Below are 55,752 nucleotides of genomic sequence, written 5' to 3'. Positions count from 1 at the left end.
GCCCGCTCACCCCCAGCTCCGCCGCCAGGCGCCGGGTGGAGAGCGCCGGCAGTCCCTCGGAGTCGATGAGCGCCAGCGCCGTGGAGACGATGCGCTCGCGGCTCAGAAGGGGCTTGCGGGGTCGGGCCATGACGCACATAGTAGAGGCTTCCCAGCAAAAACTAGCAGTGCTAATTAACTGTTTCCCGTTCACGAGGGGCCCGAGATGGATCTGGAGCTCAGCGCGGAGCAGACCGCGGTGCGGCAGCTCGCCAGGGACTTCACCGACCGCGAGATCACCCCGTACGCCACCGCCTGGGACCGCGCGGAACAGGTCGACCGCGGCATCGTCAAGAAGCTCGGCGGCCTCGGCTTCCTCGGCCTCACCGTCCCCGAGGAGTACGGCGGTTCGGGCGGCGACCACCTCTCCTACGTCCTGGTCACCGAGGAACTGGGCCGCGCGGACTCCTCGGTGCGCGGCATCGTCTCGGTCTCCCTGGGGCTGGTGGCCAAGACCGTCGCCGCCTGGGGCGACGAGGAGCAGAAGCGGGCGTGGCTGCCGCGGCTGACCTCCGGTGACGCGGTCGGCTGCTTCGGCCTGACGGAGCCGGGGACCGGGTCGGACGCGGCGCAGCTCGCCACCCGCGCGGTCCGTGACGGGGACGATTACGTCATCGACGGCACCAAGATGTTCATCACCAACGGGACCTGGGCCGATGTGGTGCTGCTCTTCGCCCGCACCGGCGGCGCCCCCGGCCACCAGGGCATCAGCGCCTTCCTCGTCCCGGCCGGCAGTCCCGGACTGGAGCGGCGGGAGATCCACGGGAAGCTGGGGCTGCGCGGCCAGGCCACCGCGGAGCTGGTGCTGGACGGGGTGCGGGTCCCGGCCTCCGCGATGCTGGGCCCCGAGGGCAAGGGGTTCTCCGTCGCGATGTCCGCGCTGGCCAAGGGGCGGATGTCGGTCGCGGCGGGCTGTGTCGGCATCGCCCAGGCAGCCCTGGACGCCGCGCTCGGGTACGCGGGCGAGCGCGAGCAGTTCGGCAAGCCCCTCGCCCGGCACCAGCTGGTGCAGGAGCTGATCAGCGACATCGCCGTGGACGTGGACGCCGCCCGGCTGCTGACCTGGCGGGTCGCCGATCTGATCGACCGCGGCGAGCCGTTCGCCACCGCGGCGTCGAAGGCCAAGCTCTTCGCCTCCGAGGCCGCGGTGCGCGCCGCCAACAACGCCCTCCAGGTGTTCGGCGGCTACGGCTACATCGACGAGTACCCGGTCGGCAAGCTGCTGCGGGACGCCCGGGTGATGACCCTGTACGAGGGCACCAGCCAGATACAGAAACTGGTCATCGGGCGGGCGCTGACGGGGGTCTCAGCCTTCTGACCCGCACGTCCACGGGGCCGACGTCCGCACCCCGACGGGCCTAAGCGCTTGCTCAGCGGCGCGATATGGTGTTCGATCCGTCAGAGGAGGGTCCCTGGCGGGTCGAGGAACGGGGTGCGCGATGGGTGCGGCGGCGGAGCGGGCCAAAGAGGAGAACGAGGAGTGGGCCGGGGTGACCCCGGATGCCGCCCGGCGGCTGGTGAGCGCCGCTGTCGAGGCCTTCGCCGAACGCGGCTACCACGCCACCACCACCCGTGACATCGCCGGCCGCGCCGGTATGAGCCCGGCCGCCCTCTACATCCACTACAAGACCAAGGAAGAGCTGCTCTACCGCATCAGCGGCATCGGCCACGAGAAGGCGCTGCGCATCATGGGCGCCGCGGCGGAGGCCGACGGCAGCGCCGCCGACCGGCTCCGTGACGCCGTCCGCACCTTCGCCCGCTGGCACGCGGAGCACCACACCACCGCCCGGGTCATCCAGTACGAACTCCAGGCGCTGAGCCCCGAGCACTACAGCGAGATCGCCGGACTGCGCCGCCGGACCGACCGGTTGCTGCGGCAGATCATCCAGGACGGCGCGGACAGCGGGGAGTTCCGGGCCGACGACGTGCCGGGCACCACCCTCGCCGTGCTGTCGCTGTGCGTGGACGTCGCCCGCTGGTTCACCTCGGACGGCCCCCGCACCCCCGACGAGGTCGGCACCCTCTACGCCGACCTCGTCCTGCGCATGGTGGGTGCGCCGGCCGCCTAGCACGCCGCCCGCAGGCGGCCCGGCCCTACTTCACTTCTTGGGGCGCCTTGCCCATTTGCGGGTGGTGGCGACACCGGCCGCCAGGAGCGCCAGTCCGATGCAGAAGAGCCACAAGGACCCCAGGGTCGCCCCGACGCCGGTCTCCCGGAAGTGCCGCTCGCTGCCGATCCAGGACTCGGCCACGTCGAGCTTCTCGCCGGCCCGGTAGTCCTCCGCGTTCTCGAGCGTTCCGTGCCACCCGTCGTCGGCGTCTCCGCCGCGAGGGGTGAAATCGCCACCGCACTCGTAGTGGGAGTTCTTCCCGTTGGGGGTGGTGTCGGTGCAGTAGTCGACCGTGAAGACGCCGCGGGTGCCCACCAGGCCGGTGGCCTGGACGCCGTGGATGCCGGTGACGATGACAGCTGAGGCGCCGGCAAGGGTGACCGCGAGACCGAGCAACACCCCGGTGACCCGCCAACCCCGTGCCGGCCTCGGCTTCTTCTGCTGCTTGTTGCCCGCCTTACGCGTTATCGCACTGCTCATCCGAGCACTCTATGACGGTCGCCGGCTCTGCTCGCCGCCCCGCGTCCCGGCCCGGCCCGCCCGCTACAGATAGAAGCGGCTGACCGTCTCCGCGACGCAGACCGGCTTGTCGCCGCCCTCGCGTTCGATCGTGACGACCGTGGCGAGCTGGACGCCGCCGGACACCTCGGTCACCTCCGCGATCCTGGCCGTGGCCCGCAGGCGGGAGCCGACCGGCACGGTGGCGGGGAAGCGCACCTTGTTGGTGCCGTAGTTGATGCCCATCTTCACGTTGTCGACCCGCATCAGCTGCGGGACGAGGGCGGGCAGCAGCGACAGCGTCAGATAGCCGTGCGCGATGGTGGTGCCGAAGGGGCCGGCCGCGGCCTTCTCCTGGTCCACATGAATCCACTGGTGGTCGCCGGTGGCCTCCGCGAACAGGTCGATCCGCTTCTGGTCGACCTCCAGCCAGTCGCTGGTGCCCAGCTCCTCACCGACCGCGGCCCGCAGTTCGTCGAGCGATCCAAACACTCGGGGCTCCGCCATCTCTTGTCTGCCTCCTCGGGATCTGTCCGCCGCCGGCGCACACCGGGCCGACGCTTACTAAGCGCTTGCTCAGAATGCGGAGTGCGAGCACCCGCTGTCAATGGCCGGACAGGCTCTAGGGTTGCCCCGTGCCCCAGCTTCCCCACAAGGTTCATGAGCTCTCCGTCGGCCAGCTCTCCGCGCGGAGTGGCGCCGCGGTGTCCGCGCTGCACTTCTACGAGTCCAAGGGGCTGATCAGCAGCACCCGGACGGCGGGCAACCAGCGGCGTTACAGCCGTGACGCACTGCGCCGGGTCGCGTTCGTACGCGCGGCGCAGCGGGTCGGCATCCCGCTCGCAGTGATCCGTGACGCGCTGGCGGAGCTGCCCGACGAGCGCACCCCCACCCGCACCGACTGGGCCAGGCTCTCCGAGGTGTGGCGCTCCGAGCTGGACGAGCGGATCAGCCAACTCGTGGAGCTGCGCGACCGGCTGACCGACTGCATCGGCTGCGGCTGTCTCTCGCTGGAGAAGTGCGCGCTGTCCAATCCGTACGACAACCTCGGAGAGCAGGGGCCCGGCGCACGGCGGCTGCGGGTCGACCGGGGCGTCAAGGACCCGCAGGGGGCGCAGCGGCGCGCCGGTGGCGGGCAGCGGCCCGGCGGCCCGGAGGCGGACGAGGAGCCGGACGGGCCGGGGCGCCGCACGGACGGGCGCTGAGCGCGGACGCGCCCGCCCCGGGCCGGGACGGGCGCGCGCACTCAGGTGTCCGTCACCACACGGACGGGGTGCGCCCCGCCCACGGGCGGGCCTGCTCCAGCTGCGCCGACAGTGCGATCAGGGTGGCCTCGTCGCCGTAGCGGCCGGCCAGCATCACCCCGATCGGCAGGCCCGCGGCGTTCCACTGCACCGGGACGTTCACCGCGGGCTGGCCGGTGGCGTTGTAGAGCGCGGTGAACGGCGTGAACGCGCCCAGGGCGGCGAACTCGGCCTGGGGGTCGGCGTCATCGCGCAGCGCGCCGACCTCGGCGGGCGGCGCGGCCAGGGTCGGCGAGAGGATCACGTCGTAGCCGCCCGGCGGCATCAGCCCGTCGGCCAGCGACTGGGAGAGCATCCGGAACGCGTACATCGAGCGGGCGAAGTCCGTACCGGAGACCTCGGCGCCGCGGTCGCGCAGATAGCGGGTGAGCGGCATCAGCAGCTCCTCGCCCTCCGGCGGCACGGGGCGGCTGGCGGCCAGCACCGACCAGACGCGGGTGAAGGCGAGCAGGATGCCGTCGTCGGCGGGCAGCGACAACTCCTCGACCTCGTGGCCGAGTCCGCTCAGCAGGGCGGCGGTGTCGGTGGTGGCCGTGCGGCAGTCGGCGTGGACCTCGATGCCGGGGACGGGCGCCTCGGTGAGGCAGGCGATCCGCAGCCGCCCCGGCTCGCGCAGGGCGTGTCCGGCGAAGGTCTCGCCGGGCGGCAGCGCCGGCGCGGTGAACGGGTCGCCGGGCATCGGCCCGGCCAGGACGTCCAGCAGGGTGGCCGCGTCGGCGACCGTACGGGCCAGCGGGCCCGAGGTGGCCAGGCCCGAGATGTCGTGCAGCAGCGGGCCGCCGCTGATCCGGCCGCGGCTGGGCTTGATGCCGAAGAGCCCGCAGACCGAGGCCGGTATCCGGATCGAGCCGCCGCCGTCGCTGGCGTGTGCGACGGGCGCCAGACCGCCGGCCACGGCCGCTGCGGCCCCGCCACTGGACCCGCCCGCCGAGCGCGTCAGGTCCCACGGGGTACGGGCGGGCGGCGCCAGACCGTTCTCCGTGTAGCAGGGCAGCCCGAACTCCGGGGTGTTGGTCTTGCCGAGCAGGATCGTGCCGCCCTCGCGCAGCTTGCCGACCAGATGGTCGTCGACGGTCGGCACATGCGCGGCCAGGGCCCGGGAGCCCATCGTGCAGCGCACTCCGGCGACCTGGTTGAGATCCTTCACCGGCACCGGAACGCCGTGCAGCGGCGGGAGTTCACGGCCCTCGCGGCGGGCCGCGGCGGCCTCGCTCTCCGCGTCCGAGGCCTGTTTGCGGGCGATGTCGGGGGTGCGGGTGAGGAAGGCGCCGAGTGTGTCGTCGAGCCGCTCGATCCGCGCGAGATAGTGCTCGGTGAGTTCCACGGGGGAGAGCTCCCCGGACCGGATTCCCTGAGCCTGTTCGCGCGCGGTCAGATCGTGCAGTTCGGCCATGGACGTCCACCCTCTCCTACGGGCGCCCGTACGGCCCTGGTGCCACACGGGCGGAAGGGCCGCCGTGCACCGGACGGGACACCGGTGCGGCGGGTCGGCCCGCTGGACAGTTGTTTCAGGTGGCGGGGCGGTTCGTAAAGGCCGTGGAGGCAGCGGAAAGGGACATCTGCCCCTCCGGGGACGGCGGGAGGCGGGGCGCGGCGCGTGCGCACCACCGGCCCCGCCCGCGACCGCGTCCCGGGCCGGGCGCCGCCGTGTCCCGCGGCGCCCGGACGGTGCGGGGTCAGGCGGCCGCGAAGGCGTCGGCGGTGTGCAGGCGGCCGGCGGCGGTCAGGGTGTCCGGGGTCAGGACGGAGGCCGGGGCCAGGACGCCGCAGCGGAGGCAGGCCGGGCCGGTCGAGGGGGAGTCGGTGGACCCGGGGAGCCAGGCGAAGCCGGTGCCGCCGCACACGGGGCAGTCACGGCGCGGCCGTCCCGCCTCCATCGCGGCGATCATGCGGTGCAGCACCACCGCGAGCCGGGCCGCGGGGTGCCGCTGCGGTGACTCGCACGGCACGATGTCGCAGCCGCCCCAGGTCCGGCGGTGCCATTCGTCGAGGGCGCCGGGCTGCCGGATGCCGTCGTGTTTCTCCCGGCGGCGCCGGGCGGCGAACTCCGCCTCGTACGCGAGCCAGAGGGCACGGGCCTCTTCCAGCTCGGTGAGCGCGGCCACCAGCCGCGCCGGATCGGGATCGCGGTCCTGGGTCGCGATACCGGCCCGGGTGCACAGATGGTGCCAGGTCGCCCGGTGCCCGTAAGGGGCGAAGCGTTCAAGGCACTTGCGCAGGGCGGTGCGTCGCTGGGTGGCGACGAGTCGTGGATTGCGGACCTGTTCTGCGAGGGCTCTGAAACCGGCCATTCATCCCACCTCCGTGGGGAGGACCCGACTGGACGGGGATGGGACGCAGCCGACCCCCGTCTGGATCCATCGAACTTTCGTACGGATTGGTTGGCGATGTTCCAAGGTGTCACCGGGCCGCCGGGCCGAACTTCGCGCGGAAGAAGAAAAGTTGACTGTTGTTCATCTTCCGGCCGGGGATAACCGCCGGTAACGTCCCGCCCGCCCTCCCTCAAGGGGACCCCCATCGAGGAGCTGGAATGCGACGACGTACCGGAAGGCTCAGGACCGCCGCCGCGGCAGCCCTGTTCGCCTTGGGTGCCACGCTCTTGGCACCGCCCCCCACCGTGGCCGCCGCGCCGCGCGACGCCGACGACTACTGCCAGGGGCAGTGCGGCGACATCCTGCCGCCCGGTGCCACCGGCAACGCCACCCTGGTGGAGATCCTCGGCAATAAGCTGTTCGGCACCCACCCCGAGCACTCCACCGACCAGCTCGCCCCCTACGGCGCCCTGGCGAGCGGCTATCAGTCGCTCACCGACGACACCCTCGGCTCCTTCTTCAACGATGCCTCCTTCGGGGTTCCCGCGGACCAGGTGGGCAAGGTCAGCACCCCCCGCAACGACGTGACCATCACCCGCGACAAGAAGACCGGCGTCCCGCATATCAAGGGGACTACCCGCTATGGCACCGAATACGGCGCCGGTTACGCCGCGGGCCAGGACCGGCTCTGGCTGATGGACCTCTTCCGCCACATCGGCCGCGGTGAACTGACCTCCTTCGCCGGCGGCGCGCTCGCCAACCAGGGCCTGGAGCAGCAGTTCTGGCCGCAGGCGCCGTACACCGAGGACGACCTCCAGGCCCAGGTCGACCGCATCAGGGACTCCAACGGCGAGCGCGGAAAACTGGCCATGCAGGACGCCCAGGCCTACGTCGACGGCATCAACGCCTACCGCGAACAGTCCAAGAACGGCCGCTACTTCCCCGGTGAGTACGTGCTCACCGGCCACGTCGACGCGATCACCAACGCCGGTGAGATCAAGCCGTTCAAGCTCACCGACCTGATAGCGCTCGCCTCCGTCGTCGGCGGGCTCTTCGGCAACGGCGGCGGCGGCGAGGTCCCGTCCGCCCTGGCGCTGCTCTCCGCCCAGCAGAAGTACGGCGTCGAGAAGGGCACCGAGGTCTGGGAGTCTTTCCGGGAGCGCAACGACCCCGAGGCCGCCAAGACCCTGCACGACGGCAGCAGCTTCCCGTACGCGGTGAAGCCGGACAAGGCCAAGGGCACGGCGCTGCCGGACCGCGGGTCGGTCACCCCCGAACCGCTCGTCTTCGACCGCACCGGCGCGGCCACCGTCAAGAGCGGGACGCCGCCCCGGGACCCGGTCAAGGCCCCGAAGAAGTACAAGAAGCTGGAGGGCCTCTTCAAGGACGGGGTGCTGCCCGAGGGCAGCTTCGACCCCACCCAGCACCGCGGGATGTCCAACGCCCTGCTGGTGTCCGGCAAGCACACCGCGAGCGGCCACCCGGTCGCCGTCTTCGGCCCGCAGACCGGCTATTTCGCGCCCCAGCTGCTGATGCTCCAGGAGATCCAGGGGCCCGGCATCAGCGCCCGCGGCGCGTCCTTCGCGGGCGTCGGGATGTACGTCCAGCTGGGCCGCGGCCAGGACTACTCCTGGAGCGCCACCTCCGCCGGACAGGACATCACCGACACCTTCGCGGCCGAGCTGTGCAACGCGGACGGCTCCGCGCCCACCAAGGACTCCACCTCCTACCGCTACCGCGGCGCCTGTGTGCCCATGGAGAAGCTGGAGCGCACCAACTCCTGGAAGCCCACCATCGCCGATCCCACGGCGGCCGGTTCCTACCGGATGCAGGTCTTCCGGACCAAGTACGGCGTCGTCACCCACCGCGCGACCCTCGACGGCAAGCCCGTCGCCTACACCGCGCAGCGCTCCACCTACCGCCACGAGGCCGACTCGATCATCGGCTTCCAGATGTTCAACGACCCGTCCTACGTGCGGGACGCCACGTCGTTCCAGAAGGCCGCCGAGCACATCGGCTACGCCTTCAACTGGTTCTACGCCGACTCCCGCGACGTCGCGTACTACAACAGCGGCCTCAACCCGGTCCGCAACCCCGACGTCGACCCGTCCTTGCCCATCAAGGCGGACGACGCCTACGAGTGGAAGGGCTACGACCCGGAGTCCAACTCCACCGAGTACACCCCGCCCGCCCAGCACCCCCAGTCCGTCAACCAGGACTACTACATCTCCTGGAACAACAAGCAGGCCAAGGACTACGACTCGGCGGGCTACGGCAACGGCTCGGTGCACCGCGGCAATCTGCTGGACGACCGGGTGCGCGCGCTGACCAAGGACGGCGGAGTGACCCGGGCGTCGCTCACCCGCGCGATGTCCGAGGCCGCCGTCACCGATCTGCGCGGTGAGGACGTGCTGCCCGAACTCCTGCGGGTGGTCAACAGCAAGCCGGTCACCGACCCGAAGCTGAAGACCGCAGTGCAGCAGCTGGAGGCCTGGCGCAAGGACGGCGCCCAGCGCCGGGAGACCGCCGCGGGCTCCCACACCTACACCCACCCCGACGCGGTGCGCCTCATGGACGCCTGGTGGCCGCTGATGACGGAGGCCGTCTTCAAGCCGGGGCTCGGCGGCGACCTCTACGACGCGCTGCGCGCCAACCTGGGCATCGACGAATCGCCGTCGGCGGGCCACGGCCCGACCGGGTCGCACGCCGGGTCGGCGTTCCAGTACGGCTGGTGGAGCTACGCGGACAAGGACCTGCGCACGGTGCTCGGCGACAAGGTGGCCGGGCCGCTCGGCCGGACGTTCTGCGGTGACGGTGACCTGTCCGCCTGCCGCGACACCCTGCTCACCACCCTCCAGCAGGCGAGCGGGAAGACCGCCGAGCAGGTCTACCCCGGCGACGACAGCTGCAAGGCCGGCGACCAGTGGTGCGCGGACGCGATCATCCACCGCACGGTGGGCGGTCTGACCCACGCCACCATCAGCTGGCAGAACCGGCCGACCTACCAGCAGGTCGTGGAGTTCCCGGCCCACCGGTAGGCGCGGCGCGGCACACGGCGAAGGCCCCGGGGCACCCGCCCCGGGGCCTTCGCGCGCCTTCCCGGTGCCCCGCCCCCCAACTCCCGTACCGGGAAGCCCGACTGCCCTCGGGGCCGGATGACCCCGCGGGATATGCTGCAGGGTTCTGTACTCCAGGGGATGGGAAGACGAGGCATGGCCTTGTTAGGTCCACAGCAGTACCCGACGGAGCTGCTGGATACCACCATGGACCAGCTGCGCACACTGATCGTCGTCCACGAGGCGGGCACCGCGCTGGGTGCCGCGCGCCGGCTGGGCCGCGAACAGTCCAGCGTGCAGAAGCAGCTGGACACCATGAACCGCACCTTCGCCGCGCTGTGCGGCGAGGAGCTGGTCCTCAAGCAGGGGCGCGGCAGGGACGCCCTGTTCACCGCGACCGGGGAGGCGATGGTCGACCTGGCCCGCCGCACGCTGGGCGAGTGGACGGACGGGGTGCACGACGCCCGCCGCCGGCTCGGCCGGACGCTCTCCGTCGGCACCACCCGCTACACCCTCGGGTTCCTGCTGGACGCGGTGGAGCGGGTCACCCAGGACTACGAGCGCGACGACGTCGACCTGAAGGTCACCCATGTCCGCACCGGCGACCTCTTCACCAAGCTGCGCTCCAAGGAACTCGACCTGGTCTGCGGCAGCGTCGTGGTCACCGAGGCCGACGAGGCGGAACTGCTGGCGCCGTACGAGGTCATGGAATGGCGGCGCAGCGGGCTCTCCCTGCTGACGAACCTGCCGCCGGAGCGGCTCCCCGGCACCTCGTTCGACGCCCGCGAGCTGGCCCGGCTGCCGCTGGTCATCTCCCCGCGCGGCCTGATCGGCCGTTTCCTGACCTCCTGGTACGGCGCCGACTACCGGCAGCGGCTCTCCGTCGCGGCCGAGATCGAGGCCGCGCACTACGGCTTCGAGCTGCTGCGGTCCGGGGTGGTGAGCGGGGCGATGCTGGTCACCCGGGGCATCGGGGAGGCGGCCGCGGACGGCCGGCTCCCGGAGGCCGGCGGGCTGCGCACCCTGGAACTCGTCGGCGAGGTGGGCCCGCGGACCGAGGTGCTGGTCGGCGTCTTCACCCGCCGCGGCGAACGGGACTCCTACGCCCCCGGCCACCCCCTCAACCTCCTGTGGGACGCGCTGTCCCGGGAGAGCGGGCGGTGGTGGCTGAGTTCGTGACGGCGGGGCGCCCCGGGCCGGGCGCCCGGGGCGCCTCAGGCCAGGTCCCGTTCCCGGGTCTCGGGCAGGGCCAGCACGCACAGCAGCGAGACGACCGCCATCGCGCTGACGTACCAGCCCACCGAGGCCGAGCCGTACGCCGACTGGAGCCGGGTGGCGACCAGCGGGGCGACCGCGCCGCCCAGGACGCCGCCCAGGTTGTAGGCGAGGGAGGCGCCCGAGTAGCGCACCCGGGCGCCGAACAGCTCCGGCAGATAGGCGCCCATCGGGCCGTACACCACGCCCATGCAGAACAGCGCGCCGCCGACGCCGAGGGCGATCAGCACCGGCTGCCCGGTGTCCAGCAGCGGGAAGAGCAGCAGCCCCCACACCGCGGCGAGCGCGCTCCCGGCCAGGATCAGCCTGCGGCGTCCGGCGCCGTCGGAGCGGGTGGCGGCGAGCCAGGTGCCGGCTGCGAGGAAGAGGCAGGCGGTCAGGGAGAGTCCCAGCATGGTGCTGCGGGAGACACCGAGGGTGCCGGTGGCGTAGGCGAGGCAGTAGGTGGTCGCGGTGTAGAAGAGGCCGTACGCGACGACCATCCCGCCCGCGCCCAGCAGCAGTTCGCGTGGATGGCGGCGCAGCACCTCGACGGCGGGCACCTTGCTCGCCTCCTGGGCGTCCAGCACCTTCGCGAAGACCGGCGTCTCACTGATCTTCAGCCGGACGAACAGCCCGACGCCGACCAGCAGGAACGACAGCAGGAACGGCACCCGCCAGCCCCATGAGCGGAACGCCGCGTCGTCGAGCCCGGACGACAGCAGCCAGAACACCCCGGTCGCCGCGAAGAAGCCGACGGACGGCCCGAGTTGGGGGAACGCCGCATAGAGCCCGCGGCGCCCGCGCGGTGCGTGCTCGACGGCGAGCAGCGCGGCCCCGCCCCACTCCCCGCCCAGCCCGATGCCCTGCAGGAAGCGCAGCGCGATCAGCAGCAGCGGCGCCCAGACACCCCAGGTGCCGTACCCGGGGAGCAGCCCGACGCACGCCGTCGACAACCCCATCAGCAGCAGCGAAGCGACCAGGACGGACTTGCGGCCCACCCGGTCGCCGAAGTGCCCGAAGACCACCGAGCCGAGCGGCCGCGCGGCGAACGCCACCGCGTAGGTGGAGAAGGACGCGAGGGTGGCGTTGACGGGGTCGAGCGTCGGGAAGAACGCCTGGTTGAGGACGAGCGCGGCGGCCGTCCCGTAGATGTAGAAGTCGTAGAACTCGATGGCCGTCCCGATGAACGAGGCCACCGCCACCCGGCGCAGGCTCTCGCCGCCGCTGGTCCCGTCGGTCTTCGCCGGCGCCCCGGCCGTCGTCTGCGCTGCTGTCGCGTCACTGCTCACCAGCGCACTTTCCGGCCAGGTGCAGGGACCAGTCAAGAGGCGAGATGGCCTGTCCCGTTCCCTGAGACCGGGACAGACCCGGGTGTCTCTCCGCCCAACGCCCTTTACAGGTACCGCAGATACCGCCGCCGCACCGTACGGAAGTGCCGCAGACCCTCCTGCCAGGCGGCCACGATCTCGTCCGGTCCGGCGCCCGCGTCGATCATCGTCCGTACCGTCGACGAGCCGGTCAGGCGGTCGATGTTGTGGTCCGGGCGCCAGGCGAAGCCGGGCCAGACCCGCTTGGCGGTCACCAGGAGGCCGATGCCGGTGCGCACCGGGTCGAAGGCCGCACGGTCGTGGACGTGCAGCTGGACGCCGCCGATGGTCTTTCCCTGGAACTTGGAGAAGGTGGGCGCGAAGTAGGCCTCCCTGAAGTGCACTCCGGGCAGGCCCAGTTCGGTGGCCGCGGCGGCCCAGTGCCGGTCGATGCCGTCGGCGCCCAGCAGTTCGAAGGGGCGGGTGGTGCCGCGTCCCTCGGAGAGGTTGGTGCCCTCGAAGAGGCAGGTGCCCGCGTAGACGAGGGCGGTGTCGGGGGTGGGCATGTTGGGGCTCGGCGGGACCCACGGGAGCCGGGTGGCGTCGTGGAAGTCGGTGCGCCGCCAGCCGGTCATCCGGACCGTCTCCAGCTCCACCGGGCGCCCGGCGGCCTGCGGGACGAACTCGCCGTTGAACAGCAGCGCCAGCTCCGCGACCGTCATCCCGTGCGCCTGCGCGATCGGCTCCCGGCCGACGAACGAGGCGTACGCCTTGTCGAGCACCGGGCCGGTGGCCGCGCGGCCGGTGACCGGGTTCGGCCGGTCCAGGACCAGGAACCGCTTGCCGGCCAGGACCGCCGCCACCATGCAGTCGTACAGCGTCCAGATGTAGGTGTAGAAGCGGGCGCCGACGTCCTGGATGTCGAAGACGACGGTGTCCACACCGGAGGCGGTGAAGATGTCGGCGAGGGCCTGGCCGCTCTTGTTGTAGGTGTCGTAGACCGGCAGGCCGGTCGCCGGATCGTCGTAGCGGCCCTCGGAGCCGCCGGCCTGCGCGGTGCCCCGGAAGCCGTGCTCGGGGCCGAAGACGGCGGTCAGCCGCACCCGGTCGTCGGCGTGCATCACGTCCACGATGTGCCGCAACTCCGCGGTGATACCGGTGGGGTTGGTGACGATGCCGACCCGCCGGCCGGTCAGGAGGCGGTAGCCGTCGGCGGCGAGCCGGTCGAAGCCGGTGCGTACCCGGGGCCTGCCGCCGTGGTCCGGTTGCGCGGCCCGCGCGGGTCCGGCCCCCGAGGCCAGGGCCGCGCCGGCCGCGCCGGTCGCCGCCAGCCGTCCGAGCAGTACGCGTCTCGACAGAGTCATCCGCCCACCTCCGTGATCGCCGACCAACCGGTCCGTGCCGTGCGCACGCTAGCCCCACGGGGGCCATCCAGGAACAGGGCGGGCCGAGGCGGAAAGGACTCTTCCGCCGGGACATACCGACTGGTTAGTCTGCCGTAGGCCGAACCGACCCGACCGAGGGAGATCCAGCGTGGCAGCCGTACGGGACAAGAGCGTGGTCGTGACCGGGGCGGGCGGGGGCATCGGCGCCGCGCTGGCCCGCCGGTTCGCCGCCGAGGGCGCCCGGGTCGTGGTCAACGATCTGGACGAGGCGAAGGCGAAGCGGACCGCTGACGAGATCGGCGCGGTCGCGGTCGCCGGGGACGCCTCCACGGTCGTCCCCGCCGCCCGCGAGGCGCTCGGCGGCGCCATCGACGTCTTCTGCGCCAACGCCGGGGTCGGCACCGGCGGCGGGCCCGAGGCGTCCGAGGCGGACTGGGAGCTGGCCTGGGACGTCAATGTCATGGCGCATGTCCGGGCCGCCCGTGAGCTGGTGCCGGAGTGGCTGGAGCGCGGCAGCGGCCGCTTCGTCTCCACGGTGTCCGCGGCCGGCCTGCTCACCATGGTCGCCGCCGCCCCGTACAGCGTCACCAAGCACGGTGCCTACGCCTTCGCCGAGTGGCTCTCGCTGACCTACCGGCACCGCGGTATCGACGTCCACGCCATCTGCCCGCAGGGCGTCCGCACCGACATGCTGGCCGCCACCGGCACCGCCGGGGACCTCGTGCTCACCCCGACCGCCGTGGAGCCCGAGGACGTTGCCGAGGCGCTCTTCGCGGCCATGGCGGAGGGCCGCTTCCTGGTCCTGCCGCACCCGGAGGTCGCCGGCTATTACGCCACGCGCGCCGCCGAACCCGACCGCTGGCTGACCGGGATGAACCACCTCCAGCAGAAGCTGGAGCAGGCCGAGGGCCGCTCCTAGCAGCCGGGCCGGCGGCCCCTGCCGCCCACCCCACCGCACCTCAGCCGTTGCCCCGCAGGGATGATCGGGCGATCAGGAAGAAAGGGCCGCACCTCGATGACCTCCTACCAGGACAAGCCGTGGCTGGCACAGCTCAGCGACGCCCAGCGCGCCCCCGTGCAGCCGCCCCCCTCGGCGCTGCACGCCTTCCGGACCGCGGTGGCCCGGGTCCCCGACCGTACGGCGCTCGCCTACTTCGACGGCCGGCTGTCCTACGCGGAGACCGACGCGCTCTCCGACGGCATCGCCGCCCACCTCGCCGAGCGCGGCTTCCGGCGCGGCGACCGGGCCGCGGTCATGCTGCAGAACACCCCGCACTTCGTGCTCGCCCTGCTCGGAGTGTGGAAGGCGGGCGGGGTGGTGGTGCCCGTCAACCCCATGTACAAGTCCGCCGAGATGCGGCACATCCTGGACGACGCCGAGGTCACCGCGGTCATCTGCGCCGACCGCGCCTGGGACGGCTTCCTGCGCGCCACCGCGGCCGGGGCACCGTCCGTACGGATCGTGCTCACCGCCCATGAGGGGGATCTGCAGACCCGCGACGACCGGCGGGTGCTGCACGGCGAGCGGCTCGGGCCGCAGCAGGACGCCGACGACCTGCTGGCCGTGGCCCGTCAGGCGCGGACACGGGAGGCGCCCGCCGACCCGGAGTTCACCGCCGGCGACCTCGCGCTGATCAGCTACACCTCGGGCACCAGCGGCACCCCCAAGGGCGCCACCAACACCCACGGCAACATCACCTACAACGCCGAACGCCAGCGCACCGGTCTGGGCCTCCCCGACGGCGCCACCTACTTCGCGCTCGCCCCGCTCTTCCACATCACCGGCATGGTCTGCGAACTGGCGGCCTGTATCGCCAACCGGGGCACCCTCGTGCTCGCCTACCGCTTCGAGGCGGGCGTCGTCCTGGACGCCTTCCTGGAGCACCGCCCCGCCTACACGGTCGGCCCGTCGACCGCCTACATGGCGCTGATGGCGCACCCCGAGGTCACCCCCGACCACTTCGCGTCGTTCCGGACCATGTCGTCGGGCGGTGCGCCGCTGCCGCCCGCCCTCGTCGAGAAATTCCGTACCGGTTTCGGGCCCTATGTCCACAACGGCTACGGCCTGACCGAGTGCACCGCCCCCTGCGCCAGCGTCCCGCCGGGCCGGGAGGCGCCGGTCGACACGGTCTCCGGCACGCTCGCCGTCGGCGTCCCCGGCCCCGACACCGTCGTCCGGATCATCGGCGAGGACGGCCGGGACCTGCCGTTCGGCGAGCAGGGCGAGATCGCGGTCCGCGGCCCCCAGGTGGTCCCGGGCTACTGGCGCCGCCCGGACGCCACCGCCGAGGCGCTCCCCGGCGGCGAGCTGCGGACCGGCGACATCGGCTTCATGGACACCGACGGCTGGCTCTATGTCGTCGACCGCAAGAAGGACATGATCAACGCGTCCGGCTTCAAGGTCTGGCCCCGCGAGGTCGAGGACGTGCTCTACGGCCACCCCGCGGTGCGTGAGGCGGCGGTGGTCGGGGTGCCCGACGCCTACCGCGGCGAGTCGGTGAAGGCGTACGTCAGCCTGCGGCCCGGCACCTCGGCGGACCCCGCCGAACTGGCCGCCTACTGCAAGGAACGGCTGGCGGCGTACAAATATCCCCGTGCGGTGGAGATCCTGGCCGAGCTTCCCAAGACCACGAGTGGCAAGATCCTCCGACGGGAGCTGCGCCACCGCGCATGACGAGCACGAAGGACAGGTGAGGGCGATGGCCGGCACGAAGGACGGCAACGGCAACGGCGGGGCGAAGCCGGTGGCCCAGCGGCTGCTGGCCACCGCCACCAGGCTCTTCGCCGAGCAGGGCTATGACCGGACCTCCGTCCAGGAGATCGTCGACGCGGCGGGTGTGACCAAGGGCGCCCTCTACCACTACTTCGGCTCCAAGGACGATCTGCTGCACGAGGTCTACGGCCGGGTCCTGCGGCTCCAGCAGGAGCGGCTGGACCACTTCGCGGACGCCGACGAGCCGGTGGCGCAGCGACTGCGGGACGCCGCGGCGGATGTGGTCGTCACCACCATCGAGAACCTCGACGACACCAAGATCTTCTTCCGCTCGATGCACCACCTCGGACCGGAGAAGGACAAGCAGGTGCGTGCCGAGCGGCGGCGGTACCACGAGCGGTTCCGGGCCCTGGTCGAGGAGGGGCAGCGCACCGGCGTGTTCGCCGCCGACATCCCCGCCGATCTGGTCGTGGACTACCACTTCGGCTCCGTGCACCACCTGGGCACCTGGTACCGCGAGGACGGGCCGCTCAGTCCGCAGCAGGTCGCCGACCACCTCGCCGATCTGCTGCTGCGGGCGCTGCGGCCCTGAGCCGGGGCCGCGCCGTTCCACGGCTCCGCAAATTTGTTGGATTGCGAGCAGGACGAGTGGGCATGCGCCCCCGGACGATGACACTCGAGGGGCGGTCACGATCAGGGGCTGTTCTCATCCCGGGCCCGTGGCTAAGGTATGGATAGTACTGCTATCTACTGATGTGGGTGCCCCTTGCCTGAAGTGACACTGTTTCTCCGGGAGTACGCACGGACGCGCCGGGAGGTCGGGGCGATCGCTCCCAGCAGCCCCCGGCTCGGCAGGGCCCTCACCCGCTACGTGATCCCCAGCCCCGGCAGCTCACGCGCAGTCCTGGAGGTGGGGCCGGGCACCGGGGCCGTCACCCGCCACATCGCGGGCTCCCTCGGCCGGCTGGACACCCTCGACCTGGTCGAGGCCAACCCGCGCTTCGTCGACCGGCTGCACGGTGCCTACGGCGCCGACCCGCGGCTCCAGTTCCGCACCGGCCTGGTGCAGGACCACGACCTCGGCACCTACGACACGATCGTCTGCGGACTGCCGTTCGCCAACTTCGACGCCCCGACCACCGCGGACATCTTCGACCGGCTGCTCGGCGCCCTGCGGCCGGGCGGCACGCTGTCCTTCTTCGGCTACGTGGGCGGGGCGACCGCGCGCCGCACGTTCACCGGACGCGCGGCGCGCGCCCACGTCCTCGACGGGCAGAACACCCTGCGCCGCATACTGGACCGGCACACCTTCCGCTCGGAACTGGTGCTGGGCAATCTGCCGCCGGCCCGGGTGTACCACCTGGCACCGGTCAGCGCCCCCGCCCACCCGGCGTGAGGCCGCGCCGGCGAAGGGGACGGAGACCTGTCGGCAGCGGCCGGCCGGAACCCGGGGAATCCGGGTCCGGCCGGCCGCTGTCGTGTGTGCCGCCGTGTGCGCCTAGAGGTAGCGCTTCAACTCCCGGCGCGCCAGCGACCGTTGGTGCACCTCGTCCGGGCCGTCCGCCAGCTGGAGCGTGCGGGCCCCGGCCCACAGCTCGGCCAGCGGGAAGTCCTGGCTGACGCCGCCCGCGCCGTGCAGCTGGACCGCCTTGTCGAGGATGTCCACGACGGTGCGCGGGGTGGCGATCTTGATGGCCTGGATCTCGGTGTGCGCGCCCTTGTTGCCGACGGTGTCCATCAGCCAGGCGGTCTTCAGCACCAGCAGCCGCAGCTGCTCCACCGCCACCCGGGCGTTCGCGATCCACTCCTGGACCACGCCCTGCTGGGCCAGCGGCTTGCCGAAGGCCGTACGGGCCACCGCGCGGCGGCACATCAGCTCGATGGCGCGCTCGGCCATCCCGATCAGCCGCATGCAGTGGTGGATACGGCCTGGGCCGAGCCGGGCCTGGGCGATGCCGAAGCCGCCGCCCTCCTCGCCGATCAGGTTGCTCGCCGGCACCCGGACGTCGCGGAAGACCACCTCGGCGTGGCCGCCGTGGTAATGGTCCTCGTAGCCGTAGACCTGCATCGCGCGCCTGACCTCGACACCGGGGGTGTCGCGCGGCACCAGGATCATCGACTGCTGGCGGCGCAGGTCCGGGCCGTCCGGGTCGGTCTTGCCCATCACGATGAAGATCTGGCACAGCGGGTTCATCGCCCCGGAGATGTACCACTTGCGCCCGTTGATGACGTAGTTGTCGCCGTCCCGCGCGATATGCGTCTCGATGTTGGTGGCGTCCGACGAGGCCACCTCCGGCTCGGTCATCGCGAACGCCGAGCGGATCTCGCCCGCCAGCAGCGGCTCCAGCCACTGCTTCTGCTGCGCCTCGCTGCCGAACTGTGCCAGCACCTCCATGTTGCCGGTGTCCGGCGCCGCGCAGTTCAGCGCGGTGGGCGCCAACTGCGGGCTGCGGCCGGTGATCTCGGCCAGCGGCGCGTACTGGAGGTTGGTCAGCCCGGCGCCGTGCTCCGCGTCGGGCAGGAAGAGGTTCCACAAACCCTGCCGCCGCGCCTCGGCCTTCAGCTCCTCGACGACCGCCGGGGTGTCCCACGGTGAGGCGAGCGCGGCCCGCTGCTCGTGGGCGGTCCGCTCGGCGGGGTAGACGTGCTCGTCCATGAACGTCAGGAGTCGCTCGCGCAGTTCCTCGGTGCGGGCGTCGAATGCGAAGTCCATGGGTGCCTCAGCCTTCCTTCAGGGTGGTGAGTCCGCGGTCGATGAAGACGGGGACGAGTTCGCCGATCCGGTCGAACCCGGCGCCGACGGTCTGGCCGAGCGTGAAGCGGTAGTGGATGCCTTCGAGGATCACGGCGAGCTTGAACCAGGCGAACGCCGTGTACCAGGGGAGGGCGGAGGTGTCCCGGCCGGACCGGGCGGCGTAGCGCTCGACCAGCTCGGCCGGCGCCGGATGCCCCGGGGCGCCGCTGGTGGTGCTCACCGGCGACTGCGGCAGGTCCAGGTCGGTGCTGTACATCACCAGCAGGCCGAGGTCGGTCAACGGGTCGCCGAGCGTGGACATCTCCCAGTCCAGCACGGCCTTGAGGGTGTCGGCGCCCTCCTGCGGTCCGTGCGTCCCCGGGGGGCCCGACGGACCGATCAGGACGTTGTCGAGGCGGTAGTCGCCGTGCACGACGGACGGTGCGGGCGAGGTGGGCAGCGCCCGGCCCAGTGCCTCGTGCAGGGCGTCGATGCCCGGCAGCTCGCGGTTCTTCGACGCGGCCAACTGCTTGCCCCAGCGCCGCAGTTGGCGCTCCAGGAAACCGTCGGGCCGGCCGAAGTCGCCGAGTCCGACCGCCTCCGGGTCCACCGCGTGCAGCTCCACGAGGGTGTCGACCAGGGACAGCACCACGGCGCGGGTGCGCTCCGGGCCGAGCGGGGCGAGCTGTGCGGCGGTGCGGTACGGGGTCCCCTCGACCAGCTCCATCACGTAGAAGGGTGCGCCGATGACCGACTCGTCCTCGCACAGCAGCAGCGTCTCCGGCACCGGGACCGGTGTCCGGTGCAGCGCGCTGATCACCCGGTGCTCGCGCCGCATGTCGTGGGCGGTGGCCAGCACATGGCCGAGCGGCGGCCGGCGGACGACCCAGGAGGCGGTGCCGTCGGTGACGCGGTAGGTGAGGTTGGACCGCCCGCCCTCGATCACCCGCGCGAGCAGCGGGCCGCCGGCCAGCCCCGGCCGCTCCCGGTCCAGATGCTCCCGCAATCGCGCCAGGTCGAGGCCGGGAGGGTCCTCCCGGTCCCGGTCCTGCGGGGGAGGGGTGCCCTTGCTCATCGTGCTCCTCCGTACGGAGTGGACGGTCCATCGGTCGCTGGCACCGATCATGCCGACTAGTCGGTATGGCGTCCAGTGCCGGAGCGTGGGGCGTCGGTCACGCGATGTCTCCTCCGCCGTACCGCGCGCGGGGTGCGCTCCGTACGGGAACTCCGGCTGCCCCGCCCTCCGGGACCACGGCCCGGCTCAGGCGTGGCAGGCCATCGGCACCCCACCGTTGAGCACCGTCATGTCCGCGAAACCGGCGAGCGGGTCGAGCGGGGCGCCCGGCGCGGCCCCGGCCAGCTCCGCGTACGCCCGGTGCAGGTTCGCCACCAGCCGCTCGCTCTCGGCCAGCTCGGCGAACGGGCCGAGATCGGCCCGCTGTGCCGTCTCCAGCGGGGTGCGCCCGGCCGCCCGGCCCTCCTGCGCCAGCTCGCCCACGAACCGCAGATAGCGCTCGATCCCGTCGTAGACCCCGGGGTCGGCCACCGGACCGTGCCCGGGGACGACGGTGACCGCGTCCAGCTCCCGCAGCGTCTGCACGGCGCGCAGCGAGCCGGTCAGCGAGCCCATGAAGACGAACGGGGTGCCGCCGTGGAAGACCAGGTCACCGGCGAAGACGATGCGCTCCTCGGGCAGCCAGACCAGGGTGTCGCCGGTGGTGTGCGCGACGCCCGGATGGATCAGCCGCACCTCGATGCCGCCGACGTGCAGGGTCAGGGTGTCGGTGTAGGTGACCTCGGGCGGGGTGAGGCGGATGTCGCCGTACGCCACCTCCGGCCAGACGGCGTGCAGTTGATGCCCGGCGGCCAGCAGTTCACGGCGGCAGGCGGCGTGCCCGATCACCGTCGCCTCGGGGGCGAAGACGGCGTTGCCGTAGGTGTGGTCGCCGTGGTGGTGGGTGTTGACCACCGTGCGGGGCGCCGGGGCGCCGCTCTCGGCGATCCTCCGGCGCAGCAGGCGGGCCCGGCGCTCGGTGGCGGCGGTGTCCACGACCAGGGTGGCGTCCCCGTCGGTGACGAAACCCGCGTTGTTCAGGCACCAGCCGCCGTCCGGCTGGATGAACGCATGGACACCGGCGGCGAGTTCGGTGAGATAGGGCTCGGGGACGGCGGGCTCGGCAGCCGGCGGCGGGCCCTCGGGGGTGCCGGTGCCGGGCGGTTCCGCGGTGTCCGCACCGGTCGCGGCGGGGCCGGTGGGCCGTGCCGCCGGTGGGGTCCCTGCCGCCGTGCGCCGTGCCGTCGCGTCGTCCATGCGGGTGTGCCCTTCGTCCGATGCCCCGTCACTTCCCGCTGCCGTGACCGGGGGCGGGGCCCGTCCGGTGCGCGCGGGGGTCGTGTCACGGTACCGCCGTCCCCGCCCGCCGGGCGCCGCGCCCCGGCGTCAGCGGCCCGGCCGCGCCAGGATCACCGCACCGCACAGCGCCAGCGTCAGGGTGCAGCCGACCAGCAGCAGCGCGGTCCGCGGCGGCAGCGCCGGCGGGCGGCCGGCGGCCATCGCCCGCATCCGGTGGTGCGAGACGGCCACGAAGGCCGCCCACAGCAGCCCCGTCAGCACCGACGCCACCACCTGGACGGGGCCCGGGGCGTCGCGGTGCAGCAGCTGGCGGCCGGCCAGCACCGCCACCACCGTGGCCGACAGCGTGGTGCGCCGCCACGCCAGCCGGGTCCGCTCCGGCTGCAGCCCGGGGTCCCGGTCCGGGGCCGGACGCGGCGCCCCGGCGCCCGGCGGGTGTCCGTCCGCCATCGGCTAGCCGGTCCGGCCCAGCAGCACCAGCACCACCATCGCGCCCGCCAGCAGCCCGACGCCCAGCGCCAGCGCGCTCGGGAAGCGGGTGACCGGCAGGTCCTCGCCGCGCCGCATGGCGCGCTCACAGCGCACCCAGTGGTTGACCGCCCGCAGCGCGCACAGCGCGCCGCCCACCAGCAGCACGACGGTGAAGGTCAGCCGCAGCCCCTCGTGCAGCCGGGGCAGGAACTGGTCCACCGCGAACCCGCCGCCGACCAGCGCCAGCCCGGTCCGCAGCCAGGCGAGGAAGGTGCGCTCGTTGGCCAGCGAGAAGCGGTAGTCGGGGGTCACCCCCTCGTGGCTGATCCGCGCGGGCGAGAGCCACAGCCGTACGGCCGCGCCGACCGACCGCAGCCCGCCGGTGCGGCTCATGGCCGGGGGCCCGGCGTCCGGCCCGTCCGGTGTGCCGGGCGCATCAGACCTCCCCCGCCTCCCGCCGGGCGAGCAGCTGCCGGTAGGCGGCCGTCCCGTCCGGCGTCCACGGCCACTCGTCGAGCCGCCGGATCAGCTCCTCCTCGGGCAGGAAAGCGGACCAGTCGATCTCCGACTCCTGCGGGGCGACCGGCAGGGTGCAGCGCACCTGGTAGACCGCGGACCACCAGGTGTGCTCGGCCGTCTCGTAGAGGAACTTGAACAGCGGCTCGGGCGGCGCCAGCCCCTGCACCCCCAGCTCCTCCTCGGCCTCGCGCAGCGCCGCCCGGTCATAGCTCTCGCCGGCGCCGACCACACCACCCACGAACATGTCGTAGTGCCCGGGGAAGACGAGCTTCTGGGGTGTACGGCGGTGCACGAAGATCCGGTCCTCGGCGTCGCGGACCAGGACGAAGGCGGCGCGGGTGCGCATCCGGCGGGCGTAGGTCTCGCCGCGTGGGGCCTGCCCCACGACCTGATCGTTCTCATCGACGACGTCGAGGATCTCGTCCGCGTTGAGCGGTTGCTGATCGGTCATGGAGCCATGCAATCACCGGGGACCGGGGGCGCACCCGCCGGGGCGGGGCCGGCCGGCGAATCCGGCCGCGGGGGCGGGACACGAGGTGGGCCCGGACGGGGGAGGGGCCGCGGGGCCGTACGGGGGAGCGGCGGCACCGCGGCGCGGGACACCGCGCCGGGCCGGGCGCCGTGCGGCGGGGCGCCTCAGCGCGGCTGCATCTCCCGGGCGTTCTCCCGCTGTCCGGCGCCCGGGGGCATCGCCGGATGGCTGCCGATCAGCACGATGCCCGCGACGACCGCCACGATGCCCGCCACCTCCCAGGCCAGCGCGGCCGGCGTCACCCGCAGCTGGTCGCCCAGGAACCCCACCCCGCAGAGGATGCCGGCCAGCGGCTGGGCGGCGGTCAGCGCCGGCAGCGACAGCCGCAGCGGCGCCGACTCGAAGGCGCTCTGCACCAGCACCAGCGCCAGCACCCCGAGCACGACGATGGCGTACGGCTGCCAGCTGGTGAGCAGGGCCGACCAGCCGCCGTTCCCGAAGCGCTCCCCGCTGATCCGGGTCAGCGCGTCCTGCAGCCCGTAGATCAGCCCGGCGGCGACGCCCAGGAGCGCGGCCTCCAGGCTCACATGGACCCGCTCCCGCTTGGCGACCGCCGCCAGCAGCAGGGCGGTGCCCAGCACCACGCCCATGATCAGCCACTGCCACATCGGATCGGCGTTGCTGCGCCCGCCCTGCGGCTGCCCGGCCACGATGAAGGCCGTCACGCCGCCCGCCAGCAGCCACAGCCCGGCCCAGCCGCTCCGGCCGAGCCGCTGCCGGGTCAGCCGCCGGGACAGCGCCATCGCGAACAGCAGATTGGTCGCCAGCAAGGGCTCCACGAGGGTGATGTCGCCCATCCCCAGCGCCACCGCACCGAGCGCCATCCCGACCACCATCAGCCCGATACCGGCCACCCACAGCGGCATCCGCACCAGGTCGAGCAGCAGGCGCAGGGACAGGAAGTCCTTCATCGGGGCGTGCTGCGCCGCGGCCTGCTGAAACACGAAACCGAGTCCCAGACAGCAGGCCGCTCCAAGGGCGAGCAATATCACCGTCACGTCGCACCTCGTATCGCGCGGGGTGGGGGATGCGCCAGAGGATAGTCATCCGGCGTCGGGCGTGGCGTGGCCCTGGTCACCCACCATTGTCCCGCGTGCCTCGGTGTACCACCCGGTAACCCATGGTTGACGCGGCAGTCGGGTGCGCTGAGGATCGTTCCACCCACCGCGGCCGGGGGCGCCGGGCGTGCCCCGTTGAGGAGAAGCAGAGATGGCGTACGACGCTGATGTGATCGTGATCGGAGCCGGGCTCGCGGGGCTGGCGGCCACCGCGGAACTGGTGGACGCGGGACGCAAGGTGATCCTGCTCGACCAGGAGCCCGAGCAGTCCCTCGGCGGACAGGCCCACTGGTCCTTCGGCGGTCTCTTCCTGGTGGACTCCCCCGAGCAGCGCCGCCTGCGCATCCGCGACAGCCACGCGCTGGCCTGGCAGGACTGGCTGGGCACGGCCGGCTTCGACCGGCCCGAGGACCACTGGCCGCGCAAGTGGGCCGAGGCCTATGTCGACTTCGCCGCCGGGGAGAAGCGCGCCTGGCTGCACCGGCAGGGCGTACGGCTGTTCCCCGTGGTCGGCTGGGCCGAGCGCGGCGGCTACGACGCGACCGGGCACGGCAACTCCGTGCCCCGCTTCCACATCACCTGGGGCACCGGGCCCGGTCTGGTCGCGCCGTTCGAGCGCCGGGTGCGGGCCGGGGCCGCCCGCGGCCTGGTGGAGCTGCGGTTCCGCCACCGGGTGACCGGGCTGTCGCGCAGCGCGGGGAGCGTGGACACCGTCAGCGGCGAGGTCCTGGAGCCCTCGGACGCCGAGCGCGGCCGGCCCAGCAGCCGTGAGGTGGCCGGCGCCTTCGAGCTCAGGGCCCAGGCCGTGATCGTCACCTCGGGCGGTATCGGCGGCAATCACGAGCTGGTGCGCGCCAACTGGCCCGAGCGGCTCGGCACCCCGCCGCGGCGGATGCTGTCCGGGGTCCCCGCGCATGTGGACGGCAGGATGCTGGGCATCGCCGAGGCGGCCGGCGGCCGGATCATCAACCGTGACCGGATGTGGCACTACACCGAGGGCATCGACAACTGGAACCCGATCTGGCCGCAGCACGGCATCCGGATTCTGTCCGGCCCGTCGCCGCTGTGGCTGGACGCCCGCGGCAAGCGGCTGCCGGTGCCGCTGTTCCCCGGCTTCGACACCCTCGGCACGCTCGAACACATCATGCGCACCGGCCACGACCACACCTGGTTCGTGCTCACCCAGAAGATCATCGAGAAGGAGTTCACCCTCTCCGGCTCCGAGCAGAACCCGGATCTGACCGGCAAGAGCATCCGGGACGTGCTGGGCCGGGCCAGGGCCGGGGCGCCGGGCCCGGTGCGGGCGTTCATGGACCACGGCGCGGACTTCGTCGTCGAGCGGTCGCTGACCGACCTGGTGCGGCGGATGAACGAGCTGACCGGCGAGCCGCTGATCGCGGAGGACGCGCTGCGCGGCGAGATCGTCGCCCGTGACCGCGAGATCGCCCACCCCTTCACCAAGGACCTCCAGGTGACGGCGATCCGCGGGGCGCGCAAGTACCTGGGCGACCGGCTGATCCGCACCGCGGCGCCGCACCGGATTCTCGACCCCAAGGCGGGCCCGCTGATCGCCGTACGGCTGAACATCCTCACCCGCAAGACGCTCGGCGGCCTGGAGACCGACCTCTCCTCGCGGGTGCTGGCCGACGGCGGGGAGCCTCTGCCGGGCGTGTACGCGGCGGGCGAGGCGGCCGGGTTCGGCGGTGGCGGGGTGCACGGCTACCGCTCGCTGGAGGGCACCTTCCTCGGCGGCTGCCTCTTCTCCGGGCGTACGGCGGGGCGGGCGGCGGCCCGTGCGGTGTCCTGACGGGGCGGCGGCACGGGGGACGGGGCAGGTGCGGGACGGCGGCCGGTGGCGGGGAGGCGGTGCGGGGGTGCGGGGGTGCGGGGGTGCGAGGGGCGCGGACGGGGTGCGGTGCCGCCGGGTTCCGTTGGCTGTTCGCTCAATTCCGTGATACGGAAGGGGGGTTGGCGGATTCAGCCATTCCCCTTCCCGTCTTGACGCGGAGCTCTACGTAGCGCTTTGCTTTGCGTGATGACTGGTGCGGACCAAGCCATCACCCTCTGTAGAGGCGCGTGCGATCCGGTCCACCCCACTGAGGACGACTCAGGGGGTCGGTCTGGCCGGTGCGGCGCGTCATGGAGCCCCTGACCCGTGATTTCGATTTCCCCATCGCCCACGCCACCGCCGCCGCTCAGACGCCCCCGCCGTCCGGCCGGCCCGGTCCTCGCCCCGGCCCTGGACGACGCCCAACTGGCCATCGCCGCCGACGCCCTGGCGCTCGGCCAATGGGCCCGGGTGCGCAGCCTGCTCGCCGAGACCGGTGAGGACTGGGACCTGCGCGGACACCGGTTAACCGTGCTGGCCACCTCGCCCGGCGGCGCCGCCTGGGCCGGCGACTGGCGGCTCGCCGAACCGGACAGCGGCGACGCCGCGACCCTCCTGGCCCTCGCCACCGTCCGGCTCGCCCTGCACGGCGAGGCCGGCACCGGGGCGGCCGCGGAGGCCTGCGCCACCGCCGCCCGGATGCTGCCCGAGGACCCCACCCCGTGGCTCGGCGCGCTGATCCTCGCCCGCCGCACCGGCACCCCGGCCGACCGGGAGCACGCCTTCCGGCAGATCCGCGCCCGGCACCGCGACCACCACCACGCACACCACCTCATGGCGGCCGCGCTGGCCGAGGAGCAGCCGGGCACCCGCGACGACCCGCGGCACCCGGCCCACGCGTTCGCGGCCCGGGCCGCGGCGCGCGCCCCCGCCGACTCGCCGCTCGCCCTCCTCCCCGTCGTGGCGCACACCGAGCGCTACCGGGTACTGGCCGCAGCCGCCCCGGCGCGCCGCGGACGGCCGGACCGCGGCCACTGGTCCACCCCGCGCGCGCACCGGATTCTGCGGGACGCCTACGACTGGTGGCTGGAATGGGGCGGCGAGGAGCACCCCCGCGGCAAGGTCGATCTCAACTTCCTCGCCCACGCCACGTTCCAGGAAGGGTGGATGGCCGAGGCCGCCGCGCTCTTCCAGCGCATCGGCCCGCACCCCACCCGTGCGCCGTGGTCGTACGCGGGCCGGGACGCCGACGGCGCGTTCCGGGCCGCACAGGCCACCGCCCTCCGCCGGGCCGGGGACACCACCGCACCGTGCCCCCGCGGTCATCGGTGACGAAAGTCTGACGCCGGGGCCGGGACGCTGGCCCCGGCGCCCGCCCGGTGCTCGAATCGGGGCATGACCAGGGACACGAAACCGGACCGCGCGGCGGGCGGCGGCGCGGACGGGCAGGGCGCCCCCGTGGGCCGCCGGGTGGTGCTCGGCATGCTCGCCGCCGGTGCCGCCGGGGTGGCCACCGCCCCCTTCCTCCAGCGCGCCTACGACAGCGCCCTCGGCACCGCCGCGCAGAAGGACCCCACCGGCCTGTCCGGCCTGCTCCCGGGCGGCGGCGGATTCCGCTACTACTCGGTGACCGGTTCCGTACCGGAGAAGAACGCGGGCAGCTACCGGCTCACGGTCGACGGCCTGGTGCGCCACCGCGGCAGCTACCGCCTCGCCGACCTGCGCAGGATGCCGCAGACCCGGCTGGTGCGCGACGTCCAGTGCGTCACCGGCTGGCGGGTGCCCGGCACCCCCTTCGAAGGCGTCCGGCTCGCCGACCTGCTCGACGCCGCGGGCGTACGCCCCGAGGCCAAGGCCGTCCGTTTCACCTGCTTCGACGGCGCCTACAGCGAGTCCCTCACCCTCGAACAGGCCCGCCGCGACGACGTCCTGGTCGCCCTGCGGATGCAGGACAAGCCGCTGGCCCACGCGCACGGCGGACCGGTGCGCCTCTATGTCGCGCCCATGTACTTCTACAAGTCGGCGAAGTGGCTCTCCGGGATCACCGTCACCGATCACGTCGAGCCCGGATACTGGGAGGACCGCGGATATGACGTCGACGCCTGGGTCGGCCGGTCGAACGGACGCGACGATGCCCCCACGACCTGACGGCCCCGCCGCCCCCGCGCCCGAGCGCCCCCGCGTCCCGCGCTTCACCCGGGCCGAACACCGGGTGCACCGGGCCACCGCGACCCTGATGGCCGTCTGCGTCCTCACGGCGGGCTGCCTCTACCTCCCCTTCCTGGCCGAACTCGTCGGCCGCCGCGCCCTGGTGGTCACCGTCCACGAGTGGTCCGGCCTCCTGCTGCCCGTCCCCGTGCTGCTGGGCCTCGGCTCCCGCGCGCTGCGCGCCGACCTCACCCGCCTCAACCGCTACGGCCCGCACGACCGCCGGTGGCTGCGGGCCGCGCTCCGCCGCCGGGGCGCGCGGCCGGCCGGGAAGTTCAACGCCGGGCAGAAGCTCTACGCCGCCTGGATCGCCGGTGCGGTGCTGGTGATGCTCGGCACCGGACTGCTGATGTGGTTCCACGGCCTCGCCCCGCTGGCCTGGCGCACCGGCGCCACCTTCGTCCACGACTGGCTCGCGCTCGCCGTGGTCCTGGTGATCGCCGGGCATGTCGGGAAGGCCTTCGGCGACCCCGAGTCCCGCCGCGGGCTGCGCACCGGGTCGGTCGACGCGCAATGGGCCCGGCGCGAGCATCCGTTGTGGGAGCACGAGAACAACACCCCCTAGGGAAGCCCCTGTTGCAGAGACTTCTGTGCAGAGAACTCTATGCAGAGGAGTCTCTGCAACTCTAGGCTGTCGGCTCATGAGCGAAGCCCCTGAGCCGGACCACCCGCAGCCGGCGTCCGCCGCCCCGCCCGTGCGCCGTATGGACGCCCGCAGTCTGCGTGGGCTGGCCCACCCCCTGCGGATGCGCATCCTGGACCTGCTGGCCCTCGACGGCGCGGACACCGCCACCGGACTCGGGCGGCGCCTCGGTGAGAACACCGGCACGGTCAGCTGGCATCTGCGCCACCTCGCCGACCACGGCTTCATCGAGGAGGAGACCGGCCGCGGCACCCGGCGCGAACGCTGGTGGCGGGCGGTGCGGGTGGCCCACCGCCTCGACACCAACGACTTCCGTGACGACCCCGACAGCCGGGGCGCCCTGGCGGTCTACCTGCACGAGACCGTCCACCGGGACTTCGGCCAGGTCACCACCTACCTCGCCGAGGACTGGAGCCCGGAGTGGCGCGACGCCGGGACCCTCTCCCGCTGGCAGGACCTCCGCCTGACACCGGACCAGCTGGCTGCTCTGAACGCGGAGTTGGAGGCGGTGGTGGTCCGGCACCGGGCGGCGGCCGGGGGCGGGGCGGCGCCCGACGCGGAGACGGCCCGGCCCGTGATGGTCCAGCTGCAGTCCTTCCCCCGCCGGGAACGGGACGAGCGGTGAGCGGACTCCTGCGCCGGCACCGCGACTTCCGGCTGCTGTGGTGCGGGGAGACGGCGGGGAAGTTCGGGGCCGCGGTCAGCACGGTGGCGATGCCGCTGGTGGCGGTGTCCACCCTGCACGCCGGCACCTTCGCGGTCGGGCTGATCGGCGCCTGCGGCTGGCTGCCCTGGCTGCTGATCGGCCTCCCGGTCGGGGTGTGGGTGGACCGGGTGCGCCGCCGTCCGCTGATGCTGGCCGCCGCCGCCCTGTCGGTGCTGCTCTTCGCCGCCGTACCGCTCCTGGCCCGGTCCGGCGGGCTCACCCTCGGTCTGCTGGGCGCCGTGGCCCTGCTGACCGGCGCCGCCGCGGTGCTCTTCCAGACCGCGTACAGCGCCTACCTCCCGACCCTGCTCGCCCCGGACGACCAGGCCGAGGGCAACGCCCTGCTGCACGGCAGCGCCTCCGCGGCCCAGATCGCCGGACAGGGCACGGGCGGCCTCCTCACCCACCTCGCGGGCGCCGTCAACGGGCTGTTCGCCCATGCCGCCACCTTCCTCGTCGCGCTGCTGTGCCTGCTCGGCATCCGGCACCGCGAACCCCGCCCGGCCGCCCGGGAGGGCGCACCGCGGTCGCTGACCGGCGAGATCGCCGAGGGTGTGCGGCTGGTCGCCGGTGACCGGTGGTTCCGTACGCTGACGCTCTTCGGCGCCGCCTCCAACCTCGCGCTGATGGGGTACCAGTCCCTCACGGCGGTCTTCCTGGTCCGGGAGGTCGGACTGCCGCCCGGCGCGGTCGGCGGGCTGCTGGCGCTGGCCAGTACGGGCGGCATCGCCGGTGCGTTCGTGGTGCGCCGCATCGCCGCCCGGCTCGGCACCGCCCGCACCATGCTCCTGTGCGAACTCGGCGTCCCCAGCGCGGCGCTGCTCATCCCGCTCACCTCCCCGGGCGCGGGGACGCTGCTCTACGTGGCGGGCAGCTTCGGCGTCTCCGCGGGAGTGGTCGCCGGCAACATCCTCAAGGCGAGCTTCCAGCAGAGCTACTGCCCGCCGGCGCTGCTCGGCCGGCTGGTCGCCAGCAGCGCGTTCCTCAACTACGGCACCCTGCCGCTGGGCGCGCTGCTCGGCGGGGCGCTCGGCTCCGCCCTCGGCGTCCGCACCGCGCTGTGGATACTGACCGCCGGGGTGCCGCTGGCCGCCCTGATCCTGCTGTTCTCGCCGGTCCGGACGGTCCGGGACCTGCCGGTGCGCCCGGCGGAGGAGGAACACGGCGAGCCCGGCCCGGGGGCTGCGGAGCGCGGCCGGGCGCCGGCCCGCCGCTGAGGCGCAGCGGGTGCCCGTACGGTCAGGCCGCCGGTGGCTCCGCCGCCGGCAGTTCGACCTCGAAGCGGCAGCCCGCCCCGGTGTTCCGTACCGTCGCCCGGCCCTCGTGGGCCGCCACGATGCCGCGGACGATCGCCAGGCCCAGCCCGGCGCCGCCCTGGCCGTCCGCCCGCGGGGTGCGGGCCGCACCGCCGCGCCAGCCGGTGTCGAAGACCCGCGGCAGATCCTCCGGCGGGATGCCGCCGCAGCCGTCCTCGACCGCGAGCACCACCCTGCCCTCCTCGTGGCGGGCGCTGACCGCGACGGTGCCATCGGCGGGCGTCGCACGGATCGCGTTGACCAGCAGATTGCCCAGTACGCGGGTGATCTGCTGGGCGTCGACGCGTACCGGCAGCGGCACCACCCCGCCGTCCACCAGGCGCACCCCGCCCGCCCGCGCCAGCGGCCCGGCCCCGGCCAGGGCCTCGTCCACCAGGTCGTACACCGACACCCGCGACAGCGTCAGGGCCAGCGCCCCGGCCTGGATACGGGACAGTTCGAAGAGGTCGTCGACCATCGCGGCCAGCCGGTCCACCTCGATGCGCATCCGGGCGTGATAGCGCGCGGTGTCCTCGGCGACCCCGTCCTCCAGCGCCTCGGCCATCGCCCGCAGCCCGGCGAGCGGGGTGCGCAGATCGTGCGAGATCCCGGCGATCAGCTCGCGCCGGGAGGCGTCCAGCGCCCGTTCCCGCTCCCGTGCCTCGGCGAGCCGTCCGCTGGTCTCCTCCAACGCCCGTGACAGCGCGGCGAGTTCGGCCGTCGGGGGCTCGGCGGGCGCCACGAAGCCGCCCTCGCTGCCGACCGTACGGGCCGAGCGCGCCAGCTCCCGGCTGCCCGCCGCGATCCGCCGCCCGAAGAGCAGCGCCGCCGCCAGCGACACCACCCCGGAGACGGCCACCACGGCCATCACCACGCCCAGGTCGTGCCCGGACAGGAACATCGCCTGGGCGACCGCCACCGTCCCCGCCGCCATCGCGGCCACCGCCAGCGCCGCCACCGCGAACAGCGACAGCACCACCGAGCGGCGCCGCAGCGCCCGTACCGCGGGCGCGGCGAGCAGCCCCGCCAGCGCCGCGCCGAGCGCCGCCAGCGCCACGATCACCAGGAAGTCCGTCACGGCAGTCCGCCTCCCGTCAGGGGTCCGTCCTCCGGCGGCTCGTCGGCCGCCGGGTCGAAGCGGTAGCCGGCGCCCCACACCGTCCGCACCAGCCGGGGCGCGGCCGGATCGGCCTCGATCTTCTCGCGCAGCCGCCGCACATGGACGGTCACCGTCGACAGATCGCCGAACTCCCAGCCCCAGACCTGGTGCAGCAGCTCCTCCCGGGAGAAGACCCGGCCCGGATGGCGCATCAGGAAGACCAGCAGGTCGAACTCGCGGGCGGTGAGGGAGAGCGCCCGCCCGGCCCGGTCGGCCCGCCGGCCGCCGGGGTCGGCGCACAGGTCCCCGGCCCGCAGCACGGCGGCGGGTGCCGCGGGCGGCGGCGAGGCCTCCGCGCGGCGCAGCACCGAGCCGATCCGCAGCACCAGCTCGCGCGGGCTGAACGGCTTGGTCACATAGTCGTCCGCGCCCAGCTCCAGGCCGAGGATGCGGTCCGCCTCCTCGCCGCGCGCCGTCAGCATCACCACCGGCACCGCGGGCCCGTCGCCGCGCCGCAGCCGGCGGCACACCTCCAGGCCGTCGATGCCCGGCAGCATCAGATCCAGCACGACGAGATGCGGACGGAACTCCGCGGCCCGGTCGAGGGCGGCGAAGCCGTCGGCGGCGTGTGCCGTGGTGTAGCCGGCGCGGGAGAGATAGCCGGTGACGACCTCGGCGACGGTCGGATCGTCCTCGACCACCAGGACACGGCGCGGCGGCCCGTGGGCGGGGACGGGCGGCGGCGCGGAGGGCGGTGTGGCGGGGTGCACGGGGTCAGTGTGCCCTTCCGGGGAGGTGCGTCATGGCCCCAGCCAACACCACCGGGGACGGGCGGGGCCCGTCCGTCCCGGGTCCGTAAGAATCCGGTAACCGGCGGCGCCACCCGGGACGGACGCGGCCGCGGCCCGCTGCCTCAGCTCTCCAGCCCTTCCCGCACCCGCCGCGACACCTTGATCGCGTACAGGTCGAGGACACCCGGCGGCTCCGCGAGGCCGGGACCGCCGGCCCGAATCCAGGCGGCGATGTCCGCCAGCGCCTCGTCGTCGTTGACCAGCCCCAGCCAGACGGGCCGCCCGCCGGCCGCCCGCCCCGCGGGTGACGGCTGGACCACGACCACATTGGCCTGGTCGCAGACGTCCAGGCACTCCGAGGCGCGCACCGGCGCCGCCCCGTCGAGTGCCGCGCGCAGGCGGGGTATCTGCCCGGCGTGGTCGACGCCCGGGATCTTGGCCGCGTCGCCGCAGCAGCAGCCACGGCACACGGTGACCCGGCACGGGGCCGTGGCGGCGGTCGGTCCGGCAGGCTTTTTGATCACCGCGTCATGCTACGTGGGCCGTTGTGGCGTCCGGCGCCGGGATAGAAACCCGGCCGGCAGGGATAGACATCCGGCATGCACCTGACCGAATCCCACCCCCGGCCCGGCTCCTCGCCGCGGCGCACGATCCCCGGCCCGGCCGGACTCCCCGTGCTCGGCTCGATGCTCGACCTCCGGCGCGACTCCCTCGGCACGTTCTTAGCCGCCCGGCGCGCGCACGGTGACGTGGTCCGTCTGGAAGCCGGGCCGCCCGGCCTGCGCAGCGTCTTCCACGCGGTGTTCGCACCCGAGGGCGTACAGCAGATCCTGGCCTCCCAGGCCGCGAACTTCCGCAAGGACCACCCGCTCTACGAGGAGGTCCGGCAGGCCTTCGGCAACGGCCTGCTGACCAGCCAGGACGCCGACTACCGCAGACAGCGGCGACTGGTGCAGCCGCTGTTCACCACGCGCCGGGTCGACGGCTACGCCTCGGCGGTGACCACCGAGGCCGCCGCCCTCGCCGACCGCTGGCGCACCGCGGACGCCACCGTGGACCTGGTCCCCGAGATGAACCGGCTGGCGCTGCGCACCGTCTCCCGCATCCTCTTCGGCCTGGACGCCGAGGCGGCGGTGGACGCCGTCCACCGCTGCGCCCCGGTCATCAACGCCTATGTCGTACGGCGGGCTTACGTCCCCGTGAAGATCCCGCGCGAGTGGCCCACCCCGGGGAACCTGCGGGCGCGGGCCGCCACCGACGAGCTGAACGCGCTGTGCGACCGCATCGTGGCGGACCGGCGGGCCGCGCGCGCCACCGCCGGGGGCACGGACGGCGACGGCGGGGACCTGCTCTCGCTGCTCGCCGCGGCCGGCAACGCCGAGGACGGCTCCCTGGACGCGACCGAGGTCCGCGAACAGGTGCTGATCTTCCTGCTGGCCGGGCACGAGACCACCGCGACCTCGCTCGCCTTCACCCTGCACCTCCTCGCCCGCCACCCCGGGGAACAGGCCCGGGTCCGTGCGGAGATCGACCGGGTACTGGGCCACCGCCCACCCACGGCCGCCGACTTGGACCGCCTGCCGTATCTGACGCAGACGCTCAAGGAGTCCATGCGGCTCTATCCGGCGGCGCCGGTCATCAGCCGCCGGGCCGTGGCCGCCACCGAGATCGGCGGATACCGCATCCCGGCCGGTGCCGATGTGGTCGTCGCGCCCTGGGTCACCCACCGCGACCCGGACCTGTGGGCGGACCCGGAGCGCTTCGACCCGGGGCGCTTCGCACCGGAGCGGGAGGCGGAGCGGCACCGCTACGCCTGGTTCCCGTTCGGCGGCGGGCCGCGTGCCTGTATCGGCCGGCACTTCTCGATGCTGGAGTCCGTGCTGGCGCTGGCTGTGCTGCTGCGCGCGTACGAACTCGACGCCGTGGACGAGGAGGTGCCGGTCTCTGCCGGTATCACCCTCCAGGCGACCGGCCCGGCGCGGGTGCGCCTGCGGCCGCGCGCCGGGGCGGGGGAGTAGCGGCTCGGGACGCCGCCCGGAGGAAAGGTAAACGCAACAAAAAATGCGTTTGCTTTTCGGTGGCGTCCCCCGTACCGTCAGTGCCGTTCCTGTTGCCGCCGATCGGAGAAGGCCGTTGCTCGTCTGAGGTCCTGAGACACCGCGCCCGTGAGCGGTGATCCGCGCTGCGCCTCCGGCATCCGGAGCGGCGGATCATGCCTCGCGCGGCCCGTCCTGACCTCGGCGTACCCCTACGGCGTACCCCGGCGCACCCGGCGTTCCGACGCGGTGTCTCCCAGCGCAGTCCACACCCTTCTCACCCGCGCCCAGGAGACCCGTATGTCCATGTCCTCCGCGTCCGCCGCCTCCATCGTCTGCACCGGCCTCGGCTTCACCTGGCCCGACGGCAGCCCCGTCCTGGCGGACTTCCCGCTGACCGTCGGCCCCGGCCGCACCGGCCTGATCGGCCTCAACGGGGCGGGGAAATCCACCCTGTTGAAGCTGATCGCGGGCGAACTCACCCCCACCGAGGGCACCGTCAAGGTCGCCGGCGAGGTCGGCTACCTCCCCCAGCGCGCCCCGCTCGACACCGCCCTGCGGGTCGACGAGGCGCTCGGCATCCACACCGCGCGCGCCGCGCTGCACGCCATCGAGGGCGGCGACGCGAGCGAGGAGCACTTCACCGCCGTCGGCGACGACTGGGACGTCGAGGAGCGCGCCCGCGCCACCCTCGACCAGCTCGGACTGACCGGCATCGACCTCGACCGCACCATCGGCGAGGTCTCCGGCGGCGAGTCCGTGCTGCTGCGGCTGGCGGCCCTGCTGCTGCGCCGCCCGGACGTCCTGCTGCTCGACGAGCCCACCAACAACCTCGACCGGGCGGCCCGGCAGCGGCTGTACTCCGCGGTCGCCGGCTGGTCCGGAGTGCTCGTCGTGGTCAGCCACGACCGCGAACTCCTCGAACACGTCGACCGGATCGCCGACCTCCGCGACGGCGAGGTCCACTGGTACGGCGGCAACTTCAGCGCCTACGAACGGGCCCTGGCCGTCGAACAGGAGGCGGCCGAGCGGATGCTGCGGGTCGCCGAGGCCGACGTCCAGCGCCAGAAGCGGGAACTGGCCGACGCCCAGATCAAGCTGGCCCGCCGGGTCCGCTACGGCAACAAGATGAGCGCCAACAAGCGCGAGCCCAAGATCGTGATGAACGAGCGCAAGAGGGAGGCCCAGGTATCGGCGGGAAAGCACCGCACCCTGCACACCGAACGCCTCAAGGAGGCCAGGGACCGGCTGGACGAGGCCGTCGAGGCGGTCCGGGACGACGACGAGATCCGTATCGACCTGCCGCACACCGCCGTGCCGCCGGGCCGGACCGTCCTCACCCTCCAGGGCCTGCGCACCCGTTACGGCGGCCGCGCCGACCTGGAGCTGCGCGGCCCCGAACGGGTCGCGCTGACCGGCCACAACGGCTCCGGCAAGACCACCCTGCTGCGGACCGTCGCCGGTGAGGTCCCCCCGGAGGCCGGTACGGCCGAGACCCATGTCCCCTACCGCTTCCTGCCCCAGCGGCTGGAGGTGCTCGACCCGGAGCTGACCGTCGCCGAGAACGTCGCCCGCTTCGCCCCGGACGCCACCAACAACCGCATCCGGGCCCGGCTCGCCCGCTTCCTGTTCAAGGGCGCCCGCGCCGACCAGCGGGCCGGCACGCTCTCCGGTGGCGAACGCTTCCGCGCCTCGCTCGCCGCGCTGATGCTGGCCGAACCGGCCCCGCAGCTGCTGCTGCTCGACGAGCCGACGAACAACCTCGACCTCGCGTCGGTCCGCCGGCTGGTCACCGCCCTGGAGTCCTACGAGGGCGCGCTCCTGGTCGTCAGCCACGACCCGGCGTTCCTCCGGGACCTCGGCATCACCCGCTGGCTGTCGACGGACGGGGGCGAACTGACCGACACCGCCCCGCTGTAGCGGGTGCCGGGGCGGGACCGGGCCCACCGGTCCCGCCCCCGCCCCACCCCGCCGGAAACCGGTTGCCGCACCCCTCCCCGTGCGCCATGATCCTCCGCATGACCTACAGGAAGGGCGGCCACCGCCCCACCCGATGACCGCGCGGACCCCGGGCCAGGCCCCGGTCCCCGCCCCGTCAGCCGCCGACCCCGCCCGCCGCGCGATGACCGCGGCGATCGTCGACGGCTCCGTCCGCATCCTGGGCGACCCGGCCCGCAGCGCCGTCTTCGACGCGGTACGCGCCGAGCCCGACGGCCCGGTCACCCACGAGCTGACCGGACTGACCGGCCACCGGCGTCCCGCCGTACGCCGCACCGCGCTCACCCTGCTCGGCGAGCTGGCCTACAACGGTCCCCACCCCTGGCCGGGCCCGGTCGAGGCGGCGGCGGCCCGGCTCCACGACCCCGACCCCGAGGCCCGCCGGGCCGCCGCCCGCCTCCTCGTGCGCGCCGGCGGCACCGACCGGGCCCGCACCGCCCTCGACACCCACCCCGACCCCGCCACCCGCCTCACCCTGGCCGACGCCCTCCTGCTCCACGCACGCCACACCCCCGGCCCGCCCGGCCCCCTGCGCACCGACCCGCTCCCCGCCATCCGCCTGCTCGTCTGCGTCGAGGAACTGCGCACCGCACCGGAGGAGGAGTGGTCCGCCCTGGACGCGCAGACGGTGGCGGAGGTCGCCGCCCTGTCCACCCGTGACGCGGACCCCACCCTCGCGTACGGCACCCGCTGGGGCGACGCCCTGTTCCGGCAGGACCGCGAGCGGCACTGCTACACCACCGCCGCCCGGCTCCTGGCCGGCGCCGCGGGCGCCCACGGCCGGCGGACCGGCTTGCAACTCGCCCGCCGGGCCCTCCAGGTGTGGCGGGCCGCCCCCGAGGCCCTGACCCCGCACCTCACCGGCCTGGCCCGCACCGCACCGCCCGCCCTGCGCGACCTCGCCGTCGACACCCTCTGCGCCTCCCGCACCGCCACCCGCCTGGCCGCCGACGACCTGGCGGCCCTGCTGCCCGCCACCCAGCACGCCTGCCCCACCACGGCCTGGGAGATCGCCTACGCCCTCGCCACCGTCGACGACCCCCGCGCCGCCCCGTATGTGCACGCCCGTCTGGCGTCGGGGGAACCGCCGGCCGGGGCGGTCGCCGCCGTACGCGGCCTGATGCGCTCAGGGACCGCCGACCCCGGCCAACTCCTCCCGTTGATCAGGCGGTTGCTGCAGTCCGGCGATCCGCACGCGATGCCGGCGGCCACCGCGCTGAGCGCGGACCTCGGCCCCGCGGCGGCGCCCTGCGTCCCCGACCTCGTCGAGGCGCTCCGCGCCGAGTCCGCCCGGCGCGACACCCAGGGCACCGAGTGGGCCGGACATCGTGAACTCCGCCTGGTCAGCACGCTCGGCCGGATCGGCGCCCCCGCCGCGGCCGCGGTACCGCTGCTGGAACGGCTCACCCGCGCCTCCCGGCAGCGCGCCGGCTACCGGGAACTCGCCCTCTCCCGGATCACCGGCGAGCGCCACCACATCGAGTCCGCGCTGCGCGCCCCGTCCCGGCTGCGGGGCTATGTCCCCGACTCCTCGGCGCTGTTCACCTGGCTGCTCGACCACGGCGGCCTGACCCCGGACCAGTCCCGCCGGCTGCGGGACCTGGTGTTCGCCCGCCCCGGCGGTATGCAGGTGCACGGGGCGCGGGCGGTATGGCGCCAGGAGGGACCGGCGGCCGCCGCCGACCTGCTCGCCGTCCTCCCGCAATACCTCGACGACGACCTCTTCGGCCCCGCCGCCATGGCCACCCTCGCGGCCATGGGGGAGCACGCCCGCCCGGCCCTCCCGCACCTTCGCGCACTCCTCGACCGACGCACCCGGCTCCCGCTCTGCGCCGGTTCCGAGGACGCCGACATGAACGCCGACGAGCACCTCCTCGAAGCCGCCCGCCGGACGGCCACCGCCCTCAACGCCTAGACACACCGGCCCCGGACGCGCCCCCGAACAGCCCCAGCGTCTCCCCGCACTGGGAATGCAGCGGCTCCGGCGGCGCGTCCGGGGCGAACCAGCCGAGGGCGTCGAACTTGTGCGGTTCGCCGAGCGTCACCTCGTCCGGCGCCACCCGTACGGCGAACACCACCGCGACCCAGTGCGAGGCGACCGGCTCGCCGCGCAGCACATTGCGCACCCCGAGCTGCTCGATGCCGAGCGGCCGCACCCCGTACTCCTCCTGCACCTCCCGCGCCACGGCCGCCTCGAAGGACTCCCCGAACTCCAGCGCCCCCGCACCGCAGTCCCAGGTCCCCGGCTCGTCCCTGGCCCCGGCGCTCCGCCGGGCCAGCAGCACCCGCCCGGCGCCGTCATGGCACACGAAGACACAGGACACCTTCGGGCCCACTGCTGTCATCCCGCCCCACCCCGCTCAGAAGTGGTGCAGCAGGTCGCCGAACGCCGGCAGCCGCAGCACCTTCGCGTCGTCCGGGTCGAGTTCCCCGTGCTCCAGGACCCAGGTGTGGTCGTGCGGGATGAACACCGCGTTGAGGCCCGCCGAACGGGCGGGCAGGATGTCCGACTTCGGGGAGTTGCCGATCATCCACGTCGCGGCCGGCACCAGGTCGTAGGCGCGGACCAGCTCCTCGTAGGTGGCGATGTCCTTCTCCGCCACGATGTGCACACCACGGAAGTGCCGGGTCAGCCCGGAGGCCGTCACCTTCCGCTGCTGCTCCTCGGCGTCGCCCTTGGTCAGCAGCAGCAGGTCGTGCCGCCGGGCCAGCTCGGCCAGGGTCTCGGCCACCCCCGGCATCAGCTCCACCCGGTCCCCGGCGAAAGCCGCCGCCCACCCGGCGATCCGCGCCGACTCCTCGGCCGTCGCGGCCCGTCCGCGCAGCCGCTCCACACACTCCCCGAGGCTGTGCAGAAACACCTTGCTGCCGTAACCGAGCGTCCGCGCGTTCGCCGCCTCGATCCCGTCGAGCACCGCCCGCGCCCCGGCCCGGTCGTGCCCGGGGCCGGCCATCCACCCCAGGAACTCGTCGATGACCCGCTCGAAGATCACGTTGTTCTCCCACAACGTGTCATCCGCATCGAAGATCAGCATCCGCCCCGTCAGCCCTTCTCCCGTGTCACCGGCCGCTCCGCCGACCCGCGCACCCTACGCAGACCGGAACGACGCCCGCACCGGAAATTCGCCACCCCCCCGTGGCGGACTCCGCCCCCGGCCGGGCGGACTCCGCCCCCGGCCGCCGGGCCCCGCCCGGCCCTGCTCCGTACCCGCCCACCGCCGCCCCGCACCCGGGCCCCGCGATCAGGCGACCGGGTCCCCGGGCCACTCCGCCAGCCGCAGCCGGCTCTCGAACCGCCGGACGCGGCCGTCCACCGGGTCGGTGAACTCCAGGACCCTGGCGAGCAGTTGCAGCGGCTCGCCGAAGTCGTCGGGGGCCGGGTCCCGGACGACCGGATAGACCGGGTCGTGGCGGATCGGCAGCCCGAGCCCGTTCATGTGCACCCGCAGCTGATGGGTGCGGCCGGTCGCGGGCAGCAGCCGGTAGCGCCCGAGCCCGCCCCGCCGCCCGACGAGCTCGATCCGGCTCTCGGCATTGGCCGCCCCGGCCTCCTCACGCGCGGCCATCACCCCGCGCTCCTTCACGATCCGGCTGCGCACCGTCACCGGCAGCGCCACCGTCCCGTCGTACGGCGCCACCGCCTCGTACTCCTTGCGCACCCGCCGCGCGCCGAACAGGTTCTGGTACGCGCCCCGGTCCTCGGGCCGTACGACGAACAGCGCCAGCCCCGCCGTCAGCCGGTCGAGCCGGTGCGCGGGCTGCAGCGCGGGCAGCCCGAGATCCCGCCGCAGCCGCGCCAGCGCGGTCTCGGTGATGTGCCGCCCGCGCGGTGTGGTGGCGAGGAAGTGCGGCTTGTCGGCGACCACGATCCGCTCGTCCCGGTGGACGATCCCCACCTCGAAGGGCACCGGCACCTCCGGCGCGAAGTCCCGGTGGAACCACACAAACCGCCCGGCCGCGTACGGCTCGTCCCCGCTCAGCACCCTGTCCGCCCCGACGAACCGCCCCGCCCCCAGCATGGCGTCCACCCGCCCGGCCCCGATCGCCCCCTGGAACCGGTCGACCAGATGGTCCCGGACCGTGCCCCACACCCCCTCCGGATCGGCGGGCAGCCGCACCCGTACGGGGTCGATCCCGTCACGCTGGGGGAGCGGGGCGGGCGGAACCGGCGATCTGCGTCTCACCCGCCAAGAGAACACCGGCCGGGCCGCGGCCTCAAGTCGGTACGGAAGGCGACCGCGCCCGGACCGGGCGTGAGCGGCACCGCCCGCCGCGGGCCGGAAGCGGAAACGACATCGCGCCCCGGCCGAGCGGCCGGGGCGGGCGATGTCCTGCGAAGTGTCCGAGGGGGGACTTGAACCCCCACGCCCGATAAAGGGCACTAGCACCTCAAGCTAGCGCGTCTGCCATTCCGCCACCCGGACAAGGTGTCTGCCGTTGCGGCCTGGGCCGTTCCGACGTGGAAAACAATAGCAAACCTTCGGGGGTGGTCGATCACCCGCACGGTTGGCCGGACGAAGCCCTGTGACCAGGGCATGTCGGGAGTATTGCGCCCTTGGGCACAGGGGGTGGCGGGTGGAGGATGGCAGTGGACCCCGCCGCGGGCCGCGCTCCTCCGGGCGCGCGATGCGGCCGTGAACCCAGAGGAGGCACTGTGCGTGAGCTCTGCGAGCGACCCAGGGAGAAGGGCGCGCCCCGCGACTGCGGGGCCGGGCGAAGCGAGGTTGCGGTATGAGTGAGTCGCAGCCGTCCCGTACGGTCACCGGAGAGGACGAGGTGGTCGACCTGTGCCGGGACCTGATCAGGATCGACACCAGCAACTACGGCGACCACTCGGGCCCGGGTGAGCGGGCCGCCGCCGAGTACGTCGCGGAGAAGCTCGCCGAGGTCGGCCTGGAGCCGCAGATCTTCGAGTCCCACAAGGGCCGCGCCTCGACCGTCGCCCGGATCGAGGGCGAGGACCGCTCGCGGCCCGCGCTGCTCATCCATGGCCACACCGACGTCGTCCCCGCCAACGCCGACGACTGGACCCACCACCCCTTCTCCGGCGAGATCGCCGACGGCTGCGTCTGGGGCCGGGGCGCGGTCGACATGAAGGACATGGACGCGATGACCCTGGCGGTCGTCCGGGACCGGCTGCGCACCGGCCGCAAGCCGCCGCGCGACATCGTGCTGGCGTTCCTCGCGGACGAGGAGGCGGGCGGCACCTACGGCGCGCGCTACCTCGTCGACCACCACCCGCACCTCTTCGAGGGCGTCACGGAGGCGATCAGCGAGGTCGGCGGCTTCTCCTTCACCGTCAACGAGCAGGTGCGGCTCTACCTCATCGAGACGGCCCAGAAGGGCATGCACTGGATGAAGCTGACCGTGGACGGCAGCGCCGGACACGGTTCGATGATCCACAAGGACAACGCCATCACCGAACTGTCCGAGGCCGTCGGGCGGTTGGGCCGGCACGAGTTCCCGGTGCGGGTCACGAAGACCCTGCGGTCCTTCCTCGACCAGCTCGGCGACGCGCTGGGCACCGAACTCGACCCGGAGGACATGGACGCCACGCTGGCGAAGCTCGGCGGCATCGCCAAGCTGATCGGCGCCTCGCTCAAGAACACCGCCAACCCCACGCAGCTGGGCGCCGGTTACAAGGTCAACGTCATCCCGGGACAGGCCGTCGCCCATGTCGACGGCCGCTTCCTGCCGGGCTACGAGGAGGAGTTCCTCGCCGACGTCGACCGGCTCCTGGGCCCGCGCGTCAAGCGCGAGGACGTCCACGCGGACAAGGCGCTGGAGACCACCTTCGACGGTGCGCTGGTCCAGGCGATGCAGTCGGCGCTGCAGGCCGAGGACCCGATCGCGCGGGCGGTGCCGTACATGCTCTCCGCCGGTACGGACGCCAAGTCCTTCGACGACCTCGGAATCCGCGGATTCGGCTTCGCCCCGCTGAAGCTGCCGCCGGAGCTGGACTTCGCGGGGATGTTCCACGGGGTCGACGAGCGAGTGCCGGTGGACGGACTGAAGTTCGGGGTGCGGGTGCTCGACCGGTTCATCGAACAGAGCTGAATTCGGCGCGGTTTTCCTGCCTTTCGCGCCGGCTTCGCTGAAAAGAGTGAACGCACCGATGTGTTCGTAGCTTGAACGGCATTTTCCTCGTTGCAGTCAGTGCGGTCCGCGGCTGGGATCGTATTGGCTACAAGGAGGAATAATGATCAAGAAGGTCGTCGCTGCTGCCGCAGTCGCTGGTGGTGTCGTACTCGCCGGTGCGGGCCTGGCCGTTGCCGACTCGGGTGCCCAGGGCATGGCCCTGAACTCCCCGGGTGTGGTGTCCGGCAACACCATTCAGGTTCCGGTCCAGGTCCCGGTGAACGCCTGCGGCAACACGGTCTCCGTGATCGGGCTGCTGAACCCCGCCTTCGGTGCCGGCTGCGTCAACAAGTGACCTTCTGACGCCCTTTGGCGTTGTATTTACACCCGTAAAAGGGTCTGACTCGGTTCGGCTCCGGGTGCGTGCCATGCGATCCGGAGCCGCTGAGCATTTCGACGGGCGGGTGGATCTTTCCGAAGACCGCCACTCGTCCGTATTCCTGTAAGGCACTAGGCAGGGGAACAAGCTATGAGACAGGTCGCACGAAAGGGCCTGATTACCGCGGCCGCCGCCAGTGGCGTACTCGCCATGGCCGCCGGATACGCACACGCCGACGCGGGGGCCGCCGGAGGCGCGGCCAACTCGCCGGGTGTGGGCTCCGGCAACAACGTTCAGGTTCCGGTCCATGTGCCGGTGAACGCCTGCGGTAACACCGTCAACGTCGTCGGCCTGCTGAACCCCGCGTTCGGCAACCGCTGCGCCAACGATGTCGGTGGCAGGCACAACGGCGGACACCACCAGGGCGGGCACACCGGGGCCGGCGCCGCCGGCACCACCTCGAACTCGCCGGGTATCGCATCGGGCAACAATGTCCAGGCTCCGGTCGACGTGCCGGTGAACGCCTGTGGCAACAACGTGACGGGCGGCGGGCTGCTGAACCCCGCGTTCGGCAACCACTGCTCCAACGGGTCGTCGGTGACCCCGGGCCGGCCGCACCACCCGGGCAAGCCGCACCACCCCGGCAAGCCCCACAACCCGGGCAAGCCGCACGAGCCGAGCAAGCCGCACCACCCGAGCACGCCGCACCACCCCGGCAAGCCCCACAACCCGGGCACGCCGAGCCAGCAGACCCCGCACAAGCCGGCCAAGCCGCAGACCGGGGGGCCCAGCCAGCAGGCGACGCCCGCCAAGCCCTCCGGGCACCTCGCGCACACCGGTGCAGGGTCGATCGGTTACGCGGTTCCGGCCAGCGCCGGGATGCTGCTGGGTGGCGCCCTGCTCTACCGCAAGGCGCGCGCCGCACGCCGGTGACCAGCGGCGGATAACCCACCGGAAGATCAGCGAGCGGGTCCCGTTCCGACGGGGCCCGCTCCGCTGCGTTCGTCTCCGGTGGCGCTCACCACGTGGCGCGGAGCTGGCGGATGATCCGGCGGCGCAGCCGCACCTTACGGCTCCCGTCGGGGTTCAGACGCAGTCGGTCCAACTCCCAGTCTCCGTACTCGGCATGGTCGGTCAGCAGGCGTGTGGCAGCCTTCCGGGAGACTCCCCGGGGCACATACACATCGCAGAATTCGTATTCCGGCATCGCATCTATTGTGCGGGACCGGCCCCGGTACGGATAGCGTCTGCACTATGTCTGATGCTGCGCAGCCTTCCGCCGCCGAGGTACGTGCCGCCGCCGAGGCGGTCAAAGCCGCGCTGGACCGTCACCTCGACGCGGTCGAACGCCGCTCGGGGCAGGATGATCCGGCCGTGTACGCCGCGTTCGACGAGCTCGCCGCGGCCGCTGAGGTCTATGACGAGCTGCTCTACGACACCTACGACGAGGTCACCCCCTTCGAGATCCCCGGAAACGAGGCGCTGCCCGCATACGCGGGCCCGGAAGAGCCGAGTGCGCTGAGCGTGCTGATCCGGCGCGACTACACCGTCGCCGCACCGCAGCGGCTGCTGCATCAGGCGCAGCGCATCGCCGACCTCGATCCGGACGCCGCCGACGGGGCGGCGGTCAGCGGCGCCGATGCCGCCGCGGTCGTCGGGACCAGCGTGCACGCGGCGCTCGGTGTGCTCTTCGGGGAGTTCGAACCGGACGAGATCGCCTCCCGGCACAAGGAGTTCGGCCTGGAGGAGGGCGACTCCACGCTGTGGGTGGCGGCCGCCGACGACCCGCCCGAGGCGGGGGAGTGGCTGTCCGCGCCGTTCGACCAGGCGGACCCCCAGCGGGTGGTGTGCCGCTTCGACGTCAGCGCGGTCTTCGACGAGGAACTGGGCGAGGACGACCTGATGGAGCCGCTCGACAACGAACGGTGACGGCGGCGCCGGAAGGGGACGGGTCGCGCCGGATCGGCGTGCGCGGCCTCTGACCCCGCCCGGCGCCGGGCCGGAGCCGCCTCCTGGCCCGTGTGTGCCGCTGCCCCGGCCCGTCCGCAGGTTCTGCGACGGGCCGGGGCAGCGGCGTACGGGCCGTCCGGCGGGAGCCCGGGGCGGCGGCTCAGCCGGCCGCGGGCTCCTCGGTGGTCTGCACGCTCTGCTGGAGCAGGCTGCGCAGCCGGGTGGTGCGCTCCTTCACGGGGACCTCGGCGACCGCCCGAGCCAGCGCCTGGTCGGCGCCCTGGACGACCGACAGATGCCGCTCGCCGCGGCTGAAGGCGGTGTAGACCCAGGCGCGGGTCAGCCCGCCGGTGGCGTCCCCGGGCAGCACGACCACCGCGGCGGGCCAGCGGGTGCCGGCCGCCTGATGGGCGGTGAGCGCCCAGCCGTGGCGTACGGCGCCCGTGCCGACCTGCTCGCGCGGCACCACGACCGCGGTGCCGTCGCAGTCGAGATGCAGCCCGGCGGCGTCCGCGCCGGTGACGCTGCCGGGCACCGTGCGGCCGGGCGCCGGGGCGTAGGCCACCCGGTCGCCGGGGTCGAAGCCGCCGAACCGGCCGGGGCCGGGATTGAGCCGTTCCTTGAGGGCGGCGTTGAGCGCGCGGGTGCCGGCCGCGCCGCCGTGGCCGACCGTGATGACCTGGGTCTGCTCCGCGGGGACACCGAGCGCCCGGGGCACCGAATCGGCGACCAGCTGGACGGTGCGGTGCACCGCCTCAGCGGCGTCCCGCACCGGGACGATCACGACCTCCTTGCCGGGCGCCTCGACCTGGCTCAGCTCCCCGATGCCGATGCCCGACACCAGCTCGCCGACGGGGCCGAAGTCCGGGGTGCGGGAGGCGATCTGCGGACAGAAACGGGACGCCAGCAGATCGGCGAACAGCCGGCCGGGACCGGCGGACCACAGCACGCCCGGGTCGCCGCTGAGCACCAGCCGGGTCCCGTCGGTCAGCGACTCGACGAGCAGCGCGGCGGTCTCCAGGTCCAGCTGCGGGGCGTCCAGCACGACCAGCAGATCGAGCGCGAGGGCGCCGTCCGCGTCCCGTCCCGGGCCCTGCCGGCCGGACAGCAGGCCGGAGACCGTCACCGCGGCCGTCGCGGCCGTCGCGGGGTCTGGGGAGCCCGTGGCCGGGGTGCCGGGCGCGGCCTCGGTGAGGTGGGCGGCCAGGCGTCGGCGGCCGTTCTCGGTGTGGGTGGCGCCGACGGCGCGCAGGCCCAGCGAGCGGGCCGCGGCGATCAGCGCGGCCGGCTCGGCGCGGGCCGCCTCCGCGCCGGTATGGGCCACCAGGCCGTGCTGCGCGGCGGCCCGGATCAGCTCCGCTGCGGACGGCGACGGCGCGGCGGACGCGGCGGCCTCCCAGGCGGCGGCGGTGGGCCGCGCGGGCCGGGGGGCCGTGTCGCCGTCGGTGGGGGCTTCGGTGGTGGGGTCCCCGGCGGGGGTGCTCTCCGTGGCGGCGGCGTCCTCGTCGCCGTCGGCCGGCTCCGCGTCGGCCGTGGCTCCGGCGGTCCCGGCCGCCGCCGGGTCGTCCTGGGCCGGCTCCGCCACCGCCGCGAAGGTGTTGAGCAGGCGGGCCAGACCGTCGGCGACGCTCTCCTCGGCCATCGCGAAGCGGTCCAGGCCGAGCAGGATACGGACCGGCTGCTCCGCCTCGTCCTCGTCCTCGCCCGCGGCCGGACGCGGGCGGCCCGGCTCGTCGATGGCGTCCTGGAAGACCAGCACCGCACCGTCGGCGATGGCGGACTGCAGGGCGTCATCGGGGTCGGGCACCGCGCGCTGGGCGAGGGCCGCGCGCAGTGCGGCGGCCTCCAGGGCGGAGTGGCCCGCGAGCGCGGCCTGTTCCAGCAGCCAGCCGACCAGCGCCTGTGCGCGCCGCGGGTCGCCCGGTCCGCAGTCGGGGCCGAGCAGCGCCCGGGCGAAGCCGTCGGCTTGCTCGGGGCGCACCCCGGGCACGCCGAGCAGGAGCCAGGGGTCCTCGCTCAGCGCCTCGGCGGCGCGCTCGCCCAGCACCTCGGCGGCCCGCTCGGCCAGCGTCTCGGGGGCACCGCCCGCGGCGAGCACCTGCCGAACGCCCTCGGCTCCGGGGGCTGTTGGCATGGCGGGCCGGGGAGTGGGGGCTGCCGGTGCGGGGGCCGGGGCCGGGGCGGCGCCATGGTTGTCCGGGGTGCCCGTACGGTCCGGACCGCCGGGTTCCGGTGCGGTGCGCTGCCGCGCCGCCGCCTGGTCCGGGCCCGTGGGTCCGCCTTGCGGGGCGGCCTCGGGCGGCCGGGCGGCCGGGGTGGCCGGTTTGGCGGGCCGGGGGGCTTCGTTGAAGAACGAGGCGGCCGGGCGCTCGCCGCTCTCCACGGCCCGCACCGCAGCCGCCAGCGCCTCCGCGGTCGCCTTGGCCGCCCCGGAAGCCGCGCTCCCCTTCACCGCACCGGGGGCCGCGGTTCCGTCCTCGGCCTCGGCTCCCGAAGCCGGGGTGCCGGACTCCGCACTGGGAGCCGGGGTTGAGGGCTCCGGGCCGGAAACCGGTGTGCCGGGTTCCGCTCCCGATGCCGGGGTTGAGGGCTCCGCTCCGGCAGCCCCGGCCGTCCCGTCGTTCACGGCCGCGTCTCCGCCGGGCGCCGCCGCGTCCCCGCTGGACGCCGCCGCGTCCTCGTCCGGCGCCCCCGCGCCTCCCTGTGCCGCCGTGTCCTCGGGTGTCTGGGCCTCCGCGGTGCCGGGTGCGGCCTCCTGCCCGGGCGGGGTTTCGCCGGCGAGGCGGTCGGTGCTCACAGCGTGCTCCAGTCGTGATCGGGGTAGTGGTGCACCGGCGCCGAAACATCGTCCAGCGCCCGGCGGATCTCGTCAGGAAGACTAAGGGTCTCCACTGACAACGCGGCTCTGAGCTGCTGCGCTGTGCGGGCGCCCAGCACCGGCGCGGTGACTCCGGGGCGGTCGCGGACCCAGGCGAGCGCGACCTGGAGCGGGGTGACGGCCAGTCCGTCGGCGGCGGTGGTGACCGCCTCGACGACCCGGCTCGCCGTCTCGTCGAGATAGGGCGCGACGAACGCCGCCAGATGGTCCGAGGCACCACGGGAGTCGGCGGGTGTCCCATGGCGGTACTTCCCGGTCAGCACACCCCGGCCGAGCGGTGACGACGGCAGCAGGCCGATCCCGAGATCGAGCGCCGCGGGCAGCACCTCCCGCTCGATGCCGCGCTGGAGGAGGGAGTACTCCATCTGTGCGCTCGCGAGCCGGTTGCGCGCCCCGGGCGCCGCGAGCTGCCAGGTGCCTGCCTTGGCGAGCTGCCAGCCGGAGAAGTTCGACAGCCCCACATAGCGCGCCCGGCCGCTGGCGACGGCGAGGTCGAGGGCCTGCAGCGTCTCCTCCAGCGGTGTGTGCGGATCGAAGGCGTGCAGCTGCCAGAGGTCGACGTAGTCGGTGCCGAGCCGCTCCAGGGAGGCGTCCAGGGCGGCGAGGAGATGGCGCCGGGAGCCGTCCACCCTGCGGTCCGTCTCCAGGACGCTGCCGGCCTTGGTGGCGATCACCAGGTCCTCGCGCGGCACCAGTTCCTCCGTCAGCCTGCCCAGGAGGTATTCGGCGCCGCCGTCGGCGTAGATGTCGGCGGTGTCCACGAGACTGCCGCCGGCCTCCCAGAACGCCTTGAGCTGGTCGGCGGCTTCCTGCTCGTCCGTGTCGCGGGTCCAGGTCAGGGTGCCGAGCCCGAGGCGGGAGACGCGCAGGCCCGTACGGCCGAGGTGCCTTTGCTCCATGGACCTTGAGATTACTGGGCGAAAGCCGCCGTCAGGGGACCTGTGGACAACCTGCCGATGACAGCCGGCGCGGCCGGGGGCTACAGTCCCCGCAACAGCGACGTTACTGATGGGTAAGGGGAGCGGCATGAGGCTTGGCATCAACCTCGGCTACTGGGGCGCCGGGATGGACTCCGACAATCTCGCGGTGGCACAGGAGGCCGACCGCCTCGGCTACTCCGTCTGCTGGGCCGCGGAGGCCTACGGTTCCGACGCCCCCACTGTGCTCTCCTGGGTCGCGGCCCAGACCGAGCGGATCGACATCGGCTCGGCGATCTTCCAGATCCCGGCGCGCGCCCCCGCGATGACCGCGATGACGGCGGCGACCCTGGACTCCCTCTCCGGAGGCCGGTTCCGGCTGGGGCTCGGCGTCTCGGGGCCGCAGGTGTCCGAGGGCTGGTACGGCGTCAAGTTCGACAAGCCGCTGGCGCGCACCCGCGAGTACGTGGACATCGTCCGCAAGGCGATGTCGCGCGAGCGGCTCTCCTACGAGGGCGAGCACTGGACCCTGCCGCTGCCGGGTGGTCCGGGCAAGCCGCTGAAGCTCACCGTGCACCCGCAGCGTGAGCACATCCCGCTCTACATCGCCGCGATCGGCCCCAAGAACCTCCAGCAGACCGGTGAGATCGCCGACGGCGCGCTGCTGATCTTCCCCTCGGCCGACCACCTGGAGGAGACCGCGATCGCGCACCTCCGGGCCGGCCGCGAGAAGGCGGGCAAGACGCTGGACGGCTTCGACGTCTGTCCGACGCTGCCGCTGGCCGTCGGCGCGGACAAGGACGTCAGCGCGCTGGCCGACATGTTCCGCCCGTACACCGCCCTGTACGTCGGCGGCATGGGCAGCCCGAAGCAGAACTTCTACAACCAGCTCGCCCAGCGCATGGGCTACGAGAAGGAAGCCGCCGAGATCCAGGGCAAGTACCTGTCCGGCGACAAGGAGGGCGCCGCCGCCGCGATCCCTGAGCGCCTGATCGACCAGACCACGCTGCTCGGCTCCGTGGAGCGGATCGCCGAGCGGATGCAGGCCTACGCGGCGGTCGGTGTGACCACGCTGACGCTGGCTCCGGCGGGCTTCACCCTGGAGGACCGGCTGGCGTCGCTGCGGGCCGGTACCGAGGCCCTGGAGCGCGCCGGTCTGGCGTAACGGCGAGAGGGGTGCGGGCCTGTCGGCCGGTGCCCGGCCCGGTGCCCGGAGTGCCGGGCGGATGCGGCTCCGCGGCCGTGGTGGGGGCTCGGGGGTCTTCCCCACCACGGCCGTCAGGCAGCACAACGCGGTCACGGGTACCCGGGTTACGCCCGCGACGGGGGCCTGCCTCGCCCGAACGGCCGAACGGACCGCCGCTCCGGTTGCCGCTCACGGAACACCCCACTTGACTTTTTCTTTACGGGTGTGTCCGTTCGGAGGTGGCATAGATGCTCTCGGCCCGAAGTCTCTTCGAGGAGATCGTCGGCAACGACGACTCCTTCCGTCTGTTCTGTTCCATCGCGGCCAGCGGCGAGGCCCAGGGCGGCTGGGAGAACGGCCGGATCGCCGCGCTGCTGCCCGCCTCCATGGCCGCGCTGGCGCCCAAGGTCGCCCGGCACGGCACCGACGAGGACAAACACGGCCGGATCTTCCAGGCCCTGATGCGCAAGCGCGGAATGACGCCGGCCCCGGTCCCGGTGGAGACCGACTACACCGCGCTGCTGGAGCGGCGGGGCATCGGCCTGACGCACGACAAGCTGCGCCGCGAGGAGCCGCTCACCGAGCTCGACATCATCACCTACCTGTCCCACAGCCGGGTCACCGAAGAGCGCGCCTCCGGCCAGATGCTGATGCTCACCAAGTACTTCGGCGACCACCCCGAGCTGGGCAGGGCGGTCCGGATGATCTCCGATGACGAGGACAACCACCTCGCGTACTGCCACGAGGAGCTGCTGCGGCTGGCCCGCGCCGGGCACGGCCGCACCATCCAGCGCATCCTGCGGGAGTGCGCCCGGGCCGAGATCGTCGTCTACCGGGACGTCAGCCTGGCGGTGATGGCCCATATGGGCCGCATCCTGAAGTGGTCCGGGCCGAAGTCCGCCGCGCTCGCCGCCGGCATCTGGGCGGTGTACTGCTACGAGCGGGTGGCCGGCTGGCGGCGGATGGTCGGCCTCCGGATGCCCGAGCGGCGGAACGCGCTGGGCGGACCTGCCACCCCCGAGCCGGAGTTCGCCTGAGCGGACGGGCCCCACGCGCACCGGACGGCCCGGCCTGGCCTCAATGGCGCTCGACGTCCCAGGATCACCGGCACGGACAGCCAGCCGTGGCCCGCCGTCCCGGCCCTGACCGGCCGCGTCAGAGCCAGCCGCGGCGCTTGAACAGCCGGTACAGCGACAGCTCGATGAGGACCATCACCCCGATGATCACCGGATACCCCAGGCTCCACTTCAGCTCCGGCATGGTGTCGAAGTTCATGCCGTAGACGCCGGCGATCAGGGTGGGCACGGCCGCCAGCGCCGCCCAGGCCGAGATCTTGCGCATGTCGTCGTTCTGCCGGACGCCCATCTGCGCGAGGTGGGCGGCGAGGATGTCCGACAGCAGCCGGTCCAGGCCCTCCACCGACTCGTTGGCGCGGGTGAGGTGGTCGTCGACGTCGCGGAAGAACGGCCGGGCGTGCGCGTGCACGAACGGCACCCCGGGATTCTGCAGCCGGGTCATCGGCTCCGCCAGCGGGCCGGTCGCCCGGCGGAATTCGAGCACCTCACGCTTGAACGCGTAGATCTGGGCGGCGGTGTTCCTGGTGTCCCGGCCGCGTACCGGAGCGAACACCTCCGCCTCCAACTCCTCCAGATCCAGCTGGAGTTCGGCGGCCACCTCGATGTAGTGGTCCACCACCGCGTCACTGACCGCGTACAGCACCGCCCCCGGGCCGTGCCGCAGGATCTCCGGGTGCTCCTCCAGCCGGTGCCGCACCGCCGCCAGCGGGCTGGCCTCCCCGTGCCGGACGGTGACGACGAACGAGTCCCCCACGAAGACCATCAGCTCCGAAGCGGTCACCGTGTCCGCCCGGTCGTCGTAGGTGACCGGCTTCAGCACCAGGAACAGCGAGTCGTCGTAGACCTCCAGCTTGGGCCGCTGATGCGCCTTGAGCGCGTCCTCGACGGCCAGCGGGTGCAGCGCGAAATCGGACCGGACGCGCGCGAACTCCTCCTCCGTCGGCTCGTGCATCCCCAGCCACAGGAAGGAGTGCCCCTCGGCCCGCGCCTCCTCCAGGGCGCGGGAGAAGTCGGTCGCGCACTCGGTGCGACGGCCCTCCCGGTAGATGGCGCTGTCGACGATCACACCGGCATTCTCGCGCTTCGCCCGGCCCCCTGCCAGGAAGGCGCCCGGTGACCTCCCGGGAAGGGGGGCGGGGAACGTAGGGTGGCGGTCATGCCCACGCTGATCCTGGTGCGGCACGGCCGCTCCACCGCCAATACCGCCGGGGTGCTCGCCGGGCGGGCGCCCGGAGTCGCCCTCGACGAGCACGGCGCCGCCCAGTCCGCCGCACTGCCCGCGCGGCTGGCGCAGGTGCCGCTGACCGCTGTCGTCTCCAGCCCGCTGCAGCGCTGCCGGGAGACCGTGGCGCCGCTGCTGGAGGCCCGGCCGTGGCTCACGCTGCACGTCGAGGACCGGATCAGCGAGTGCGACTACGGCACGTGGTCGGGCCGGAAGCTCGCCGAGCTGAACGACGAGCCGCTGATGGAGGTCGTCCAGCAGCACCCGTCCGCGGCCGCCTTCCCCGGCGGGGAGTCGATGCGTGCGATGCAGGCCCGCGCGGTGGACGCGGTACGCGACTGGAACGCCCGGATCGGGGAGGCGCACGGCCCCGAGGCGACGTACGCCATGTGCTCGCACGGCGACATCATCAAGGCCCTGGTCGCCGACGCCCTGGGCATGCACCTCGACCTCTTCCAGCGGATCTCCGTCGAGCCCTGCTCGGTCACCGCGATCCGCTACACCCGGCTCCGCCCCTACCTCGTCCGGCTCGGGGACACCGGTGACTTCGGCTCGCTCGCGCCCCGGGAGGGCGGCGCCGCCGCCGGGGAGGGCAGGGACGCGGCCGTCGGCGGTGGTGCGGGAGCAGCGTGATCAGTCGGCGCAGTAGGGTGGTGCGACGGCGCTGCCCGCCACGCACCTGCGATCCGCGCAGTGACCGCAGGACGTGCAGCGACCGCAGTGACCCCGCAGTCGAGCAATCGGAGCAGGACGTTGTCCCGTCAGGTGTTCTTCTACGACGCGCCGGACCGCTTCGTGGCCGGTACGGTCGGGCTGCCTGGCCGCCGTAGCTTCTACCTCCAGGCCACCGCGGCCGGCCGCACCACCAGCGTCGCTCTGGAGAAGACGCAGGTCGCCGCGCTCGCCGAGCGGATCGACGAACTGCTGGACGAGGTCGTACGACGCAGTGGCGGCAACGCCCCGGTGCCCGCCGTCTCGCCCACCGAGCTGAGCGACACCGCACCGCTGGAGTCGCCGGTCGAGGAGGAGTTCCGGGTCGGGACGATGGCGCTCGCCTGGGACGGCGAGGACGAGCGGATGATCGTCGAGGCGCAGGCCCTGGTCGAGCTGGAGGCGGACAGTGACGAGGACCTCGCCGACGCCGAGGAGCGGCTGCTCCAGGACGACGAGAACGGCCCGCCGATGCTGCGGGTGCGGCTGACCGGAACGATGGCCAGGGCGTTCGCCAAGCGGGCGCTGGAGGTCGTCAACGCCGGCCGCCCGCCGTGCCCGCTGTGCAGCCTGCCGCTCGACCCGGAGGGACACGTATGCCCGCGCCAGAACGGATACCGGCGGGACGCCTGAGCGCCATGGAGTCCGCCGCCGAGCCCGCCGTGCCGCTGCCCGGCCCCGGCCGCCCGCAGGACCCGCCACCGGCCGCACCACAGCCCGCGGGGAACCCGTCGGACACGCTGCTCGCCGAAGGGGAGCTGACCGTCCGCGGCCGCATCCAGGAGGCGTCCAACGCGGTGCTCTACTGCACGGTCGCCCTCGACGGCCGCAGCGCCGCCTGTGTCTACAAGCCGGTCGCCGGTGAGCGCCCGCTGTGGGACTTCCCCGACGGCACGCTCGCCCAGCGGGAGGTCGCCGCGTACGACGTCTCCCGGGCCTGCGGCTGGGACCTGATCCCGCCGACGGTGCTGCGCGACGGCCCGTACGGGACCGGCATGGTCCAGGAGTGGATCGATCCGCCGGAGAGCAGCGACGAGGTGCCCGAGCTGCTGGCGCTGGTCGAGGACGACGAGCCCGGCCCCGGCTGGAAGGCGGTCGGGCCCGCTCAGATCGGCGAGGGCCGCACCGCGCTGCTGGTGCACGCCGACCATCCGCGGCTGCGGCGGCTCGCGGTGCTCGACGCGGTGATCAACAACGGTGACCGCAAGGGCGGCCATCTGCTGCCCGGCACCGGCGGGGAGTTTTTCGCCATTGACCACGGGGTGACCTTCCACGCCGAGGACAAGCTGCGCACGCTGCTGTGGGGGTGGGCGGGGGAGCCGCTGACCGACGAGGCGCGGGAGGTCCTGGCGGGCCTGCGGGAGGCGCTGGAGGACGGCGGGCCGCTCGCCGCCCGACTGGCCGAACTGATCACGGACGCCGAGACCGAGGCGTTGCGGGCGCGGGTGGCGGGGCTGCTGCACAGCGGCCGGCACCCGGAGCCGAGCGGCGCATGGCCCGCGATCCCCTGGCCGCCCGTCTGATCCGCCGGGAATCCGTGCCGCGGCGCCGGTGTTCTCTTGCACGTGCGATCGTCGAACACAAGACCGCCTTTCCGGCCAGACCTCCGGTCCGGTTCGTATGCGGAACATCCGTCCGGTTACGCTCAAGGCATGCATGCATGGCCCGCTTCTGAGGTCCCCGCCCTGCCCGGTCAGGGCCGCGACCTGAGGCTCCACGACACCGCGACCGGCGGACGGGTGACCCTCGACCCCGGTCCCGTCGCCCGTATCTACGTCTGCGGCATCACGCCGTACGACGCCACCCACATGGGGCACGCGGCGACCTACAACGCGTTCGACCTGGTCCAGCGCGTGTGGCTCGACACGAAGCGCCAAGTGCACTACGTGCAGAACGTCACCGATGTCGACGATCCGCTCCTGGAGCGGGCCGTGGCCACCGGCGACGACTGGACGGCGCTCGCCGAGCGCGAGACCGCCCTCTTCCGCGAGGACATGACGGCCCTGCGGATGCTGCCGCCCCGCCACTACATAGGCGCCGTCGAGTCGATACCCGCCATCGTCCCGCTGGTGGAGCGGCTGCGCGACGCCGGCGCCGCCTACGAACTGGACGGTGACACCTACTTCTCCGTCGAGTCCGACCCGCACTTCGGCGAGGTCTCCGGGCTGGACGCCGAGGCGATGCGGCTGCTGTCCGCGGAGCGCGGCGGCGACCCGGAGCGCGAGGGCAAGAAGAACCCGCTCGACCCGATGCTGTGGATGGCCGCCCGCGACGGCGAACCGAGCTGGGACGGCGGCTCGCTGGGCCGCGGCCGGCCCGGCTGGCACATCGAGTGCGTCGCCATCGCCCTGGACCACCTCGGCATGGGCTTCGACGTACAGGGCGGCGGCTCCGACCTCGCCTTCCCGCACCACGAGATGGGCGCCTCGCACGCCCAGGCGCTCACCGGCGAGCACCCGTTCGCCAAGGCGTATGTGCACGCCGGCATGGTGGCCCTGAACGGCGCGAAGATGTCCAAGTCCAAGGGCAACCTCGTCTTCGTCTCCGCGGTGCGGCGCGACGGCACCGACCCGGCCGCGATCCGGCTGGCGCTGCTCGCGCACCACTACCGCGCCGACTGGGAGTGGACCGACGCGGTGCTGGCGGAGGCCGTGGAGCGGCTGGCGCGCTGGCGGGCCGCGGTCTCCCGTCCTGACGGCCCGTCCGCTGACGCTCTCCTGGAGGAGATCCGTACGGCGCTCGCCGACGACCTGGACTCCCCGGCCGCCCTCGCGGCCGTGGACCGCTGGGCCGCCGCGCAGCAGGACGGGGGCGGCACCGACGAGGGCGCCCCCGGCCTCGTGTCCCGCGCGGTCGACGCGCTGCTCGGGGTGGCGCTGTAACGACCCGTCACATCCGTCTCAGGGGCGCTTCCGTCAGCCGGCGGAGGCGCCCCTTCTTCGTGCCGTCCCAGGACGTACGGGCCGGAAGGGCGGCAGGGCGAAGGGCAGGGGCGGGGGGGCGGGGGGGCCGGCGGGGGGGGGGGGCCCGCCGCGGGGGGGGGGGGGGCCGCCCGCCGCGGGGCCGCCCCCGGGCCGGGCCGGCCCCCCCCCCCGCGGGGCG

The 55,752-nt window shown here is 73.6% G+C and carries 52 protein-coding genes and 1 tRNA gene (1 of these 53 running past the window's edge); 28 read left to right on the top strand and 25 right to left on the bottom strand.

The genetic code is table 11. The features are described 5' to 3' along the window. Positions 1-130, bottom strand: partial view of a TetR family transcriptional regulator gene (locus tag ACGFN2_RS16750; protein ID WP_362608574.1) — the 5' portion only. It extends 518 nt beyond the left edge of the window; 130 of the gene's 648 nt are visible here — the first part of the coding sequence; it begins with the start codon at positions 128-130; its stop codon lies beyond the left edge, outside the window. 75 nt (positions 131-205) lie between these two features. On the opposite strand from ACGFN2_RS16750, the gene ACGFN2_RS16745 reads away from it, so the two are divergent. Beyond that, entirely contained in the window at positions 206-1,357 is a 1,152-nt protein-coding gene (locus ACGFN2_RS16745; RefSeq protein WP_393360826.1) for an acyl-CoA dehydrogenase family protein, read from the top strand. 121 nt (positions 1,358-1,478) lie between these two features. Beyond that, on the top strand, positions 1,479-2,108 hold the full coding sequence (locus ACGFN2_RS16740; RefSeq protein WP_393360824.1) for a TetR/AcrR family transcriptional regulator: 630 nt from the start codon (positions 1,479-1,481) through the stop codon (positions 2,106-2,108). A 30-nt stretch (positions 2,109-2,138) separates the two neighbouring features. Here the strand turns inward: ACGFN2_RS16740 and ACGFN2_RS16735 are convergent, their stop codons facing one another. Together ACGFN2_RS16735 and ACGFN2_RS16730 are read right to left on the bottom strand one after the other, a co-directional pair. Continuing rightward, a complete protein-coding gene (locus tag ACGFN2_RS16735) occupies positions 2,139-2,630 on the bottom strand; it encodes a hypothetical protein (protein ID WP_393360822.1) in 492 nt (163 codons plus the stop codon). A 63-nt stretch (positions 2,631-2,693) separates the two neighbouring features. Beyond that, on the bottom strand, positions 2,694-3,155 hold the full coding sequence (locus ACGFN2_RS16730) for a MaoC family dehydratase (protein WP_393360820.1): 462 nt from the start codon (positions 3,153-3,155) through the stop codon (positions 2,694-2,696). 128 nt (positions 3,156-3,283) lie between these two features. On the opposite strand from ACGFN2_RS16730, the gene soxR reads away from it, so the two are divergent. Beyond that, entirely contained in the window at positions 3,284-3,853 is a 570-nt protein-coding gene (gene soxR / locus ACGFN2_RS16725; protein WP_393360818.1) for a redox-sensitive transcriptional activator SoxR, read from the top strand. Positions 3,854-3,905: 52 nt separating this feature from the next. On the opposite strand, the gene ACGFN2_RS16720 is transcribed toward soxR, so the two are convergent. Together ACGFN2_RS16720 and ACGFN2_RS16715 are read right to left on the bottom strand one after the other, a co-directional pair. Continuing rightward, the gene (locus tag ACGFN2_RS16720) at positions 3,906-5,345 is read right to left on the bottom strand and encodes an amidase (protein ID WP_393360816.1); all 1,440 of its coding nucleotides are present in this window, start codon (positions 5,343-5,345) and stop codon (positions 3,906-3,908) included. Positions 5,346-5,628: 283 nt separating this feature from the next. Further along, complete coding sequence (locus tag ACGFN2_RS16715; protein ID WP_362608563.1) at positions 5,629-6,243, bottom strand: hypothetical protein; 615 nt, start codon at positions 6,241-6,243, stop codon at positions 5,629-5,631. A gap of 239 nt (positions 6,244-6,482) precedes the next feature. On the opposite strand from ACGFN2_RS16715, the gene ACGFN2_RS16710 reads away from it, so the two are divergent. Together ACGFN2_RS16710 and ACGFN2_RS16705 are read left to right on the top strand one after the other, a co-directional pair. Beyond that, positions 6,483-9,302 carry a penicillin acylase family protein gene (locus tag ACGFN2_RS16710; protein WP_393360814.1) on the top strand — a complete coding sequence of 940 codons (2,820 nt, stop codon included), beginning with the start codon at positions 6,483-6,485 and terminating at the stop codon, positions 9,300-9,302. A 174-nt stretch (positions 9,303-9,476) separates the two neighbouring features. Next, positions 9,477-10,499, top strand: coding sequence for a LysR family transcriptional regulator (locus ACGFN2_RS16705; protein WP_362608559.1), 1,023 nt, complete (start codon positions 9,477-9,479; stop codon positions 10,497-10,499). Between the two features lie 35 nt (positions 10,500-10,534). On the opposite strand, the gene ACGFN2_RS16700 is transcribed toward ACGFN2_RS16705, so the two are convergent. Further along, the gene (locus tag ACGFN2_RS16700; RefSeq protein ID WP_393360812.1) at positions 10,535-11,866 is read right to left on the bottom strand and encodes an MFS transporter; all 1,332 of its coding nucleotides are present in this window, start codon (positions 11,864-11,866) and stop codon (positions 10,535-10,537) included. Between the two features lie 104 nt (positions 11,867-11,970). After that, positions 11,971-13,248, bottom strand: a complete 1,278-nt coding sequence (locus ACGFN2_RS16695; RefSeq protein WP_393360810.1) for an exo-beta-N-acetylmuramidase NamZ domain-containing protein — start codon at positions 13,246-13,248, stop codon at positions 11,971-11,973. Between the two features lie 169 nt (positions 13,249-13,417). Here ACGFN2_RS16695 and ACGFN2_RS16690 point away from each other — a divergent pair, with 169 nt between their 5' ends. The 4 genes from ACGFN2_RS16690 to ACGFN2_RS16675 all read left to right on the top strand — a co-directional run bounded on the left by ACGFN2_RS16690 (position 13,418) and on the right by ACGFN2_RS16675 (position 17,378). After that, entirely contained in the window at positions 13,418-14,188 is a 771-nt protein-coding gene (locus tag ACGFN2_RS16690; protein WP_393360808.1) for an SDR family oxidoreductase, read from the top strand. 96 nt (positions 14,189-14,284) lie between these two features. Further along, positions 14,285-15,943: a class I adenylate-forming enzyme family protein gene (locus ACGFN2_RS16685; RefSeq protein ID WP_393360806.1), complete on the top strand. Its 1,659-nt coding sequence runs from the start codon at positions 14,285-14,287 to the stop codon at positions 15,941-15,943. 25 nt (positions 15,944-15,968) lie between these two features. Next, positions 15,969-16,574 carry a TetR/AcrR family transcriptional regulator gene (locus tag ACGFN2_RS16680; protein ID WP_362608549.1) on the top strand — a complete coding sequence of 202 codons (606 nt, stop codon included), beginning with the start codon at positions 15,969-15,971 and terminating at the stop codon, positions 16,572-16,574. A gap of 183 nt (positions 16,575-16,757) precedes the next feature. Beyond that, the gene (locus ACGFN2_RS16675) at positions 16,758-17,378 is read left to right on the top strand and encodes a methyltransferase (protein WP_362608548.1); all 621 of its coding nucleotides are present in this window, start codon (positions 16,758-16,760) and stop codon (positions 17,376-17,378) included. 102 nt (positions 17,379-17,480) lie between these two features. Here ACGFN2_RS16675 and ACGFN2_RS16670 read toward each other — a convergent pair whose 3' ends face one another. The 7 genes from ACGFN2_RS16670 to ACGFN2_RS16640 form a co-directional block, all read right to left on the bottom strand. Further along, the gene (locus ACGFN2_RS16670) at positions 17,481-18,695 is read right to left on the bottom strand and encodes an acyl-CoA dehydrogenase family protein (protein ID WP_393360804.1); all 1,215 of its coding nucleotides are present in this window, start codon (positions 18,693-18,695) and stop codon (positions 17,481-17,483) included. Positions 18,696-18,702: 7 nt separating this feature from the next. Then, positions 18,703-19,791, bottom strand: coding sequence for a phosphotransferase family protein (locus ACGFN2_RS16665; RefSeq protein ID WP_393360802.1), 1,089 nt, complete (start codon positions 19,789-19,791; stop codon positions 18,703-18,705). Positions 19,792-19,977: 186 nt separating this feature from the next. Then, complete coding sequence (locus tag ACGFN2_RS16660) at positions 19,978-21,027, bottom strand: MBL fold metallo-hydrolase (RefSeq protein WP_393360800.1); 1,050 nt, start codon at positions 21,025-21,027, stop codon at positions 19,978-19,980. Between the two features lie 129 nt (positions 21,028-21,156). Beyond that, on the bottom strand, positions 21,157-21,519 hold the full coding sequence (locus tag ACGFN2_RS16655; protein WP_393360798.1) for a DUF202 domain-containing protein: 363 nt from the start codon (positions 21,517-21,519) through the stop codon (positions 21,157-21,159). 3 nt (positions 21,520-21,522) lie between these two features. Beyond that, positions 21,523-21,933: a DUF202 domain-containing protein gene (locus ACGFN2_RS16650; protein ID WP_362608542.1), complete on the bottom strand. Its 411-nt coding sequence runs from the start codon at positions 21,931-21,933 to the stop codon at positions 21,523-21,525. 43 nt (positions 21,934-21,976) lie between these two features. Then, positions 21,977-22,510, bottom strand: a complete 534-nt coding sequence (locus ACGFN2_RS16645; protein ID WP_362608541.1) for an NUDIX domain-containing protein — start codon at positions 22,508-22,510, stop codon at positions 21,977-21,979. Between the two features lie 185 nt (positions 22,511-22,695). Next, positions 22,696-23,589, bottom strand: coding sequence for a DMT family transporter (locus tag ACGFN2_RS16640; protein ID WP_362608540.1), 894 nt, complete (start codon positions 23,587-23,589; stop codon positions 22,696-22,698). Positions 23,590-23,800: 211 nt separating this feature from the next. Between ACGFN2_RS16640 and ACGFN2_RS16635 the strand changes: the two genes are divergently transcribed. The 6 genes from ACGFN2_RS16635 (at position 23,801) to ACGFN2_RS16610 (ending at position 30,251) form a co-directional block, all read left to right on the top strand. Then, a complete protein-coding gene (locus ACGFN2_RS16635; RefSeq protein WP_393360795.1) occupies positions 23,801-25,456 on the top strand; it encodes an FAD-binding dehydrogenase in 1,656 nt (551 codons plus the stop codon). 348 nt (positions 25,457-25,804) lie between these two features. Then, positions 25,805-26,809, top strand: coding sequence for a hypothetical protein (locus tag ACGFN2_RS16630; RefSeq protein ID WP_393360793.1), 1,005 nt, complete (start codon positions 25,805-25,807; stop codon positions 26,807-26,809). A gap of 63 nt (positions 26,810-26,872) precedes the next feature. Continuing rightward, the gene (locus tag ACGFN2_RS16625) at positions 26,873-27,625 is read left to right on the top strand and encodes a molybdopterin-dependent oxidoreductase (protein WP_393360791.1); all 753 of its coding nucleotides are present in this window, start codon (positions 26,873-26,875) and stop codon (positions 27,623-27,625) included. After that, positions 27,609-28,250 (top strand): cytochrome b/b6 domain-containing protein, encoded by a 642-nt coding sequence (locus ACGFN2_RS16620; protein WP_362608536.1) that lies wholly within the window; start codon positions 27,609-27,611, stop codon positions 28,248-28,250. The genes ACGFN2_RS16625 and ACGFN2_RS16620 overlap by 17 nt, the downstream gene beginning before the upstream one ends. Positions 28,251-28,389: 139 nt before the next feature. Continuing rightward, a complete protein-coding gene (locus tag ACGFN2_RS16615) occupies positions 28,390-28,953 on the top strand; it encodes a helix-turn-helix domain-containing protein (RefSeq protein WP_393360916.1) in 564 nt (187 codons plus the stop codon). Further along, entirely contained in the window at positions 28,950-30,251 is a 1,302-nt protein-coding gene (locus ACGFN2_RS16610) for an MFS transporter (protein WP_393360788.1), read from the top strand. The genes ACGFN2_RS16615 and ACGFN2_RS16610 overlap by 4 nt, the downstream gene beginning before the upstream one ends. A 22-nt stretch (positions 30,252-30,273) precedes the next feature. On the opposite strand, the gene ACGFN2_RS16605 is transcribed toward ACGFN2_RS16610, so the two are convergent. From ACGFN2_RS16605 to ACGFN2_RS16595, 3 genes are all read right to left on the bottom strand, one after another. Beyond that, positions 30,274-31,407, bottom strand: a complete 1,134-nt coding sequence (locus tag ACGFN2_RS16605) for a sensor histidine kinase (protein ID WP_393360786.1) — start codon at positions 31,405-31,407, stop codon at positions 30,274-30,276. Beyond that, positions 31,404-32,198 carry a response regulator transcription factor gene (locus ACGFN2_RS16600; RefSeq protein ID WP_393360784.1) on the bottom strand — a complete coding sequence of 265 codons (795 nt, stop codon included), beginning with the start codon at positions 32,196-32,198 and terminating at the stop codon, positions 31,404-31,406. Before ACGFN2_RS16600 ends, ACGFN2_RS16605 begins: the two co-directional genes overlap by 4 nt. Before the next feature lie 143 nt (positions 32,199-32,341). Beyond that, positions 32,342-32,743: a (2Fe-2S) ferredoxin domain-containing protein gene (locus ACGFN2_RS16595; RefSeq protein ID WP_393360782.1), complete on the bottom strand. Its 402-nt coding sequence runs from the start codon at positions 32,741-32,743 to the stop codon at positions 32,342-32,344. A gap of 75 nt (positions 32,744-32,818) precedes the next feature. Between ACGFN2_RS16595 and ACGFN2_RS16590 the strand changes: the two genes are divergently transcribed. The 3 genes from ACGFN2_RS16590 (at position 32,819) to ACGFN2_RS16580 (ending at position 38,168) form a co-directional block, all read left to right on the top strand. Further along, complete coding sequence (locus tag ACGFN2_RS16590; RefSeq protein WP_362608526.1) at positions 32,819-34,237, top strand: cytochrome P450; 1,419 nt, start codon at positions 32,819-32,821, stop codon at positions 34,235-34,237. A gap of 318 nt (positions 34,238-34,555) precedes the next feature. Beyond that, positions 34,556-36,175 (top strand): ABC-F family ATP-binding cassette domain-containing protein, encoded by a 1,620-nt coding sequence (locus ACGFN2_RS16585; RefSeq protein ID WP_393360780.1) that lies wholly within the window; start codon positions 34,556-34,558, stop codon positions 36,173-36,175. Positions 36,176-36,308: 133 nt separating this feature from the next. Further along, complete coding sequence (locus tag ACGFN2_RS16580) at positions 36,309-38,168, top strand: hypothetical protein (protein WP_393360778.1); 1,860 nt, start codon at positions 36,309-36,311, stop codon at positions 38,166-38,168. On the opposite strand, the gene ACGFN2_RS16575 is transcribed toward ACGFN2_RS16580, so the two are convergent. From ACGFN2_RS16575 to ACGFN2_RS16560, 4 genes are all read right to left on the bottom strand, one after another. Continuing rightward, complete coding sequence (locus ACGFN2_RS16575; protein ID WP_362608521.1) at positions 38,158-38,598, bottom strand: NUDIX domain-containing protein; 441 nt, start codon at positions 38,596-38,598, stop codon at positions 38,158-38,160. The genes ACGFN2_RS16580 and ACGFN2_RS16575 overlap by 11 nt on opposite strands. A gap of 15 nt (positions 38,599-38,613) precedes the next feature. Then, on the bottom strand, positions 38,614-39,288 hold the full coding sequence (locus ACGFN2_RS16570; RefSeq protein ID WP_393360776.1) for an HAD family hydrolase: 675 nt from the start codon (positions 39,286-39,288) through the stop codon (positions 38,614-38,616). Between the two features lie 207 nt (positions 39,289-39,495). Further along, the gene (locus ACGFN2_RS16565; RefSeq protein ID WP_393360774.1) at positions 39,496-40,437 is read right to left on the bottom strand and encodes a pseudouridine synthase; all 942 of its coding nucleotides are present in this window, start codon (positions 40,435-40,437) and stop codon (positions 39,496-39,498) included. 155 nt (positions 40,438-40,592) lie between these two features. Beyond that, positions 40,593-40,677, bottom strand: a tRNA-Leu gene (locus ACGFN2_RS16560). A gap of 307 nt (positions 40,678-40,984) precedes the next feature. Between ACGFN2_RS16560 and ACGFN2_RS16555 the strand changes: the two genes are divergently transcribed. The 3 genes from ACGFN2_RS16555 to ACGFN2_RS16545 all read left to right on the top strand — a co-directional run bounded on the left by ACGFN2_RS16555 (position 40,985) and on the right by ACGFN2_RS16545 (position 43,643). Then, on the top strand, positions 40,985-42,310 hold the full coding sequence (locus ACGFN2_RS16555) for a M20/M25/M40 family metallo-hydrolase (protein ID WP_362608516.1): 1,326 nt from the start codon (positions 40,985-40,987) through the stop codon (positions 42,308-42,310). Positions 42,311-42,452: 142 nt separating this feature from the next. Further along, complete coding sequence (locus ACGFN2_RS16550) at positions 42,453-42,686, top strand: chaplin (RefSeq protein WP_362608514.1); 234 nt, start codon at positions 42,453-42,455, stop codon at positions 42,684-42,686. Between the two features lie 174 nt (positions 42,687-42,860). Beyond that, the gene (locus ACGFN2_RS16545; RefSeq protein WP_362608513.1) at positions 42,861-43,643 is read left to right on the top strand and encodes a chaplin; all 783 of its coding nucleotides are present in this window, start codon (positions 42,861-42,863) and stop codon (positions 43,641-43,643) included. Positions 43,644-43,728: 85 nt separating this feature from the next. Here ACGFN2_RS16545 and ACGFN2_RS16540 read toward each other — a convergent pair whose 3' ends face one another. Further along, the gene (locus ACGFN2_RS16540) at positions 43,729-43,917 is read right to left on the bottom strand and encodes a DUF5703 family protein (RefSeq protein WP_393360772.1); all 189 of its coding nucleotides are present in this window, start codon (positions 43,915-43,917) and stop codon (positions 43,729-43,731) included. Between the two features lie 47 nt (positions 43,918-43,964). Between ACGFN2_RS16540 and ACGFN2_RS16535 the strand changes: the two genes are divergently transcribed. Beyond that, a complete protein-coding gene (locus ACGFN2_RS16535; RefSeq protein ID WP_393360770.1) occupies positions 43,965-44,639 on the top strand; it encodes a hypothetical protein in 675 nt (224 codons plus the stop codon). A 181-nt stretch (positions 44,640-44,820) separates the two neighbouring features. Here the strand turns inward: ACGFN2_RS16535 and ACGFN2_RS16530 are convergent, their stop codons facing one another. Both ACGFN2_RS16530 and ACGFN2_RS16525 read right to left on the bottom strand, forming a co-directional pair. Next, complete coding sequence (locus ACGFN2_RS16530) at positions 44,821-47,457, bottom strand: helix-hairpin-helix domain-containing protein (protein ID WP_393360768.1); 2,637 nt, start codon at positions 47,455-47,457, stop codon at positions 44,821-44,823. Further along, on the bottom strand, positions 47,454-48,437 hold the full coding sequence (locus ACGFN2_RS16525) for an aldo/keto reductase (protein ID WP_393360766.1): 984 nt from the start codon (positions 48,435-48,437) through the stop codon (positions 47,454-47,456). Before ACGFN2_RS16525 ends, ACGFN2_RS16530 begins: the two co-directional genes overlap by 4 nt. Before the next feature lie 127 nt (positions 48,438-48,564). Between ACGFN2_RS16525 and ACGFN2_RS16520 the strand changes: the two genes are divergently transcribed. Together ACGFN2_RS16520 and ACGFN2_RS16515 are read left to right on the top strand one after the other, a co-directional pair. After that, positions 48,565-49,620, top strand: a complete 1,056-nt coding sequence (locus ACGFN2_RS16520) for an LLM class F420-dependent oxidoreductase (RefSeq protein WP_362608507.1) — start codon at positions 48,565-48,567, stop codon at positions 49,618-49,620. Positions 49,621-49,889: 269 nt separating this feature from the next. Next, the gene (locus ACGFN2_RS16515) at positions 49,890-50,678 is read left to right on the top strand and encodes a ferritin-like domain-containing protein (protein ID WP_393360764.1); all 789 of its coding nucleotides are present in this window, start codon (positions 49,890-49,892) and stop codon (positions 50,676-50,678) included. A gap of 118 nt (positions 50,679-50,796) precedes the next feature. On the opposite strand, the gene corA is transcribed toward ACGFN2_RS16515, so the two are convergent. Next, positions 50,797-51,783 carry a magnesium/cobalt transporter CorA gene (gene corA / locus ACGFN2_RS16510; protein WP_362608505.1) on the bottom strand — a complete coding sequence of 329 codons (987 nt, stop codon included), beginning with the start codon at positions 51,781-51,783 and terminating at the stop codon, positions 50,797-50,799. Positions 51,784-51,873: 90 nt separating this feature from the next. Here corA and ACGFN2_RS16505 point away from each other — a divergent pair, with 90 nt between their 5' ends. The 4 genes from ACGFN2_RS16505 to mshC all read left to right on the top strand — a co-directional run bounded on the left by ACGFN2_RS16505 (position 51,874) and on the right by mshC (position 55,532). Continuing rightward, on the top strand, positions 51,874-52,572 hold the full coding sequence (locus ACGFN2_RS16505) for a histidine phosphatase family protein (protein ID WP_362608503.1): 699 nt from the start codon (positions 51,874-51,876) through the stop codon (positions 52,570-52,572). 120 nt (positions 52,573-52,692) lie between these two features. Then, positions 52,693-53,283 (top strand): DUF3090 domain-containing protein, encoded by a 591-nt coding sequence (locus ACGFN2_RS16500; protein ID WP_362608501.1) that lies wholly within the window; start codon positions 52,693-52,695, stop codon positions 53,281-53,283. After that, a complete protein-coding gene (locus ACGFN2_RS16495; protein WP_393360762.1) occupies positions 53,247-54,173 on the top strand; it encodes an SCO1664 family protein in 927 nt (308 codons plus the stop codon). Before ACGFN2_RS16500 ends, ACGFN2_RS16495 begins: the two co-directional genes overlap by 37 nt. Positions 54,174-54,302: 129 nt before the next feature. Beyond that, positions 54,303-55,532, top strand: a complete 1,230-nt coding sequence (gene mshC, locus ACGFN2_RS16490) for a cysteine--1-D-myo-inosityl 2-amino-2-deoxy-alpha-D-glucopyranoside ligase (protein ID WP_362608498.1) — start codon at positions 54,303-54,305, stop codon at positions 55,530-55,532. The last annotated feature ends 220 nt before the right edge of the window (positions 55,533-55,752 follow it).

Origin of the sequence: Streptomyces sp. NPDC048612 (assembly GCF_043199295.1) — a bacterium.
Lineage (GTDB): Bacteria > Actinomycetota > Actinomycetes > Streptomycetales > Streptomycetaceae > Streptomyces.
This window is presented reverse-complemented; position numbering and strand designations above follow the sequence as displayed.

What these genes read in the sequence shown, in the direction of transcription:
- ACGFN2_RS16645 (WP_362608541.1), bottom strand. Translation starts at nt 22,510, where the DNA reads ATGACCGATCAGCAACCGCTCAACGCGGACGAGATCCTCGACGTCGTC.
- ACGFN2_RS16650 (WP_362608542.1), bottom strand. Translation starts at nt 21,933, where the DNA reads ATGAGCCGCACCGGCGGGCTGCGGTCGGTCGGCGCGGCCGTACGGCTG.
- ACGFN2_RS16735 (WP_393360822.1), bottom strand. Translation starts at nt 2,630, where the DNA reads ATGAGCAGTGCGATAACGCGTAAGGCGGGCAACAAGCAGCAGAAGAAG.
- ACGFN2_RS16730 (WP_393360820.1), bottom strand. Translation starts at nt 3,155, where the DNA reads ATGGCGGAGCCCCGAGTGTTTGGATCGCTCGACGAACTGCGGGCCGCG.
- ACGFN2_RS16710 (WP_393360814.1), top strand. Translation starts at nt 6,483, where the DNA reads ATGCGACGACGTACCGGAAGGCTCAGGACCGCCGCCGCGGCAGCCCTG.
- mshC (WP_362608498.1), top strand. Translation starts at nt 54,303, where the DNA reads ATGCATGCATGGCCCGCTTCTGAGGTCCCCGCCCTGCCCGGTCAGGGC.
- ACGFN2_RS16715 (WP_362608563.1), bottom strand. Translation starts at nt 6,243, where the DNA reads ATGGCCGGTTTCAGAGCCCTCGCAGAACAGGTCCGCAATCCACGACTC.
- ACGFN2_RS16525 (WP_393360766.1), bottom strand. Translation starts at nt 48,437, where the DNA reads ATGGAGCAAAGGCACCTCGGCCGTACGGGCCTGCGCGTCTCCCGCCTC.
- ACGFN2_RS16585 (WP_393360780.1), top strand. Translation starts at nt 34,556, where the DNA reads ATGTCCATGTCCTCCGCGTCCGCCGCCTCCATCGTCTGCACCGGCCTC.
- ACGFN2_RS16670 (WP_393360804.1), bottom strand. Translation starts at nt 18,695, where the DNA reads ATGGACTTCGCATTCGACGCCCGCACCGAGGAACTGCGCGAGCGACTC.
- ACGFN2_RS16515 (WP_393360764.1), top strand. Translation starts at nt 49,890, where the DNA reads ATGCTCTCGGCCCGAAGTCTCTTCGAGGAGATCGTCGGCAACGACGAC.
- ACGFN2_RS16635 (WP_393360795.1), top strand. Translation starts at nt 23,801, where the DNA reads ATGGCGTACGACGCTGATGTGATCGTGATCGGAGCCGGGCTCGCGGGG.
- ACGFN2_RS16740 (WP_393360824.1), top strand. Translation starts at nt 1,479, where the DNA reads ATGGGTGCGGCGGCGGAGCGGGCCAAAGAGGAGAACGAGGAGTGGGCC.
- ACGFN2_RS16685 (WP_393360806.1), top strand. Translation starts at nt 14,285, where the DNA reads ATGACCTCCTACCAGGACAAGCCGTGGCTGGCACAGCTCAGCGACGCC.
- ACGFN2_RS16665 (WP_393360802.1), bottom strand. Translation starts at nt 19,791, where the DNA reads ATGAGCAAGGGCACCCCTCCCCCGCAGGACCGGGACCGGGAGGACCCT.
- ACGFN2_RS16580 (WP_393360778.1), top strand. Translation starts at nt 36,309, where the DNA reads ATGACCGCGCGGACCCCGGGCCAGGCCCCGGTCCCCGCCCCGTCAGCC.
- ACGFN2_RS16720 (WP_393360816.1), bottom strand. Translation starts at nt 5,345, where the DNA reads ATGGCCGAACTGCACGATCTGACCGCGCGCGAACAGGCTCAGGGAATC.
- ACGFN2_RS16705 (WP_362608559.1), top strand. Translation starts at nt 9,477, where the DNA reads ATGGCCTTGTTAGGTCCACAGCAGTACCCGACGGAGCTGCTGGATACC.
- ACGFN2_RS16520 (WP_362608507.1), top strand. Translation starts at nt 48,565, where the DNA reads ATGAGGCTTGGCATCAACCTCGGCTACTGGGGCGCCGGGATGGACTCC.
- ACGFN2_RS16615 (WP_393360916.1), top strand. Translation starts at nt 28,390, where the DNA reads ATGGACGCCCGCAGTCTGCGTGGGCTGGCCCACCCCCTGCGGATGCGC.
- ACGFN2_RS16545 (WP_362608513.1), top strand. Translation starts at nt 42,861, where the DNA reads ATGAGACAGGTCGCACGAAAGGGCCTGATTACCGCGGCCGCCGCCAGT.
- ACGFN2_RS16620 (WP_362608536.1), top strand. Translation starts at nt 27,609, where the DNA reads ATGCCCCCACGACCTGACGGCCCCGCCGCCCCCGCGCCCGAGCGCCCC.
- ACGFN2_RS16540 (WP_393360772.1), bottom strand. Translation starts at nt 43,917, where the DNA reads ATGCCGGAATACGAATTCTGCGATGTGTATGTGCCCCGGGGAGTCTCC.
- ACGFN2_RS16680 (WP_362608549.1), top strand. Translation starts at nt 15,969, where the DNA reads ATGGCCGGCACGAAGGACGGCAACGGCAACGGCGGGGCGAAGCCGGTG.
- ACGFN2_RS16555 (WP_362608516.1), top strand. Translation starts at nt 40,985, where the DNA reads ATGAGTGAGTCGCAGCCGTCCCGTACGGTCACCGGAGAGGACGAGGTG.
- ACGFN2_RS16495 (WP_393360762.1), top strand. Translation starts at nt 53,247, where the DNA reads ATGCCCGCGCCAGAACGGATACCGGCGGGACGCCTGAGCGCCATGGAG.
- ACGFN2_RS16625 (WP_393360791.1), top strand. Translation starts at nt 26,873, where the DNA reads ATGACCAGGGACACGAAACCGGACCGCGCGGCGGGCGGCGGCGCGGAC.
- ACGFN2_RS16550 (WP_362608514.1), top strand. Translation starts at nt 42,453, where the DNA reads ATGATCAAGAAGGTCGTCGCTGCTGCCGCAGTCGCTGGTGGTGTCGTA.
- ACGFN2_RS16575 (WP_362608521.1), bottom strand. Translation starts at nt 38,598, where the DNA reads ATGACAGCAGTGGGCCCGAAGGTGTCCTGTGTCTTCGTGTGCCATGAC.
- ACGFN2_RS16745 (WP_393360826.1), top strand. Translation starts at nt 206, where the DNA reads ATGGATCTGGAGCTCAGCGCGGAGCAGACCGCGGTGCGGCAGCTCGCC.
- ACGFN2_RS16660 (WP_393360800.1), bottom strand. Translation starts at nt 21,027, where the DNA reads ATGGACGACGCGACGGCACGGCGCACGGCGGCAGGGACCCCACCGGCG.
- ACGFN2_RS16570 (WP_393360776.1), bottom strand. Translation starts at nt 39,288, where the DNA reads ATGCTGATCTTCGATGCGGATGACACGTTGTGGGAGAACAACGTGATC.
- ACGFN2_RS16535 (WP_393360770.1), top strand. Translation starts at nt 43,965, where the DNA reads ATGTCTGATGCTGCGCAGCCTTCCGCCGCCGAGGTACGTGCCGCCGCC.
- ACGFN2_RS16590 (WP_362608526.1), top strand. Translation starts at nt 32,819, where the DNA reads ATGCACCTGACCGAATCCCACCCCCGGCCCGGCTCCTCGCCGCGGCGC.
- ACGFN2_RS16505 (WP_362608503.1), top strand. Translation starts at nt 51,874, where the DNA reads ATGCCCACGCTGATCCTGGTGCGGCACGGCCGCTCCACCGCCAATACC.
- ACGFN2_RS16695 (WP_393360810.1), bottom strand. Translation starts at nt 13,248, where the DNA reads ATGACTCTGTCGAGACGCGTACTGCTCGGACGGCTGGCGGCGACCGGC.
- ACGFN2_RS16655 (WP_393360798.1), bottom strand. Translation starts at nt 21,519, where the DNA reads ATGGCGGACGGACACCCGCCGGGCGCCGGGGCGCCGCGTCCGGCCCCG.